Here is a 57,671-nt window from a genome sequence, read left to right as displayed (position 1 = left end):
CTCCCGACAGCTCGTTGCGTATTGGGTGACGACTGTCGTGCTGGCATCGGAGATGCTGGCTGGGGGCATGTGCGGGATCCTGCGGATCCCGTTTGCCCGCGAGATGGTGCACCATCTCGGTTATCCCAGCTACTTCGATGTCCTGCTGGGTGTTTGGTACGCGTTGGGGGGTTTGGCTCTGCTCTCCCCCGGACTTCCGCGGCTCAAGGAGTGGGCTTACGCCGGCGCGACCATCGTCTACACCGGCGCGGTCGTGTCACACCTGGCGGTCGACGACCCGCTACACACGTTGGTGGGACCGCTATTGTTCCTCGTCCTCACCCTCACCTCCTGGGCTTCGAGGCCGCCGTCGCGGCGGCTGCCTTCGCTCGCGCAGACCGCGCTGGACTCCCCCCGAGTCGTGAACCGTTGACGGAGTCCGCTGCGAGGCGCCGGGCGAATCAGTCGACCACTCCGTCGTGCAGTTCCTGGAACAGTTCGGCGTTTCGGCTGTAGTCGACCGGGACGTCGATGACGGTGACGCCGGGTCCGGTCAGCGAACGGTTGAGCGCGTCGGTCAACTCGTCCATGGTGTCGACTCGAATCCCGTTGGCGCCGAACGCGCCGGCATATTGCGCAATGTCGTAATCGCCCAGCGTCACACCGGATTTGCGGCCATACTTGAGCACCTCTTGGAACGCCACCATGTCGTAGGCGTTGTCGCGCAGAATGATATGGGTCAGGCTCACTCCCAGCCGGGTAGCGGTCTCCAATTCCTGTGCGCTGAACAGGAATCCGCCGTCACCGGAGATCGACACCACTTGGCTGCCCGGGCGCACCAGCGCCGCCGCGATGGCCCACGGCAACGCAACTCCGAGCGTCTGTTGCCCATCGGAGAACAGCAACCGCCGCGGCTGGTAGACCCGGAAGTGCCGCGCCGTGTAGATGTAGTGCGACCCCACATCACAGGCGACGGTGGCATCGTCGTCGATGAGCTCACGCACCTTCAGGACGATGGCCGCCGGGTTCAGCGCCCCCTTACCTACGGCGTGGCTTCTTGCCTCGTCGTCGATTCGGCGTAGCTCCTCGCGCTGTTGGGCGACAGCGGTGCTCGCCGCGTCACAGAGCCGTAGACCGGTGAGCAGTCGAGTGAGTTCAGCCAAGGTCGCGGCGATGTCGCCGCGCAGTTCCAGACTGGGCTGGTAATGGTTGTCCAAATCGGCCGGTACCTCGTCGACATGGATGACAGTCCGGTTCGGATCGTCGTTCCATAGCCGCGGGTCATACTCGACCGGATCGAAGCCGACCGTCACCAGCACGTCCGCTTGCCCAATGAGTATGTCTCCGGGTTGGTTTCGGAAGAGGCCGACGCGTCCCACGAAATGGTCTTCGAGCTCACGTGACACCACACCTGCTGCCTGGAAGGTTTCCACCACGGGCAGGTCCGTGGCGGCGAGCAGATCCCGCAATGCCGCACACGGCTTCGGATCGCCGGCCCGGATCCCGACGAACAGCACGGGACTGGTTGCGCCACGGATCATTTCGGCCGCCTGCTCGATGGACGTCGAGGGCGCGGGGCCGAGTCGGGCCACCGGTGTGGGCCGGACGATCGCCGCGGTCGTCAGTGCGCTGGACACGTCGGCGGGCAACACGACCGCCGCTGCCCCGCGCGGCACGGTCGTCGCGGCGCGGATCGCGTTGGCGACGGCTTCCGGCACGTTGTCCGGATCGGTGACCTCACCGGTGAACTTGGTGAACGGCTTGAGCGCCGCAACAGCTTCCATCGACTGATGCGTACGCTTGAGCCGGTCAGCACGAGCCACGGCACCGCAGATCGCGATCATCGGATCCTGCTCGGTGGTTGCGGTCACCAGGCCGGTCGCCAGATTGGTGGTACCCGGGCCCGAGGTGACCAGCGCGGCTCCCGGGGTTCCGGTGAGTCGACCCACCGCGGCCGCCATGAACGCGGCGTTCTGTTCGTGGCGACACACCACCAGTTCGATGTCGCTGTCCAGCAGGGCGTCGAACACCGCGTCGATCTTGGCGCCGGGCACGCCGAATACATACCGGATTCCGTAGGCGCTGAGGGTCTCCACCACTCGCTGCGCCGACCGGACCGCATCGCCAGCCATCGTCAACCCCCCTCGGTCCGCCGGATCTGATCGTCCAGATCGTCGTGCTCCAATTCAGCGCTCAGAAACCCCTGAGTGCGCTGCAAGCTCAGATGTAACTCCGAGCGCACGGCGACTTCCACGGTCCCATGCACCAGCTGGTAGTCCAGCGCGTGCCCGCCATGACGGCGTTCGTCGTCGATGAAGTGCGAGTGGTAACCGGCCACCGAGATGCCCTGTTCGTATTCGGGCATCCGGAAACCGGCCAGGGTGCCGTGCACATCGGTGAACGTCACCTCTTGTTGGTCTTGCGTCGCTTCGGTGAATGGCCGATATGGCGGGTGCTGTTCGGTGACCGTCCGCGTTCGAAGCGAACCGAACAGGCCGGTAGTCCTGACGGCAACCATCAGGTTCGTGCTTTCCAAGGTTTGGTCGATCAACGATTTGAGCGCGGCACGATCACACGGCGTAGACACCTCGATCGTCCGGTCCGGCTTGAACCAGGTGACCGCGGCGAATGGGGTGCGTTCGGACAGATCGGCCTTGGTGGCGCTGCCGTCGCTGCGCAGCTGATAGCAATCTCCGTCAAGCACCAGCATTTCGCCGTCCAGGCGGTTGAACGTGCCGAGGCCGAAGTTGCCGTGGCGCAACAACTCTCGGATGGTGAGATCTCCCTCGTACACTCCGTTGAGTAGCGCGCCCATGGTGGAGGTCTGGAAGATCTCGCGTCCGTGGTGCTGGTCGAGGATCGCGTGAGCCCAACGACGCAGGCCGGTCAGCTCATTGTGGTCAAAGGCCGGCAATTGAGGGCTCCTTCCGCGCTCAAGTGAGCTCAGGTGTTCAAACCCGATGCCGCACCTCCGGCGACGGCCGCACGGACCAGCATCACGCCGCGACTGAGTCGAGCTGCCGGCGCGTGTCGTCGTCGAGTTCGATGTCGGCCACCGCCATGTTCTCCTCGAGATGACCGACCGACGAGGTTCCCGGGATCAACAGCACATTGGGTGCCACGCCAAGCGTCCAAGCCAACGCGATCTGCGCCGGAGTGCGACCCAGTCGAGCGGCCGTATCTTGGATGACGTCGTTACCCAACACCGGATTGGACTCCGCGAACGCCGATCCCAGCGGGAAGAACGGCACGAACGCGATGCCGCGCTCGGTGCACTCTTGCAGCACCGGTGTGGAGGATCGGTCGGTGAGATTGAAAGCGTTCTGCACACAAGCGATTTCGGTTTGGTTCAAGGCGTGTAGCAGATGCTCGCGGGTGACTTCGCTGAGCCCGATGGCTCCGATCAACCCCTCATCGCGCGCCGTGATCATGACGGACAGCAGTTCGTCGAAGTGCTGACCGGGACCTTCGCTGTCCATCAGACGCAGATTGACCGCCGCCAATTGGTCCACCCCCAGGGTCTCCAAGTTCGCCTCGAGATCGCGGCGCAACTCACCGGGGTCCTCAATGGGCAACCAGGCCCCGGCGTCATCACGCCGACCGCCCACCTTGCTCACCAGCGCGAGGTTTTCCGGGTAGGGGTACAGCGCCTCGCGGATGAGTTCGTTGGCGACGTTGGGCCCGTAGAACTGCGCGGTGTCGATGTGGTCGACGCCGAGTTCGACCGCGCGTCGCAGCACGGCCAGCGCCTCGTCACGGTTGCGCGGCGGCCCGAAGACACCTGGACCGGGCAATTGCATTGCGCCGAAGCCGATGCGCGCGACCGAGAAGCGACCGAGTGGGAAGGAATCCATGGCATGAGGTTAGCGTCGAAAGCATGGAGACGTTTCGTGCGCTGGTAGCGCGCCAAGACGAGGATCGGATAACCGCGTCGGTCGAGACACTGGCCAGCTCGGATCTGCCACCCGGCGAGGTGACGATTCGGGTGCTGTATTCCAGTGTCAACTTCAAGGACGCGCTGGCGATGACGCCAGGCGGCGGCGTGGTGCGCAACTATCCGGTGGTGCCCGGTATCGATCTCACCGGCGAGGTGGTCGAATCACAGTCGCCGGACTTCGCCGTCGGCGACCCGGTTTTGGCTCACGGCTACCAGATCGGAACGGGACACCATGGCGGCTACGCCGAATACGCTCGGCTACCCGCCGACCAGGTGGTCGCGCTGGGCGCCCTGAGCCCGCGCGAGGGCGCGGCGATCGGCACTGCCGGCTTCACCGCGGCGATGAGCGTGCAGGCCCTGATGGATTGGGGGGTGACACCTGAGGATGGACCGATCGTCGTCACCGGCGCCTCCGGCGGGGTGGGCACGGTCAGCGTGGACTTGCTGGCCGCCGCGGGCTACCGCGTGGTGGCGTCCACGGGCAAGACGCAGGCGGGCGAGCGCTTGAAAAAGCTTGGCGCAGCTGAGGTCATCGGCCGGCTGCCCGCCGATCCCGACGCCAAGCCGCGACCCTTGGCCAAAACCCGCTGGGCGGGTGGCGTGGACTGTGTCGGCGGAGCGACGTTGGCCGATGTGCTCAGCGCCGTCGACTACCGCGGCGCGGTAGCCGCCAGCGGCCTGACCGGCGGCCCCGCGCTGCACACCACGGTGATGCCGTTCATTCTGCGCGGCATCGCCCTGCTGGGCATGGACTCGGTTCAGTTGCCCATCGGTCCGCGCCGGCAGTTGTGGGCGCGGCTCGGTGACTCGCTGCGGCCCCGCCACCTTGACGAGATCACCACCGAGATCGACGTCAAAGACGTTGTCAGCGTGCTTGAAAAACTGCGCGACGGCGCCTTCACCGGCCGCGCTGTGGTGCGGGTCGCCGACGGGTTCTAGATTGAGGCGACGAAATTTTCTGCGGCTGACAACGGAGGTGGCATGCGCGCGGCACGGGTGACTCGGCTCGATGGTCCAGATGCGGTCGAGGTGACCGAGGTCGACGAACCCAGTGGCGACGGCAGTGTCGTCGTCGAGGTTCACGCGGCCGGGGTCGCTTTCCCCGACGCGCTGCTCACCCGCGGGCTCTATCAGTACCGGCCCGACCCGCCGTTTGTGCTCGGAGCCGAAATCGCCGGAGTGGTCAGGTCGGCACCGGACGACGCCCACGTGCGGCCCGGTGATCGGGTGGTCGGCCTCACGATGCTCACCGGCGGCATGGCCGAGGTCGCCGTGCTGGCACCGGACCGAACCTTCAAGCTGCCTGACAACGTCAGCTTCGAGGCGGGCGCCGGCGTGCTGTTCAACGACCTGACCGTCTACTTCGCGCTGACCGAGCGGGGGCGCTTGCGCGCGGGTGAGACGGTCCTGGTGCATGGCGCTGCCGGCGGCATCGGCACGTCGGCCCTGCGGCTGGCTTCGGTGCTCGGCGCTTCCCGGGTCATCGCCGTGGTCAGCACCGAGGAAAAGGGCGAAATCGCAACGGCGGCCGGGGCGACCGATGTGGTGCTGGCCGAGGGCTTCAAAGACGCGGCCAAGGAGTTGACCGGTGGCCGCGGGGTCGACATCGTGGTGGACCCGGTCGGCGGTGACCGGTTCACCGATTCACTGCGATCGCTGGCCCCCGGGGGGCGACTGCTGGTCGTCGGCTTCACCGGCGGCGAGATCCCCACCGTCAAGGTGAATCGGTTGCTACTCAACAACATCGACGTCGTCGGTGTCGGCTGGGGAGCCTGGACCGGAACGCACCCCGGCGCGTTGACCGAGCAGTGGGCGGCATTGGAAGAGCTGCTGCGCTCCGGCAAGCTGGCGCCACCCGAACCGGTGGTCTACCCGCTGGAGCAGGCTGGCGCCGCGATCGCGTCCTTGGAGAATCGCAGCGCCAAGGGCAAAGTCGTCTTACGCGTCCGCGACTGATCGCCCGGGCATGGCGCCCGTCCTTGCGCATTCGCCATAAGTGAAAGTAATGTCACTTTCAGTTCTTGTCGCGGCGGCCATCGGGAGCGTGCATGGAATCGTTCATTCACCTGCGCAAAGGGAAGACGCCGCGGCGCCTGCACGCCGATCTCGACGGCCTCAAAGACGACGAACTGGGCCGCGGTGGGTTCACCGGACGGACCGCTAACCTGTACCGCCGACACGACCCGACCGCCTATCGATCGGTCGGTCCGCTACGACCCGTCGACGTGCTCGCGGGCGAACTGAAGCCCAGTGACGCGACCGACACCAACGGTGCCCCGCTACTGCTGTTCAGCAACGCCGACTGCCGCATCCTGCTCAGCCGCCGGGGTGAACCGATGCCGTTTCATCTCCGTCACGTCGACGGTGACCTACTGTGCTTCGTGCACCAGGGCGCCGGATTGCTGGAAACCGAGTTCGGGCCACTGCGCTACCGCGAGGGCGATTGGATCTACCTGCCCAAGGCATGCACCTGGCGGCAGATCCCCCAGTCCCAAACCACGCTGCTCATGGTGGAAGCCACCGACGAGTTCGGAGTTCCGCCGCCCGGCCAGCTGGGCCGGCATTTCCCGTTCGACCCGTCGCAAGTCACCATCGCCGAACCGGCCCCACTCGAAGACGACGGCCGCGATGAGTACGAGGTCCGACTTGTTCACCAGGGCGGCCCGACATCCCTTTATTACCAACATCATCCGATCGACGTCGAAGGCTGGCGGGGGGACAACTTCGCGTTCACCTTCAACATCGCCGACTACAACGTCGTCACCTCCGATAGTGTGCACCTGCCCCCCACGGTGCACCTGTTCATGCAGGCCACTGGCGTCTACGTGATGAACTTCTTGCCCAAGCCCGCCGAGGGAGTCCCCGGCACCGAACGCACGCCGTGGTATCACCGCAACGTGGACTACGACGAAGTCGCGTTCTTCCACGGCGGCTCGCTCTACGGCATTCCGATGCCGCCGGGCCTGATCTCGCATGCGCCACAGGGCGTTCACCACGGCGCTCCGGAGAAGGCGCGAGAACGCGCACGCCGCAAGTTCGACGACTACTCCCGGGTCGACTGGCAGGTCATCGCCATCGACACCCGGCGCCGACTTACACCCTCGGCCGAGGTGCTGGCTCACGACCTGGGACAACACTGATGCCTGCGGTGGTGAAGCACGACTACGACCGCATTCCCTATCTGGTTGCTTTTCAGAACAATTCCGGTGTCCGCGACGTGTACGGCGGGCTAGCAGACATCACCGTGCTGGAAAGCTACCTGCTCCAGCCCAAGGACAAGCCCTCGGACACCGTGCTGGTGTTCATGCACCCGATCGGTGGCGGCGCCTACCTGCCGATGATCAACGCGCTGGCCCGGGCCGGACATCATGTCATCTACTGCAACAGCCGCTTTCGCGGAACCGACTCGGCGCTAGTGATGGAGAAAGTGGTCGAGGACCTAGGCGAATGCATCAAAGACGCCAAGAAGCGCCTCGGCTATCAGAAGGTGGTGCTGGCCGGCTGGAGTGGGGGCGGGTCGTTGTCGGTGTTCTATCAGCAGCAGGCCCAGCACCCGACCATCACCTCCAGCCCGTCGGGCGACGGGCCCGACCTGACCGCGCTGGACCTGCCCGCCGCCGACGGCATCATGCTGCTGGCGGCCCATATCAGCCGCCACGGCACGCTGACCGAATGGCTGGACGCCTCCATTCTTGACGAGTCCGATCCCACCAAGCGGGACCCGGAGTTGGATCTGTACAACCCCGCCAACCCCAACCGACCGCCCTACCGCCAGGCTTTCCTGGACAGGTATCGGCAGGCACAGATCGACCGCAACCGGCGCATCACCGCCTGGGTCAAAGCCAAGTTCGCTGAGCTACAGGCCGCTGGTCGCCCGGACGACGAGTTCGGGTTCGTCGTTCATGGCACCATGGCCGACCCGCGCTGGCTCGACCCAGCCGTCGATCCCAACGAACGCGCCCCCGGCACCTGCTACCTCGGCGACCCGCAGGTGGTGAACATGAGTCCGGTTGGCTTGGCCCGGTTTTCGACGCTGCGCGGCTGGCTGTCGCAATGGAGCTACGACGATGCCCGCGGCGACGGCGTGGCGTGTGGGCGTGACCTTGCCATCCCGGCGCTGGTCATCGGTAATCTGGCCGATGACGCCTGCACGCCCAGCCACACCCGCCGGCTTTTCGAGGCCATCGGGCATCCGGACAAGGAGATGTACGAGATCTCTGGCGCGACCCACTATTACGCCGGCCCTGACCAGCGCGACAAGCTGCGACAGGCCGTCGACATCGTCACCGACTGGCTGAGGCGCCACGAGTTCGCGGGAGCCGAGTGACTGCCCTGGGCCCGCTGGACGGCATCCGGGTGCTCGAACTGGGCACCCTGATCGCCGGCCCCTTTGCCGGCCGGCTGCTGGGTGATATGGGCGCCGACGTCATCAAGGTGGAGCCGCCCGGCGCCCCCGACCCGCTGCGCACCTGGGGTCAGGCCGAGGTCGACGGCGAACACGTGTTCTGGACCGTGCACGCCCGCAACAAGCGCGGCATAACGCTCGATCTGCGCCGGCCCCGCGGCCGCGAGCTGTTCCTCGAGTTGGTGGAGAAATCCGACATCGTCGTGGAGAACTTCCGCCCCGGCACGCTCGAGCGCTGGAATCTGGGCTACGACGTGCTGAGCGAACGCAATCCGGGCATCATCCTGGTCCGAGTCTCGGGCTACGGGCAAACGGGGCCCGACGCGCACAAGGCCGGTTACGCTTCCGTCGCCGAGGCGGCCAGCGGGCTGCGTCATCTCAACGGATTTCCCGGCGGTCCGCCGCCGCGCCTGGCCTTGTCTCTGGGTGACAGCCTGGCCGGCATGTTCGGCGCCCAGGGCGCGTTGGCTGCGCTGTATCGACGCAGCGTGACCGGGCGCGGTCAGGTGGTCGATGTCGCGTTGACCGAATCATGCCTGGCGGTGCAGGAATCCACGATCCCGGACTACGACGCCGGCGGTGTGGTGCGCGGCCCGTCGGGCACCAGGCTGGAAGGCATTGCGCCGTCGAACATTTACCGCAGCGCCGACGGCTCCTGGGTGGTGATCGCGGCCAATCAGGACACCGTGTTCGCCCGCCTGTGCAAGGCGATGGGCCGCCCGGAACTGGCCACCGACAATCGGTTCGCCACGCATGGCGCGCGCGGGCGCAACCAGGACGCACTCGACATCATCATCGGCGCCTGGGCCGCCGAACGCGCTCCTGGCGAAATCATCGAAACCCTGAGCGCCGCAGGGGTCATCGCCGGACCCATCAACACCGTCGCCGAGGTGGTCAACGACCCGCAGCTGCGGGCCCGCGGCATGCTCGTCGAGCACTATGACGAACGGATCGGCCGCCCGGTGCTCGGACCGGGCATCGTGCCGGTGTTCTCGGAATCCCCCGGCGCCGTCCGCGCCGCCGGGCCGGCGCGCCCGGGCCAACACAACGACGACGTCTATCTGGGCCTGCTCGGCAAGACCGCCGAAGAGGTGGCGCAGTTGCGTGGCGAGGAGGTGCTATGACACACGTCGACATCCGCGAGGTGTCGCTGCGCGATGGTTTGCAAATCGAGAAGCCAATCCCGTTGTCCGCCAAGCTCGAGTTGCTCGCGGCGGTCGCGGCCACCGGAGTGCGGGAAGTGGAGGCGACCGCCTTCGTCTCCCCGTCGAAGGTGCCGTCCATGGCCGACGCCGCCGAACTCGCCGCCGAGTTGCACAACTATCCCGACATCGATTTCTCCGCGCTGGTCGCCAGTCCCAACGGCGCACGCCGGGCCATCGCCGCCGGGCTGCGCTCGGTGGAATACGTGGTGGCCGCCAGCGACGCGTTCAGCAACGCCAACGTCGGGCGTGACAGCGCCCAAGCCACCGGACAAATCGGCGATATCGTGGCCATCGCTCACGACGGCGGCGCCACCGTGGAGGTCATCGTCGCCACGGCGTGGGACTGCCCGTTCGACGGGCCGACGCCGCCGCAGCGGGTTCTGGACATCGCCGCGGCCGCCTGCGATCAGGGAGTGGACCGGTTCTGCATCGCCGACACCATCGGCACCGCCACTCCGGGACGAGTCAAGTCGCTTATCGCCCAACTTCGTCCGGTCATCGGGGACCTGCCATTGGGGGGACACTTCCACAACACCCGCGGCTCGGGCTTGGCCAGCGCCTACGCGGCGGTCGATTCCGGGGTCACTCGGCTGGACGCGTCGGTCGGCGGGCTCGGTGGATGCCCGTTCGCCCCGGGCGCGACCGGCAACATCGCCACCGAGGATCTGGTGTATCTGTTGCGCGACAGCGATATCGACGTGGACATCGATTTGACCGCCGCCGTCGCGGCGGCGCGGGTCGCCCAATCGGTGGTCGGGCACGACTTACCCAGCGCACTCTTGCGCGCCGGAGACCGGATTCGCAGCTGATGTCGGCTCCCCAGGGTTCACGAGCGCTCAGCGCCAAGGGCCGCCAGACCCAGGAGGCGATCGAGCAAGCCGCCCGAAAGCTGTTCGCCGAGCGCGGCTTTCATGGCACCACCTTGGCCGACATCACCGCGGCGGCGGGCAAATCGTCGGCGGTGTTCTACCGGTACTTCACTGACAAGGAGGATTTGCTGGCCGCCCTGGCGCAATCCTTCCTGCACGACGTTGTGACACCGTCCGGATTGAGCGTGCACCTCCCGGAATCGCCCAACGACGATGCGTTCTTCACATCGGTGGTCACCGGGTACTGGAACATGTTCAAGCAGAACATCGGCATCATGATCGCGGTCGCTCAACTCGCGGCCACCAAACAACGCTTCGCCACAGTGCAGAACCAATTCCGGCGGTTCGGCATGGACATCGTCGCCGCGTCCGTCCGCCGTGCCCAGGAGCACGGCTACGGCGGGGAACTGAATCCGGAACACACGGCGGCCGCGATCGCGCTGCTGTTCGAGAACTTCACCACCGTCTTCGTCGGAACCGCCGGCAACGGTGGACTCGGCGTCACCATCACCGACGAAGACGCCGTCGCCACCCTATCGACCGTCTGGAAGAAAACTCTCTACGGCGCTTAAGGAGATCATCGTGGATTTCGCTCTGCCAGAACACCTCCCGGGCGTCCTTGCGGAGATGGACGAGTTCATCGAGACCGAGATCAAGCCGCTGGAGCGCGAACACATCCAGTACTTCGACAAGCGCCGAGAACACGCCCGCACCGACTGGGACAATGACGGTGTTCCACGCGCCGAATGGGAAGATCTGCTTTCCGAGATGCGTCGGCGCGCCGACCGGGCGGGCTGGCTGCGCTACGGCCTGCCGTCGCAATTCGGCGGTCGTGACGGCACCAACATCGACATGGCCGTCATCCGCGAGCACTTGGCGCACAAAGGACTAGGCCTGCACAACGACCTGCAGAACGAGTCGTCCATCGTCGGCAACTTCCCGCAGGTCATCATGATGGACCGGTTCGGGACCGAGACGCAGAAAACCGAATGGATCGAAGCGCTGATCACCGGTGAGCGGTCGATGGCCTTCGGATTGACCGAACCCAACCACGGATCGGACGCCACCTGGCTGGAGACCCGCGCCGAGCGAGACGGCGACGGCTGGATCATCAACGGCGCCAAGCGGTTCAACACCGGGGTGCACCGCGCCACCCACGATCTGGTGTTCGCCCGCACCTCCGGCGAACCCGGACACCCGCTTGGCATCACCGCGTTCCTGGTGCCCACCGACGCCCCGGGGTTCCACGTGCCCTACTACTGGTGGACGTTCAACATGCCGACCGACCACGGTGAAGTGGAATTGACCGACGTCCGAGTGGCCGACGACGCCGTGCTCGGTGAGGTGGACCGCGGGTTGGAGGTCGGCCAAACGTTCCTGCACGAGAACCGCATTCGCCAGGCGGCCAGCAGCCTCGGTGCCGCCCAGTACTGCATCGACCGCGCCGTCGCTTACGCCGGCGAACGACGAGTGTTCGGCAAGCCGCTGTCGGTCAACCAGGCCGTACAGTGGCCGCTCGTCGAACTGCAGACCGAAGCGCAGATGGTGCGACTGCTGGTGTACTACGCGGCCGCGCACCTGGACAGCAACCACCACATGGAAGTCTCCGACAAGGTGGCGATGGCCAACTACCGCGCCAACAGGCTGGTCTGCGAGGCCGCCGACCGGGCCATGCAAGTGTTCGGCGGCGTCGGCTACAGCCGCCATGAGCCGTTCGAGCACATCTACCGCCATCATCGTCGGTACCGGATCACCGAGGGTGCCGAAGAGATTCAAATGCGCCGAGTTGCCCAGCGGCTGTTCAGGTTCGGCAAGAAGTGACCACGCAACTGCAGGAACGTCTCCCAGCGGTGCTGCAACCGGTGCTCGGCGGGCAAGTGGGGATCGAGAATCTGCGCGCCCTCACCGGTGGCGCCAGCCGCAGCACCTGGGCGTTCGACGCCGTCACCGGTGCGCAGCGCCGAGCACTGATCCTGCGTATCGGCCCGCCCGATGACGTCCATGCCGGGATGGAATTGGAGGCGCGCGTGCAGGCCGCCGCCGCAGCGGTCGGGGCACCCGTCCCGGCCATTCTGACCGCATCGGACTCGCCTGCCGCACTGGGTAACCCGTTCTTGATCTGCCAAGAGATCAAGGGCGAGACCATTGTTCGCCGCATCGAACGTCAACTCGACGCATCCGGGCGGGAGCGGCTGTTAGGCCAATGCGCGCAGGCGCTCGCGGCCATCCATCGCGCCGACACCGCCGATCCCAGCTTGGAACGCGGCGATCAACTCATGCAATGGCGTGAGCGACTCGACGCCATGGGTGACACCACCGCGACCTTCGAGTGGGGATTCCGTTGGCTGGCTGCCCATCAGCCGCCGCCGTCGCCCGCGGTCCTGGTGCACGGCGACTTCCGCATGGGCAACCTGATCGTCGACGGATCCGATCTCGCCGCGGTGCTCGATTGGGAGCTCGTTCATGTCGGTGCCGCCTATGAGGACCTGGCCTGGTTCTGTATTCGCGCGTGGCGTTTCGGCGCCCCGGCCAGCCGCGGCGCAGGCGGTCTGGGTGGCATCGAGGATTTCCTGCAAGCCTACGAGGAGGCCAGCGAGACCTCCCTCGACCGGGTGGCGTTTCACTGGTGGCTGGTGCTGGCGACGTTGCGGTGGGGCATCATCTGTCGGCATCAGGCCGAACGCCACTTGAGCGGACAGGCCCGCTCGGTGGAGTTGGCCACGATTGGGCGGCGGGTGTGCGAAACGGAGTGGGACCTGCTCGCTCTGCTCGACGAGGGGGTCGGCGTATGACAACCGGCGATTCGCTGCACGGACGGCCGACGGCGGCCGAGTTGGTCGCGGCGGTCGCCGAATTCCTGGAAGGCGATGTGCGGGCGGCCACCAGCGGACAGGTCAATTTTCATGCCAGGGTGGCGGCCAACGCACTGCGCATAGTGGAACGAGAGCTGCTCTCCCCACGTGACGGACGCGAGCCACTGGCCGAGTTGGGCTACGGCGATGAGGCCGCGCTCGCCGCGGCGATCCGCGCCGGCGAATTGGACGGACGCGCCGGCGAGGTCGTCACGTGTTTGCGCACACTGGTGCGGCACCGGTTGGCGGTCGCCCATCCCGGATACGACAGCGAATAGGAGTCAGCGCCATGTCCGCTACCACCGACCAGGCCATCGTCGAGGTGGCCGACCGGTTGTTCACCGCAATCGAGCGCAGCGACGTGGCGGCCGTTGAGCAGCTTTGGAGCGACGACATCGCGGTGTGGCGAGTCGGTACCCGGCGGGACAACGACAAGGCCCGGGCGTTGCGCGTCATCGACTGGTTCATCGCGGCGACCACCGAACGCCGTTACGAAATACTCGACCGGCAACTCTTCGATGACAAGTCCGTCCGGGGCTTCGTGCAACAGCACGTGTTGCACGCGACGGGCCATGCAGCACAATCAGTTTCCATGCGCGTCTGTATTGTCATCAAGTTCGATCCGGACGGCTTGATCAACCGGATCGACGAGTACTTCGACCCCGCCGACATCGCCCCCTTGACGGAGAGTGAGCGAGCCAGATGACCACGCTGGAAACACTGCTGCGAGACCCCGACGCGGCCGGGACATGGTCCTTGCTCCCGGATCGCTCGACGATCACTTTCAAAATCAAGAACATGTGGGGACTGGTCAACGTCAAGGGCAAGTTCACCGAATTCAGCGGAACCGGCGAACTGGCCGACGGTGGCGCAGTTTCGGGCCGAGTCGAGGTCCGCGTCGAATCGATCGACAGCGGCATCGGCCGGCGCGACCGGCACCTACTTTCCGCCGACTTCTTCGACGCCGAACGCTACCCACAGATCACCGTCGACATCACCGCTTTGCAGCCCACGGCAGGCCGGAGAGCCGATCTGCAAGCCCAATTCACCATCAAGGGCAACACCGAAGCGGTGCCGTTCCCGGCCGCGGTCACCGAACTCGACGACGGCTCGGTGCGAATCTCCGGGGAGGCCACACTCGACCGCGCCAAGTTCGGCCTGGACTGGAACAAGCTCGGGGTGATGAGCGAATCGGTGAAGGTCGCAGCAGAGCTGGTCTTCGAGCGAGCGGGCGGTCGGTAACCGAGCGGTGGACACCGGGCGGTTACCAGTAGCATCTGCACCGTGCCCGATTCCAGCGCCAACTCCGACCACCTGCGGATCCTGGTCTACAGCGACAACGTTCAAACCCGCGAAGAAGTGATGCGGGCCTTGGGCAAGCAGCTGCATCCGGACCTGCCCGAGTTGAGCTACGTGGAAGTCGCGACCGGACCGATGGTGATACGGACGATGGACGAGGGTGGCATCGACTTGGCCATCCTGGACGGAGAAGCGTCGCCGACCGGAGGCATGGGAATCGCAAAACAGCTCAAAGACGAGCTAGACGACTGCCCACCGATTCTGGTGCTCACCGGACGTCCCGACGATGCCTGGTTGGCCAGCTGGTCTCGCGCCGAAGCTGCGGTACCGCATCCCCTCGACCCCATCGTGCTGGGGCGGACAGTGCTGGGACTGCTGCGCGCACCCGCGTTGTGACGGGCAGCGATCAGGCGCCGCGCACCTGAATCTGCGGCTCTTCTTCTTCGGCCACCTGAGGGCGCAGCTCCCCTGCCGCCGCTTCGGGACGCAAGGAGATCGGCTTCCCGACCGCGTCGGCCTCCTGATCCTCCGACGTCCCCGAGGCCGCAACGCCGGCCCGCAGAGGTGACTCCGGAATACCGGAGGCGGTCGTCGCCGGCGCCGCCTGCGGCTTCACGCCTGGAGCCGCCTTGGCCGCGATGTCGGGATCGGCGTTGGGCAGCACCGCCATGCGGGGCGCTGCTTCCTCGGCTTCCACCGGTGGCGCGGCCGCCGGTTCCGGCGCCTGCGTAGACGGACCGGTCGGCGGAGCTGCGGCGCTCGCGTCCCGCGGGGCGATGAGGTCGCTGGCGAAACCCGCGCGGCCGCTGTTGGCGCCGGTCATCGGCATCGGCAGCGGGAAGCCACTGATGCCCGGGCTGCCCACACCGGTGTTGGCGTGGGTGACCGGCCCGCCGCTTCCACCGACAACATTGGCGTTGCCGGCGCTCGGGTCACCCTGCAGCAACGTCGCGCCGGAGTTGCCGTTGGCGATGCCGCTGTCGTAGCCGCCGGCGTTCGTCACCGGTGCTGCCGCGCCCGAGCCGGCACCGCCGCCACCGGCGGCGCCGTTGTGATCCGCTGCGGGCGCCGCCGCGCCGGCGTCACCACCGCCGCCACCACCGGCGGAGCCGCCCGCAGGACCAGCGCCGCCGCCACCGGCGGCGCCGTTGGCGGCCGATATCGCCCCGCTGATCCCTGACCCGATCGCGGGAAGGGTCTGCAGCACACTCGACCAGGGCACGACTTGGGCGGCCACGGCCGCCGCGCCGGAGTAGTAGCTGGCCATCGCGGCCACGTCCGCGGCCCACATCTCCTCATAGATGCTCTCGGCCAGCGCGATCAACGGCGCGTTCTGGCCGAAGATGTTCGACATCACCAATTGGACGAAGGCGTTGCGGTTGGCGTCTACCTCGAGCGGGTGGATGATGGCCGCCCGGGCCGCCTCGAACATGCTGGTCACCGCGTTCGCCTGTTGGGCGGCACCGGCGGATTGCGCCGCCGCCGCGTTCAGCCAGGCCGCATAGGGGGCGGCCGCGGCCGCCATCGCCGCCGCCGCCGTTCCTTGCCAGGCCTGTCCGGCCAGCCCCGCGGTGACCGAGGCGAACGATTCCGCCGCACTGGCCAGCTCGGCAGCCAAGCCCTGCCAAGCCGCCGCGGCCTCCAGCATCGGCGCCGTACCCGCGCCGATGAACATGCGCAGGGAGTTGATCTCCGGCGGCAGCGTAAAGAAACTCACAGCTTTGGTCCCTCCCAGATCGGCTGTCTGCGTCAGCGCTGACCTTGCGGAAGCTCTGCGACTACCCGGTGAGTCAAGACACTAGCAACAAGCGCTCCGGTTTTTGGGCGGTTCGCGGGTTATTCACAGGATCGGATCCAAGGGCAATCAAGCCCTGCCACCTCCGTCGTTGCGGCCGGGACGGCGAACCCACCGTCCGCAGCCGCCCGCAAATCCTGGGGTGTCTGTGAGCCTGTACCCCGGGCATGTGCTCCGGCCGTCGCGCGACTATGTTGAATATCACTGTGATGGCCACCAGCCCGGTGCGTCACAGCAGCCCGGTTACCGCCTGGCCGCCCTCAGCAGCCGCAGAGCGGCCCGTACGACGGATCTTGGAGCGAGTTGAACGTCTACATACCCATCTTGGTGCTGGGGGCGATTGCCGCGGCCTTCGCCGTGGTGTCGGTCGTGATCGCCAGCCTGGTCGGCCCGTCCCGCTTCAATCGATCGAAGCTGGCGGCCTACGAATGCGGAATTGAACCCGCGGAGAACTCGGTAACCTCGGCCAGCGGCGTCCCAGCAGCCAGCGGCCAGCGGTTCCCGGTGAAGTATTACCTGACCGCAATGTTGTTCATCGTCTTCGACATCGAAATTGTGTTCCTCTATCCATGGGCGGTCAGTTATGACGCGCTGGGGACCTTCGCGCTCGTCGAGATGGTGGTGTTCATGCTGACGGTTTTCGTGGCCTACGCGTATGTGTGGCGCCGCGGCGGCCTGACGTGGGATTGAGGTAGAACGTGGGACTGGAAGAACAGCTGCCCGGCGGCATACTGCTGTCCACAGTTGAGAAGGTGGCGGGCTACGTCCGCAAGAACTCGTTGTGGCCCGCGACGTTCGGCCTGGCCTGCTGCGCCATCGAGATGATGGCGACCGCGGGACCACGTTTCGACATCGCGCGGTTCGGCATGGAGCGGTTCTCCGCTACACCGCGCCAGGCCGACCTGATGATCGTCGCCGGCCGGGTCAGCCAGAAGATGGCACCGGTGCTGCGGCAGATCTATGACCAGATGGCCGAGCCGAAATGGGTGCTGGCCATGGGTGTGTGCGCCTCGTCGGGCGGCATGTTCAACAACTACGCGATCGTGCAGGGCGTGGACCACATCGTGCCGGTCGACATCTACCTCCCCGGCTGCCCGCCGCGGCCGGAGATGCTGCTGTACGCAATTCTGAAGTTGCACGAGAAGATTCAGGAGATGCCGCTGGGCGTCAACCGTGAGCAGGCCATCGCCGAAGCCGAACAAGCGGCGTTGGCCGCCCGGCCCACGATTGAGATGCAGGGACTGCTGCGATGAGTTCGCCGGACAACGACCCGCAGGGAGCCACCCTCACCCCCGGCGCGGACCCACCTACAGACGGCGGCGAAGTAATCAACGTGCGCCGCGGCATGTTCGGGGTTTCCGGCACCGGTGACACCTCCGGCTACGGCCGATTGGTGCGCGAGGTCACCCTGCCGGGCGGCAGCCCCCGTCCCTATGGCAGCTATTTCGACGACATCGCCGACCAACTCACCGAGGCGCTACAAGGCGAGGGCATCGAATTCGATGACGCGATAGAGAAAGTCGTCGTCTACCGCAACGAGCTGACGCTGCACGTTCGCCGCGAGCGGCTGGTCCAGGTCGCCCGACGGCTGCGCGACGAACCGAAGTTGCGTTTCGAGCTGTGCCTGGGCGTCAGCGGTGTGCACTACCCGAATGAAACCGGCCGGGAACTGCACGCCGTCTACCCACTCAAGTCGATCACCCACAACCGTCGCTTGCGTCTGGAAGTCTCTGCCCCAGACAGCGATCCACACATCCCGTCGCTGTTCACGGTGTACCCGACCAACGACTGGCACGAGCGGGAAACCTACGACTTCTTCGGGATCATCTTCGACGGTCATCCGTCACTGACCCGCATCGAAATGCCCGACGACTGGCACGGTCACCCGCAACGTAAGGACTATCCACTCGGCGGCATCCCGGTCGAGTACAAGGGCGCGCAGATACCTCCGCCCGACGAACGCAGGGGTTACAACTGATGATCGATAACGAGACGACATGACCGACACCGACACTGTCGTCCTGGCCGGCGGCCAGGACTGGGACAAGATCGTCGACGCCGCACGCAACGCCGACCCCGGTGAACGCATCGTGGTGAACATGGGTCCCCAGCACCCCTCCACCCACGGAGTGCTGCGGCTGATCCTCGAGATCGAAGGCGAAACGGTCACCGAGGTTCGCTGCGGAATCGGCTACCTGCACACCGGAATCGAGAAAAACCTCGAATACCGCTACTGGACCCAGGGCGTCACCTTCGTCACCCGGATGGATTACCTGGCACCGTTCTTCAACGAGGCGGCCTACTGCCTGGGCGTGGAAAAGCTGCTCGGCATCACCGATGAGATCCCCGAGCGGGTCAACGTCATCCGGGTGATGCTCATGGAGCTCAACCGGATCTCTTCGCATCTGGTGGCGCTGGCGACCGGCGGGATGGAACTGGGCGCGATGACGGCGATGTTCATCGGATTCCGGGCGCGCGAGATCATCCTCAATGTCTTCGAGTCGATCTCCGGCTTGCGGATGAACCACGCCTTCATCCGGCCCGGGGGCCTGGCTCAGGACCTTCCGCCCGACGCGGTGACGACGATTTCGGAGTCCCTCAAGGAGTTGCGTAAACCGCTGCGCGAGTTGGGCGAACTGCTGAACGAGAACGCCATCTGGAAAGCCCGCACCCAGGACGTCGGATACCTCGACCTGGCGGGCTGTATGGCACTGGGGATCACCGGTCCGATCCTGCGATCCACCGGGTTGCCGCACGACCTGCGCAAGAGCGAACCCTATTGCGGATATGAAAACTACGAATTCGACGTGATCACCGAGGACAGCTGTGATGCCTACGGGCGTTACATGATTCGCGTCAAGGAAATGTGGGAGTCGGTGAAGATCGTCGAGCAGTGTCTGGACAAGTTGCGGCCGGGCCCGGTCATGGTGGAGAACCGCAAGATCGCCTGGCCGGCCGACCTCAAGGTGGGCGCCGACGGCATGGGCAACTCGCCGGAGCACATCGCAAAAATCATGGGCAGTTCGATGGAAGCCCTGATCCACCACTTCAAGCTGGTCACCGAAGGCATCCGCGTCCCGGCCGGCCAGGTCTACGTGGCGGTCGAATCACCCCGGGGTGAGCTCGGTGTGCACATGGTCAGCGACGGCGGAACTCGGCCCTACCGGGTGCATTACCGCGACCCCTCGTTCACCAACCTGCAGTCTGTCGCGGCGATGTGCGAGGGCGGTATGGTCGCCGACCTGATCACCGCGGTCGCCAGCATCGACCCGGTCATGGGCGGGGTGGACCGGTGACCGGTCCGCAGGGTCAGCCCGTGTTCGTCCGCCTGGGCCCGCCCCCCGAAGAACCCAACCAGTTCGTGGTTTCCGGTGCGCCGCAGAGTTATTCGCCGGAGGTGCGGGCGCGGCTGGAGGTCGATGCCAAGGACATCATCGGCCGCTACCCCAACAAGCGTTCGGCGTTGCTGCCGTTGTTGCATCTGGTCCAGTCCGAGGATTCCTACCTCACCCCGGCAGGACTGGAATTCTGCGGCGAGCAGTTGGGCCTGACCGGCGCCGAGGTTTCGGCGGTGGCCAGCTTCTACACCATGTACCGGCGCGGGCCGACGGGTAACTACCTGGTCGGGGTGTGCACCAACACGCTGTGTGCGGTCATGGGCGGTGACGCGATCTTCGACGAGCTCAAGGAGCACCTGGGCATCGGCAACGACGAGACCACCGAGGACGGGTCGGTCACCCTGCAGCACATCGAGTGCAATGCGGCCTGTGACTACGCGCCGGTGGTGATGGTCAACTGGGAGTTCTTCGACAACCAAACACCGGAATCGGCGCGCGAACTCGTCGACTCCCTGCGATCCGGGAACCCCAAGGCACCCACCCGCGGGGCACCGCTGTGCGGGTTCCGCGAGACATCGCGGATCCTGGCCGGGCTGCCCGACGAGCGCCCCGACGAGGGCCAAGGCGGTCCCGGCGCGGCGACGCTGGCCGGGCTGCGGGTGGCACAGGAGAACGGCATGAAGGCGCCCGCAGCACCGGAGGACCGAGAATGACCGCTTCTCCCGCAACGCCGTTGACCCCGGTCATCAGCCGTTACTGGGACGATCCCGAGTCCTGGACGCTGGCCACCTATCAACGCCACGACGGCTACCAGGGCTTGCAGAAGGCGCTTTCCATGGCGCCCGACGATGTGATCGGCGCGGTCAAGGATTCCGGGTTGCGCGGTCGCGGCGGTGCAGGCTTCTCCACCGGCACCAAGTGGTCGTTCATCCCGCAGGGCGACAGCGGCCCGGCGGCCAAGCCCCACTACTTGGTGGTCAACGCCGACGAATCCGAACCCGGTACCTGTAAAGACATTCCGTTGATGCTGGCAACCCCGCATGTGCTCATCGAAGGCGTGATCATCGCCTCCTACGCGATCCGGGCCAGCCACGCGTTCATCTACGTGCGCGGTGAAGTCTTGCCGGTGTTGCGTCGACTGCAGAACGCGGTCGCCGAGGCCTATGCCGCGGGATATCTGGGCCGCAACATCAACGGTTCGGGCTTCGACCTGGAGTTGGTGGTGCACGCCGGCGCCGGTGCATACATCTGCGGTGAGGAGACGGCGCTGCTCGACTCGCTGGAGGGCCGCCGCGGCCAGCCCAGGCTGCGCCCGCCTTTCCCCGCCGTGGCCGGGCTTTACGGTTGCCCCACCGTCATCAACAACGTCGAGACCATCGCCAGCGTCCCGTCGATCATCCTCAACGGCGTCGACTGGTTCCGGTCCATGGGCAGCGAGAAATCCCCTGGCTTCACGCTGTATTCGCTGTCCGGCCACGTCACCAAGCCCGGACAATACGAGGCGCCGCTGGGCATCACGTTGCGTGAACTGCTCGACTATGCCGGCGGCGTGCGCGCCGGTCACCGGCTGAAGTTCTGGACTCCGGGCGGTTCTTCGACACCGCTACTCACCGACGAGCACCTCGACGTGCCGCTGGACTACGAAGGCGTCGGCGGCGTCGGCTCCATGCTGGGCACCAAGGCCCTCGAGATCTTCGACGAGACCACGTGCGTGGTGCGCGCGGTGCGGCGCTGGACTCAGTTCTACATGCACGAATCATGCGGAAAATGCACACCCTGCCGGGAAGGCACCTTCTGGCTGGACAAGATCTATGAGCGGCTGGAAACCGGTAAGGGCACCCGCGAGGACCTCGACAAATTAATGGACATCTCGGATGCGATCCTCGGGAAGTCGTTCTGCGCGTTGGGAGATGGCGCCGCGAGCCCGGTGATGTCGTCGATCAAGTACTTCCGCGACGAGTATCTCGCGCACGTGGAAAGAGGCGGCTGCCCGTTCGACCCGCGTGATTCCATGCTTTCGTTGGACGGAGTGAATGCGTGACCCAAACAGCCGACACCGAAAACCGGGTGGCTCAGCCCGAGATGGTGACGCTTACCATCGATGGTGCCGAAATCAGCGTTCCCAAGGGCACTTTGGTGATCCGCGCGGCCGAGCTGATGGGAATCCAGATTCCCCGGTTCTGCGACCACCCGCTGCTGGAACCGGTCGGCGCGTGCCGGCAGTGCCTGGTCGAGGTCGAGGGCCAACGCAAGCCGCTGGCGTCGTGCACCACCGTCGCCACCGATGACATGGTGGTCCGCACCCAGCTCACCTCCGATGCCGCCGACAAGGCCCAGCACGGCGTGATGGAACTGCTGCTGATCAACCATCCGCTGGACTGCCCGATGTGCGACAAGGGCGGCGAGTGCCCGCTGCAGAACCAAGCGATGTCCAACGGGCGCGCCGAATCCCGCTACACCGACCCCAAACGGACCTTCGCCAAACCCATCAACATCTCCGCGCAGGTCCTGCTGGACCGGGAGCGCTGCATCCTGTGCGCCCGCTGCACGCGGTTCTCCGAGCAGATCGCCGGTGATCCGTTCATCGACATGCAGGAGCGCGGCGCGCTGCAGCAGGTCGGCATCTACGCCAACGAGCCGTTCGACTCCTACTTCTCCGGCAATACCGTGCAGATCTGCCCGGTGGGAGCGCTGACGGGCACGGCCTACCGCTTCCGGGCTCGCCCGTTCGACCTGGTGTCCAGCCCGACCGTGTGCGAGCACTGCGCGTCGGGTTGCTCGATGCGGACCGACCACCGACGCGGAAAAGTGTTGCGCCGCCTGGCCGGTGACGACCCGGAAGTCAACGAGGAATGGAACTGCGACAAGGGCCGGTGGGCGTTCAAATACACCACCGAACCTGACACGCTCACCACTCCCCTGGTGCGTGGCGCCGACGGTACTCTGGCGCCCGCGTCGTGGGCACATGCGATGGTCGCCGCGGCGCAGGGACTGCAAGCGGCCCGCGGCCGCGCGGGGGTCCTGGTCGGCGGCAGGGCCACCTGGGAGGACGCCTACGCCTACGCCAAGTTCGCCCGAATAGCGCTGAACACCAACGACATCGACTTCCGGGCGCGGCCGCACTCTGTCGAGGAGGCCGACTTCCTGGCGGCCCGCATCGCGGGTCGGCCGGTCACCGTCAGCTACGCGGACCTGGAATCCGCGCCGGTGGTCCTGCTCGTCGGGTTCGAGCCCGAAGAAGAGTCACCCATCGTGTTCCTGCGACTGCGCAAGGCCGCCCGCAAGCACGGGCTGCCGGTGTACGCGGTCGCCCCGTTCGCCACTCGGGCGCTGACGAAGCTCAACGGCCGATTGCTCAAGACCGGCCCAGGAGCCGAACCGGCGACGCTGGACGGGCTGGCCACCGGCGAGATCGGCGACCTGCTGAGCACGGCCGGAGCGGTGATCATGGTCGGAGAGCGGCTGGCCACGGTTCCCGGCGGCCTGTCGGCCGCGGCGCGACTGGCCGACGCCACCGGGGCGCGGCTGGCCTGGGTGCCCCGCCGCGCCGGGGAGCGGGGCGCGTTGGAAGCCGGCGCGCTGCCCAATCTGCTGCCCGGCGGTCGTCCCGTCGCCGACGACAGCGCTCGCTCGCAGGTGAGCGCGGCCTGGCACGTCGACGAAATACCTTCGGGCGCTGGGCGAGACGCCGACGGCATCTTGGCCGGCGCCGCCGACGGCTCCCTGGGCGCGCTGCTGGTCGGTGGTGTCGAGCCCGCCGATTTCGCCGATCCCGACGCCGTGCTGGCCGCGCTGGACGCCGCCGAATTCCTGGTGAGCCTGGAATTGCGGCACAGCGCCGTGACCGAACGGGCCGACGTGGTGTTGCCCGTCGCGCCGACCACCCAGAAGGCCGGCGCCTTCGTCAACTGGGAAGGCCGCTACCGCGGCTTCGAACCCGCGTTGCGCGGCACCACCTCGCAGGCCGGGCAGTCCGACCACCGGGTACTGGACACGCTGGCCGACGAGATGGGCATCGATCTGGGATTGCCCACCATCGAGGCGGCCCGCGCGGAACTGTCCACGCTGGGCGTCTGGGAGGGCAAGCACGCCGCCACCCCGCGGGTCGAGGCCGGCGCGATCGCCGAACCCGGCGCCGGTCAGGCCGTGCTGACCGGCTGGCGGATGCTGCTGGATGCGGGGCGACTGCAAGACGGCGAACCGCACCTGGCCGGTACCGCCCGCCACCCCGTGGTGCGGCTGTCCGCCGATACGGCCGCCGAGATCGGCGCCGCCGACGGGGACGAGGTCACCGTCAGCACGTCGCGCGGCTCGATCACGTTGCCGCTCGAGGTGACCGACTTGCCCGACCGAGTGGTGTGGCTGCCGCTGAACTCGGAAGGCTCGGCGGTGCACCGTCAACTGGGCGTGACCGCCGGCGCGGTCGTAGATATTGGAGTCAAGCAATGAGTCTCTTCGGGCACGACACGTGGTGGCTGGTGCTGGGTAAGGCTGTCGCCATCTTCGTGTTCCTCATGTTGACGGTGTTGGTGGCGATCCTGGTGGAGCGCAAGCTGCTCGGCCGGATGCAGCTGCGCCCCGGGCCCAACCGGGTTGGCCCCAAGGGTGCCCTGCAGAGCTTGGCCGACGGCATCAAGTTGGCGCTCAAGGAGAGCATCACTCCGCGCGGCATCGATCGGTTCGTCTATTTCGTCGCGCCGGTCATCTCGGTGATCCCGGCGTTCACCGCGTTCGCATTCATCCCGTTCGGTCCGGAGGTGTCGGTGTTCGGGCACCGAACTCCTTTGCAGCTCACCGATCTTCCGGTCGCGGTGCTGTTCATCCTGGGGCTCTCGGCAATCGGCGTGTACGGCATCGTGCTGGGCGGCTGGGCGTCGGGCTCGACCTATCCGCTACTGGGCGGGGTCCGCTCGACCGCCCAGGTCATCTCCTACGAGGTGGCGATGGGTCTGTCCTTCGCCACCGTGTTCCTGTTCGCCGGCAGCATGTCGACCTCTCAGATCGTGGCCGCTCAAGACCGGGTGTGGTACATCTTCCTGCTGCTGCCGTCGTTCGTGGTCTACCTCATCGCCATGGTCGGCGAAACGAACCGCGCCCCCTTCGACTTGCCCGAAGCCGAAGGCGAGCTGGTCGCCGGCTTCCACACCGAATACTCTTCGTTGAAGTTCGCGATGTTCATGCTGGCCGAATACGTCAACATGACAACGGTTTCGGCGCTGGCGGCAACGATGTTCCTGGGCGGCTGGCATGCACCGTGGCCCCTGAACATGTGGAGCGGCGCGAACACGGGCTGGTGGCCGCTGCTGTGGTTCACCGCCAAGGTGTGGGGCTTTTTGTTCATCTACTTCTGGCTGCGGGCCACACTGCCCCGGCTGCGCTACGACCAATTCATGGCGCTGGGTTGGAAGTTGCTGATCCCGGTTTCGCTGGTGTGGGTGATGGTCGCCGCGGTGATCCGCTCGATGCGTAACCAGGGCAACGACCATTGGATGCTCGCTTTGGTGATCAGCAGCCTCGTCATCGCCGTGCTGTTGGTGCTGTCGCTGCGAAAACCGTTCACCACCCCCAACATTCGGGCGATGGAACGCGAGAACCGGAAACGGCCCGACAGAACAACCGGTGACAGTGAACCGGCTTTCCCGACACCGCCGCTGCCCGTCGGTGCGAGCAAGGAGAACGCGCGTGGCTAAATTTCTCGACGCCGTAGCAGGTTTCGGCGTGACCCTCGGGTCGATGTTCAAAAAGACCGTCACCGAGGAGTACCCGGAGAAGCCGGGCCCCGTCGCGCCGCGCTATCACGGCCGTCACCAGCTCAATCGGTACGCCGACGGCCTGGAGAAATGCATCGGCTGCGAATTGTGCGCGTGGGCGTGCCCGGCCGACGCGATCTACGTCGAAGGCGCCGATAACACCGAGGATCAACGGTTTTCGCCCGGCGAACGCTACGGCCGGGTGTACCAGATCAACTACTTGCGCTGCATCGGCTGCGGCCTGTGCATCGAGGCCTGCCCCACTCGCGCGCTGACCATGACCAATGACTATGAGATGGCCGACGACAACCGCGCCGACCTGATCTACGAAAAGGACCGACTACTGGCCCCGCTGTCGCCGGAGATGACCGCGCCGCCGCATCCGCGTACGCCGGGCGCCACCGACAAGGACTACTACCTGGGCAACGTCACCGCCAACGGCTTGCGGCAGAACCAAGAAGCCGGAGGTTCCCGGTGACGGCGATGGCGGCCTCGAACCTCGCCTCGGACGTCATCGTGCGCACCTCCACCGGCGAAGCGGTCACGTTCTGGGTGCTCGGCGCCATCGCGCTCATCGGCGCACTGGGAGTGGTGCTTTCGGTGAACGCGGTCTACTCGGCCATGTTCCTGGCGCTGACCATGATCATCCTCGCGGTGTTCTACATGATCCAGGACGCGCTGTTCTTGGGCGTCGTCCAAGTCGTCGTGTACACCGGCGCGGTGATGATGCTGTTCCTGTTCGTGCTGATGTTGATCGGGGTGGACTCCGCGGAATCGTTGCAGGAGACGCTGCGCGGACAGCGGGTCGCCGCCGTGGTCACCGGCGTCGGGTTCGGCGTCCTGCTGGTCGGCGCGATCGGCAATGTGGCGACCGGAGGGTTTGCCGGGCTGAGCGCGGCCAACTCCAACGGCAACGTCGACGGCTTGGCGGCGTTGATCTTCTCCCGCTACCTGTGGGCGTTCGAGCTGACCAGCGCGCTGCTGATCACCGCCGCCGTCGGGGCCATGGTGCTGGCCCACCGGGAACGCTTCGAGCGCCGCAAGACCCAGCGCGAGCTTTCCCAAGAACGCTTCCGTCCCGGTGGTCACCCGACCCCGATGCCCAACCCCGGGGTGTATGCCCGCCACAACGCCGTCGACGTGGCCGCCCGGCTTCCCGACGGCTCCTACTCGGAGTTGTCGGTGTCGCGCATCCTGCGCAGCCGCGACGCCAAGGGCAAAGAGCTGGCGGAGACACCGTCGGCCGAAGCCGTCAAGGGAGGCCGGTCGTGAACCCGGCCAACTACCTTTACCTTTCGGCGCTGCTCTTCACCATCGGGGCCGCCGGTGTGCTGTTGCGACGCAACGCCATCGTCATGTTCATGTGCGTCGAATTGATGCTCAACGCGGTCAACCTCGCGTTCGTCACGTTCGCGCGGATGAACGGGCGCCTCGACGGCCAGATGATCGCGTTCTTCACGATGGTGGTGGCCGCCTGCGAAGTCGTCATCGGTCTGGCCATCATCATGACGATTTTCCGTGCCCGTAAATCGGCGTCGGTCGACGACGCGAACCTACTCAAAGGCTAGAAACGCCAAGATGACTCATTACACCTGGCTGCTGGTGGCGCTGCCGCTGGCGGGGGCCGTAATCCTGCTGTTCGGCGGCAGACGCACCGACGCGTTCGGCCATTGGCTGGGCAGTGCCGCGGCGCTGGCAGCGTTCGGTGTCGGCGTGACGCTGTTGGCCGAGCTGCTCAGCCGCACCGATGGTGACCGCGTCATCCACCAGAAGGTGTTCACCTGGATCCCGGTCGGTGGCCTGCAGGTCGACTTCGGATTGCAGATCGACCAGCTGTCCATGTGTTTCGTGCTGCTGATCTCCGGGGTCGGTTCGCTGATCCACATCTACTCCATCTCCTATATGGCCGAGGACGTCGATCGCCGCAGGTTTTTCGGCTATCTGAACCTGTTCCTGGCGTCGATGCTGCTGTTGGTGATCGCCGACAACTACGTGCTGCTCTACGTCGGGTGGGAGGGCGTCGGCCTGGCGTCCTACCTGTTGATCGGCTTCTGGTATCACAAGCCCTCGGCGGCCACCGCGGCCAAGAAGGCGTTCGTGATGAACCGGGTCGGCGACGCCGGGCTGGCGCTGGGCATGTTCGTCATGTTCAGCAACTTCGGAACCTTGTCGTATAGCAGGGTTTTCGCCGCGGCACCCGGGGCCAGCCAGGGCGCATTGACCGCGATGGGGCTACTGCTGCTGTTGGGCGCATGCGCGAAGTCCGCGCAGGTCCCGCTGCAGGCCTGGCTGGGCGACGCGATGGAAGGCCCCACGCCGGTGTCCGCGCTGATCCACGCCGCCACCATGGTGACCGCCGGGGTGTACCTGATCGTGCGGTCCAACCCGCTGTACAACCTGTCACCCAACGCCCGACTGGCCGTAGTGGTCGTCGGCGCCGTGACGCTGCTGCTGGGGGCGTTCATCGGCTGCGCGAAGGACGACATCAAACGCGCCCTGGCCGCCTCCACCATGAGCCAGATCGGCTACATGGTGCTCGCCGCGGGGCTGGGTCCGGCCGGATACGCGTTCGCGATCATGCACCTGCTCACCCACGGCTTCTTCAAAGCCGGCCTGTTCCTCGGCTCCGGTGCGGTCATCCACGCCATGCACGAAGAACAGGACATGCGCCGGTACGGCGGCCTGCGCAAAGCGCTGCCCATCACCTTCGTCACCTTCGGGCTCGGGTATCTGGCGATCATCGGGGTCCCCCCGTTCGCCGGCTTCTTCTCCAAGGACGCCATCATCGAGGCGGCGCTGTCCACCGGCGGCACGCAGGGCTACGTGTTGGGCGGTGCGGCGCTGCTCGGCGCGGGTATCACCGCCTTCTACATGACGCGGGTCATGTTGATGACCTTCTTCGGCAAAAAGCGTTGGGCGCCAAACAGTCATCCGCACGAGGCGCCGGCCTTGATGACCTGGCCGATGATTCTGCTCGCCTTCGGCTCGGTGTTCTCCGGCGGGCTGTTCGCCATCGGCGGCACCCTGCAGCGCTGGCTCGAGCCGGTCGTCGGGGCGCACGAAGAAACCACTCACGCCGTGCCGGCCTGGGTCAGCACCACCCTGGCGCTGGGCGTCGTGGCCGTCGGGATCGCCGTGGCCTACCGGATGTACGCCAGGGCCCCCATCCCCCGGGTCGCCCCGCTGGCGGTCAACCCGGCCACCCACGCGGCACGCAACGACCTCTACAGCGATGCCTTCAACGAGGAGGTGTTCATGCGCCCAGGCGCGCAACTGACGCACGCGCTGGTCGAAGTCGACAACGCCGGCGTGGACGGTTCGGTCAACGCGCTCGCTGACCTGGTGAGCCGGACGTCGAATCGCCTGCGCGGCTTCCAAACCGGCTTCGCCCGCAACTACGCGTTGTCGATGTTGGCCGGCGCGGCGGTGGTCGCCGCGGTGCTGCTGGCGGTGCAGCTGTGGTGAGCAACCTGCCCTGGCTGACCATCCTGTGGCTGGTGCCGCTGGCGGGGTCGGTGCTGATCATCTTGCTGCCCCCGAGCCAGCGTCAGCTCGCCAAATGGACCGGCCTGGTGGTCAGCGTCCTGACTTTGGGGGTGGCCGGTGTCATCACCGCCGGCTTCAAGACCGGTGGTGCGCCGTTCCAGTTCATCGAAAGCCACAGCTGGATACCGGCTTTCGGTGCCGGTTACACCCTGGGCGTGGACGGTATCGCGGTGGTGCTGGTGTTGCTGACCGCGGTGCTGATTCCGCTGTTGCTGGTGGCCGGCTGGAAGGACGGCGGCGAACGCACCCGCGGCGTGCACGCCTACGTCGCCTTGACGCTGGCCATCGAGTCGATGGTCCTCATATCGGTGATCGCGCTGGATGTGCTGCTGTTCTACGTGTTCTTCGAAGCCATGCTCATCCCGATGTACTTCCTCATCGGCGGCTTCGGCGACGGCCCGGGACGCTCCCGCGCCGCGGTGAAGTTCTTGCTCTACAACCTGTTCGGCGGGCTGATCATGCTGGCCGCGGTGATCGGGCTGTATGTCGTCACCACCCAGCACGGCCCGGGCACCTTCGACTTCCGCGAAATCGTCGCCGGTGTGACGTCGGGCCGCTACGGCGCCAACACCGCGGTGTTCAAGGCGCTGTTCTTGGGCTTCATGTTCGCGTTCGCCATCAAGGCCCCGCTGTGGCCGTTCCACCGCTGGCTGCCCGACGCCGCTGTGGAGGCACCGCCGGCCAGCGCGGTGCTGATGATGGCGATCATGGACAAGGTCGGGACGTTCGGCATGCTGCGTTACTGCTTGCAGCTGTTCCCCGACGCCTCAACTTATTTCCGCCCGCTGATCGTCACGCTGGCGATCATCGGGGTGGTCTACGGCGCGATCGTGGCCATCGGGCAGACCGACATCATGCGCTTGATCGCTTACACCTCCATCTCCCACTTCGGGTTCATCATCGCCGGCATCTTCGTGATGACCACCCAGGGACAGAGCGGATCCACCCTCTACATGCTCAATCACGGCCTGTCGACGGCGGCGGTGTTCCTGATCGCCGGCTTCCTCATCTCGCGCCACGGCAGCCGCAACATCGCCGACTACGGCGGTGTGCAGAAGGTGGCGCCGGTGCTGGCCGGCACCTTCCTGGTTTCGGCCATGGCCACCTTGTCACTGCCCGGCTTAGCCCCATTCGTCAGTGAATTTCTGGTTTTGCTGGGCACTTTCAATCGTTACTGGTTGGCGGCGGCCGTCGGGGTCACCGCGTTGGTGTTGTCCGCGATCTACATGCTCTGGCTCTACCAGCGCATCATGACCGGTCCGGTGGCCAAGGGCAACGAACGGATCCGGGATCTGCTGCCGCGCGAGATGGCCGTGGTAGCACCGCTGATCGCGCTGCTCCTGGTGCTGGGCGTCTATCCCAAGCCGGTCCTCGACCTGATCGACCCGGCGGTCAAGAACACCATGACCACCATCGGTCAGCATGATCCCGCTCCCGTCGCACCGGCGGGGCCGGGCGTACCCCGGACAGCCGAAGGACCGCATCAATGACCTTGCCCAGTCCCAGCATCGAGTACTTTCTGCTGTGCCCGGTACTGATCGTGTTCGGCGTCGCGGTGGCGGGCGTGCTGGCCGAAGCGTTCTTGCCGCGCCGGGCGCGCTACGTCGCACAAGTGGCACTCGCGCTGGGCGGGTTGGTGGCCGCGCTGGTCGCCGACGTCGCAGTGGCCAAGTCGATCCCGGCATCCGGTCGGCGCGCCGTCGTGGGCGCGATGGCCATTGACCGACCGACCCTGTTCCTGCAGGGCACGGTGCTACTGGTCGCCGTGCTGGCGGTGATCTTCATGGCCGAACGCAGCAACGTCGCCACGGGCAGCAAGGTCGCCGTGGCAGCCGGGAGCGCCGGACTCGATTCCTTTACCCCGCAGGCCTCCGCCGTCCCCGACAGTGACGCCGAACATGAAGCGCAGCGAGCCGGAGCGGCGCAGACCGAACTGTTTCCGCTGGCGTTGCTGTCCGTCGGCGGCATGATGGTGTTCCCGGCGGCCAACGATCTGCTGACGATGTTCGTTGCGCTGGAAGTACTTTCGCTGCCGCTATACCTGATGTGCGGGCTGGCTCGGCACCGTCGCCTGCTGTCCCAGGAAGCGGCGATGAAGTACTTCCTGCTGGGAGCGTTCTCGTCGGCGTTCTTCCTCTACGGTGTTGCGCTGCTCTACGGCGCGACGGGCACGCTGACCTTGCCCGGTATCCGCGCTGCGCTGGCCGCCCGCAGCGACAGTTCGATGGCGTTGGTCGGCGTCGCGCTGCTGTCGGTCGGCTTGTTGTTCAAAGTTGGTGCGGTTCCGTTCCACTCGTGGATTCCCGACGTCTACCAGGGCGCGCCGACGCCGGTCACCGGTTTCATGGCGGCGGCCACCAAGGTCGCGGCGTTCGGGGCGCTGCTACGCGTCATCTACGTCGCGCTGCCGCCCCTGCATGACCAATGGCGGCCGGTGCTGTGGGCGATCGCCATCCTGACCATGGCCGTGGGCACCGTCACCGCGGTGAATCAGACCGACGTCAAGCGGATGCTCGCCTACTCGTCGGTGGCACACGTGGGGTTCATTCTCACCGGCGTAATCGCCGACAACGCCGCCGGCCTCTCGGCCACGTTGTTCTATCTGGTCGCCTACAGCTTCAGCACGGTGGGCGCCTTCGCGATCGTGGGCCTGATCCGCAACCGCGACGGCGTCGAGGACGCCGACCTGTCGCACTGGGCGGGGCTGGGTCAGCGCTCCCCCATTGTGGGCGTGATGCTGTCGATGTTCTTGCTCGCCTTCGCCGGCATCCCGCTCACCAGCGGCTTCGTCAGTAAGTTCGCGGTGTTCAAGGCCGCTGCGGCCGGTGGCGCGGTGCCGCTGGTGATCGTGGGCGTGGTGGCCAGCGGTGTGGCCGCCTATTTCTACGTGCGGGTGATCGTGCTCATGTTCTTCACCGAAGGCACCGACGACACCCCACAAGTGGTGGTCCCGGGTGTGCTGAGCAAGGTGGCCATCGCCGTCTGCGCCTTGGTGACTGTGGTTTTGGGCATCGTGCCGCAGCCGGTGTTGGATTTGGCCGATCGCGCCGCACAGTTGGTGCAGTGATGACTACCGCGGCCATCGCGTAGGGCGTCGAGCGACAACGGTTTAGCCGCCAGCCCATTTCAGCGCAGGAACGGACGGGTGGCCAGCACATAGATCGCCAGTACCGCCAGCGGCGCCAGCAGCGGCAACCACGGCAGTTGCAGCGGGAATGACGTCGCCACCAGCCCGACGAACGAAAAGCCAACGGCGGCAAGGATTGTCGGCCAGCTACCGATGACGACGGCGAAGGGCGAGCCTTCCGCGTGCCGGCATACCAGATAGGCCGCGGCGCACAGCCCCGACACCACGGCCAGCCCGGGAGAAGGATCTGCCAGCACGATCAGCAGCACCGACAGCAGCACCGCCATGGTCGCCGCCGGACGGGAGACCAGACCGACAACGACCGCGACAATGCCGGCAACCGCGACTATGAGCGCCGGGCCCGATGTTTCGACTGACGCCGAGCCGACCATCAGCACACCGAAAATCGACGCCGTGACGCGGCTGCTTGATTGGGCGAGCGAGGCCACGTCAGTGCGCTCCCCGTAGCCGGCCGCGCACCCGGCGCCGCCGGTCGGGCAGCGCCCCCATCGACTGCTCCAGCGTGCGTTCCCCGGGCCAGGACAGTATGTCGACACCGACGGTGGCCATGTCGCGGTACATCGCCGAACGCTGCAGTCCCCACAACCGGACCACCAGCGGGTCCTGTTCCCCCTCGAACGGTGAGGTGTCCAGGACGTCGACGGCAAGCACCACGTGGCCGCGTCTGCGCAAGTTGATCAACGCCAAGGCGAATTCGGTGTCGAGCAGCGTGGAAAACGCAATGACGATGGCGCCGGCCGGAACAGCCGCGCGCGGCGCCAGCGTCCCGGTGGTGTGTTCGAAGCGCTCGGCGACACCCAGCACCGTATCGAGCACCCGGTAGAACTGGCGTTGACCGATGTCAGCACCGAGCCATCGCGGACGGTTGCCGCCCAGCGCGACGATCCCGGCGCGGTCGCTGTGACGCAACGCGGTTTGCACCACCTGAGCCGCCCCGCGCACGACACGTTCGGTCGCCTCGGTCGCCGGTCCCGGCGGCTGTCGATACGTGTCGATCAGCACCACGACATCGGCGGCCCGGTCGGTCAACCGCTGCGTGACATGAAGCGTCCCGCGGCGTGCGCTCACCGCCCAGTTCACCGCGCGCAACTGGTCACCGGGCACATAGGGGCGGATATCGGCATACTCGACCCCCGGACCGATGTGCCGGGTGAGATGGGTGCCCAGCCGATCAAGCAGCTCGGTCTGCGGAATCGAGGTCGACTGCGGCGGAGTCAGCGGGAAGACCACGATGTAAGCGGCGTCGACCGTGCCGGTACCCCGCACCAGGCCGCCACGGGCGAGCAGGTCGACGTGGGCGCGGATCGGGTATCGTCCCCACCGCGCCGCCACCGCTGCAACGGTTTTGGCCGGGCGAGAGTCGGATTCGAGAATTTCGAGTTCCATGCCGTCGACGGCTGACACCGTCAACTCGACCGCCGCGTCGTCGGAATCCGTTGTGACCCAGACGCTTACGCGCGCCTGCTCGGTTTCGAAGCACCGCTGCAGATCCGGCTCACCATGGACCTGGATCGTCGGCACCTTCGGCTGCCAGCTGATCGAGCACAACACCCCGAGCAGCGGGGCGGCGAACGCTATCAGCTGCCAGCGATGTGCGATCACCGCAACAACCAGCGCAACCCCCGCGCAAGTGGTCACTGCCAGCGTCAGAGGCGATGCGCGCCAGCGTATTTCGACGTCGCGAGTTTGGATCACCGGCCAGCCTTAGCTCAGCCATTCGCACGCGGAACGGGCAACCGCCGCAAGAGTTCTCCGACGATATCGGCGCCCTGGATCTTGCGCACCCACATCTCGGGTCGCAAGGTGATGCGGTGCGCGACCGCGGCCATGGCAAGCGCCTTCACGTCCTCCGGGATCACATAATCCCTGCCCTGCAGCAGGGCCCGAGCCCGCGCGAGTTGGACCAGGTCGAGTTCGGCGCGGGGGCTGGCGCCGACGGCCACCTGTGGGTGGTGGCGAGTCGCGGTGGCCAGCGACACCACGTAGTGCAGCACGTCCTCGTGCACCGTCACCTGCTCCACCGATTCCCGCATGGCCAGCAGGTCGTGGGCGTCGACAACCTGATTCACCGTCGGCTCGGCCGATCCGCGGTCCAGCCGACGGCGCAACATCGCGGCCTCGTCGCTTTCGGACAGGTATCGCAGTTCCAAACGGATCGCGAAGCGGTCCAGCTGCGCTTCGGGCAGCGGATAGGTGCCCTCGTACTCGATCGGGTTGTCGGTGGCCAAGACGATGAACGGCATCGCCAGCTTGTGCGTGTGACCGTCGATGCTCACCTGGCCCTCGGCCATCGCCTCCAGCAGCGCCGCCTGTGTCTTGGGCGGGGTGCGGTTGATCTCGTCGGCGAGCAACAGGTTGGTGAAGATGGGGCCGCGGCGAAACTCGAAACGGCCCGATTGCATGTCATAGATTGTCGAGCCGAGCAGGTCGGCGGGCAGCAGGTCCGGCGTGAACTGGACGCGGGTGAAGTCCAGACCGAGCGCCGCGGCGAAGGACCGGGCGATCAGCGTTTTACCGAGGCCGGGAAGATCCTCAATGAGGACGTGCCCGCGCGCGAGGACGGCGGTGAGGATCAGCGTGAGCGCGGCGCGCTTACCCACGACGACGCGTTCGATCTCGTCGAGCACCGCCTCGCAGTTGGCTGTCGTCTCACCAACTGACATAGCGGCCGGCATAGTCATAGGTGAGTCATACCCGGGTCGCCTTCGGTCATACCTGTTCCAGCCGTTGCAGAATTTCCTCCAGGGCCCCGCGACCGGGTCCGGGTCGCTCGTCTCTGGCGTGGGTGACGTTGTTCGGGTTGACCCACTCCCATAGTGCGGGGCCGAACAGCATGCGGCCGGTCGCGGCGAAAGCCGCGGGGTCTTTGGTCAGCCGTTGCCCGGTGGCGATCTCGAAACGCCGCGCCAACATCGGCCGCAGATGCCGATCCCAGTCCGCCCGGGTCGAGTCCGACCACCGGATCGTCGTCTCGGTGTTGGCCAGCCAGCGACGCAGTCCGTCGCGCAGATCGTCGCCGTCCGGCTCGGCCGGCGGGGCGTTCGCGTTGCCCAGCACCCGGCGCATGTTGAGCAGCACCAGAGCCAACGCGACACCGGTCGCGGCGATCACGTATCGGCGATCCTGCATGATGAGCGCCAGCAACTCGATACCGACGATCAAGCAGACACCCAGGGCGATCAGTCTTTTCACACCGGGCTCCGGTTGTCGCGTGACTGGGGAGCCAGTTCGTCGAGGACGAGTTCGAGCACCCGCACCGCGAGCTCGCGGTGCCCTTCATTCATCACATGCGAGCTGAATCGCGCTTCGGCGAACAGATTCACCAGCTGCACGGCGTTATCGGCGTGCAGCGCACGTTGTTGGACGGCGCGGGCCAAGACTTCGCTGGGTGTGTCGAACTCCTGCGGGACGGCGCCGGGCACGTTGGCCAACTCCCGCTCCATCGCGGCGTAGCAGGCGATGATCGCGGCGCGGGGGTCACGGCTGTGATCGGCGATCTCGGCCAGTCCCACCTCGGCCGCACGAACCAGTGCTCCCGAGCCGCTGGGCGGCGCCGGGGCCTCAGCCGGTGTCGCCGCGCCGGTCGCCGCGGGAGTGCGTCGCCGGCGCGTCGCAGCGACCGCTCCCGCTACCAGCAGCACCAGCAGCGGCACCGTGGTGGCCAGCAGGATGCCGAGTGTGTCTCCGGTGCGCTTGTGCGCTGGTTGTGGAGTGCGGGCGGGGGCGGTGCCGGTGGCCGGCGGGGAGCCGCTGGGGTCCGGAGGCGGTGCGGTGACATCGACATCGGGCGGTGCGGTCAGTCCCGACAGCAGCGCGGCGAAGAAGAGCCAGGCGACGACGAGCGCAAGCCCGATCAACACCACACGCCAACTCGGTCGCTCCTTGCCCCGGCCCAGCAGCTCGGGCAGTTGGCCGGCGCTGGGCGCTACGGTGCGCGGATCGCGCAGCTGGGCGATGATCGCGACGGTCAAGATGGCCAGGGTTCCGGCGAGCATCGCAATGATGGCCGCCCACATGGCCCGGTTTTCCCCCGCTTCGGCCAGGCGTTTGCCTTCGTGAGGGGGCAGATAACCCCGCAACGACGCGGCAGCGACGATCACGAGCGCGATCACCAGGACGACGCGCCCCGTCGGCTTGTCGATACCGGGCATGCGCACACCACTCGATCAGTTGCTCGCCGCTTCGCGTTGGGCTTGCTTCATACTGGCACGCCGGCCGGCCGCCCGGCCATGGGCCTGATCAGGCGGGCGAGCCCACCACCTCGGCTAACCGCGCCGAAACGGTGTGAAAGTGCCGTCGAGCACTTGGCGGTGACCGATGGTGCGCCCGGTGACCACGGCCGGGTCGACCAACGTCAGTTCGACGGCGGCACGGGCGAATTCCGTTGCCGAGCCGACTTCATCGAATTCGGTTGCGTAGTAGGACAGGCCCGGTGTGCGGATCGGCAGCGACGGCGACAGGGCGTTCACCGCGATGTTGTGGTCGGCCAGGTCGAACGCCGCACATTGCGTCAGATGTTCCAACGCGGCTTTGGAGCCCCCGTAACCGGGTAACACGCCACCGCTGCGGTCCGCGTACGGCCCGTCGCCGGGTAGCCGGGAAGCCACCGAGCTGATGTTGATGATCGAGCCACCGCCGGCGGCGATCATGTCGGGACTGCTCAGCTGCATCAATTCATAAGCGGCGAACACGGCTATCTCGAAGTGACGGCGGTAGGCACCCAGCGGTGTGCTGACGAATCCCGGCCAGCCGGGCTTGCCGCCGGCCGGTTTGGCCGGTTTGGCACGTGGCTCGGAACCGGGCGCAGGCGGGCGACCGGGTGCGGTGAACGCCGCGTTGTTGACCAGAATTGTGATGGGTCCCAAAGCTTCTCGGGCCTCGTCGACCAAGCGGGTCACGTCCTCGCGGTCGGTCAGATCCGCCCGCACCGCCGCCGCATGGCCACCTGCGGCACGGATGTCGTCGACCGTCTCAGCGATGGTGCCGGGCAACCGGTCATCCCATACCTGCTCGGTGCGACCCACCACCGCCACCGCGGCGCCTTCGGCCGCCAACGCCAAGGCAATTGCGCGGCCCAATCCGCGGCTGGCGCCGGTGACGATGGCGGCTCGACCGGAAAGCCGCGTCACCGGGTGACCCCGTGGACGACGATGGCGGTGGTCTGATCGACCCACGCATCGTCGAGTGTCCGGTCGGGATACAGCAGCATCCGCAGCATCGTTGCCCCTCCGATCAATTCGATGAGCCGGTCCGGGTCGACATCGCGGTGCGCTTCACCGCGCTCGACGGCCTCTTGCAACCGCACCCGCACCGCGGTGAACAGGTCGACGAAGCGCGTCAGAACCCGGGCGTTGAGCTCGGCGTCGGCGGTCATATCCGCCACCAGCCCAGGCAGCGCCGCGCGCACCACCGGGGTGGTGAACACGTCACGAGTAGCCTCGATCATCATCCGGATGTCGGCGGCGATGTCACCGGCCGGCGCCTGCAAGGCGGTCGGCGCCACCGGGAACGCCGCCTCGTGCACCAGCTCGGCCTTGCTCGACCAGCGGCGGTACAGCGCGGATTTGGTGGTGCCGGCGCGCTCGGCGACGGCGGCCAGGCTGAGATTCGAATAGCCGATCTGCACAAGCAGTTCCGCGGTCGCGGTCAGGATGGCCGAATCGATGCGGGGGTCCCGCGGCCGCCCGGCACCGGGGGCCTTGTCAAGGATAGGCGGGTCTGCTTTCATAACGCTACCTACCGTATCGTAATTGCCTCGTGAAGGAGGCACCTGTGTCCCATGAACCGGCGGTCGAAGACGTGGGCCGCCTGCAGCGCTCGAGCCGTGACGTCACGACGCTACCGGCCTTGCTGTCGCGGTGGCTGGCCACCGTCCTGCCCGGCGCCGCCACTCCCGAGGTGCTGGTGGAAAGCGGCATCGATTCGACCGGCATGTCGTCGGAAACGATCGTGTTCACCGCCCGCTGGCAGCAGGACGGTCAACCCGTAGAGCAGAAGTTGGTGGCGCGGGTGGCGCCGAGCGTCGCCGACGTACCGGTGTTTCCGACCTACCGGCTAGACCATCAATTCGAAGCCATCCGCCAGGTCGGGGAACTCACCGATGTCCCGGTCCCCCGGGTGCGCTGGATCGAGACCACCGGTGAGGTACTGGGGACACCGTTTTTCTTGATGGACTATGTCGAAGGCGTGGTGCCGCCCGACGTCATGCCCTACACCTTCGGCGGCAACTGGTTCGCGGACGCACCGGCCGAGCAGCAGCGGGCGCTGCAAGACGCCACCGTCGCTGTGCTGGCGCGGTTGCACTCGATACCCCAGGCCGAGAACACCTTCGGGTTCTTGACCGAGGTATCCCAGGGCGATACCGCACTGCGTCGGCATTTCAATTGGGTGCGTTCGTGGTACGACTTCGCGGTGCCCGACATCGGCCGATCACCCTTGCTGGAACGGACTTTCGACTGGCTCGAAGAGCACTGGCCACACGACACCGCCGCACGTGAGCCGGTGCTGCTGTGGGGTGACGCCCGCATCGGCAACGTCTTGTATCGCGACTTCACCCCCGTGGCAGTGCTGGACTGGGAGATGGTCACCCTCGGTCCACGTGAACTCGATGTGGCCTGGATGATATTCGCGCACATGGTTTTTCAGGAGCTCGCCGGCCTGGCGACGTTGCCCGGCCTGCCCGAGGTGATGCGCGAGGAGGACGTGCGTGCGACCTATCAACGGCTCACCGGCATCGACCTCGGCGACTTGCATTGGTTCTACGTGTATTCCGGCGTCATGTGGGCGTGCGTGTTCATGCGCACCGGCGCTCGACGGGTGCACTTCGGCGAGGTCGAGAAGCCAGACGATGTCGAGTCGTTGTTCTACCACGCCGGATTGATGAAACGGCTGATCGGAGAGGATGGCTAATGCTCGGACCGCTCGACGAGTACCCGGTACATCAAGTTCCTCAGCCGATCGCGTGGGCCGGCTCGTCGGATCGCAACTTCTATGACCGCTCCTACTTCAATGCCCACGACCGCACCGGAAACATCTTCCTCATCAGCGGGATCGGCTACTACCCCAACCTCGGCGTGAAAGACGCCTTCGTATTGGTGCGCCGCGGTGACACCCAGACAGCGGTGCATCTCTGCGATGCGATCGATCAGGACCGCTTGCACCAGCACGTCAACGGCTATCGCATCGAGGTCATCGAACCGCTACGCAAGTTGCGGCTGGTGCTGGACGAAACCGAAGGAATCGCAGCCGATTTGACCTGGCAGGGTCTGTTCGACGTGGTGCAGGAGCAGCCGCACATTCTCCGGTCGGGCAACCGGGTGACGCTCAATGCCCAGCGTTTCGCTCAGCTGGGCAGTTGGAGTGGGAGCATCGTGGTTGACGGTGAGGAGATCGCCGTCGACCCGGCAACGTGGATCGGCAGCCGCGACCGCTCCTGGGGCATCCGGCCGATCGGAGAGCCGGAGCCCGCAGGCCGCCCCGCCGACCCGCCATTCGAGGGCATGTGGTGGCTGTATGTGCCGATGGCGTTCGAGGACTTCGCGATCGTGCTGATCATTCAGGAAGAACCCAACGGATTCCGTTCGCTCAACGACTGCACGCGAGTTTGGCGCGACGGTCGCGTCGAACAACTGGGCTGGCCGCGCGTCACCATCCACTACCGTTCCGGCACCCGAATCCCAACGGGGGCAACCATCGACGCGACCGCTGCCGACGGCACGCCGGTGCACTTCGATGTGGAGTCCAAATTGCCCGTGCCGATCCACGTCGGCGGTGGGTACGGGGGCGATTCGGATTGGCTGCACGGAATGTGGAAGGGCGACAAATTCGTCGAGCGCCTCACCTACGACATGACCGACCCGGCCGTCATCGGCAGGTCCGGTTTCGGCGTCATCGACCACGTCGGACGCGCGCTGTGTCGTGACGGAGATGCCGACCCGGTCGAAGGGTGGGGCCTTTTCGAGCACGGCGCGCTGGGACGCCACGACCCGTCGGGATTCGCGGACTGGTTGACCGTCGCTCCGTGAGCGTCGAGTGTGCGGTCGGGGTACCTGGCCGTGCACCCACGGCGGGATTACGGCCGAAACCCCGCCGTCAGCGCTCACTCGAAACCGTGCGCGCACGCTCGGCACAGCCAGCTACTGCAACCGGTCGATGATTTCGGCCAGCGTCGAAAGGCCAATGGGCGCAGGCTGATACAGGCATACCGTGTCGGAGACACCGTCGACCCGGTCGCGGATGTAGGCGGCGATCTCCGCTGGCGTGCCGCACGCCGCCAGCGTTCGCATCATCTCGTCACTGATCAGCCCACCCATCTCCTGCCAACGTCCCTGTTTGGACATGGCATTCAGCTCGGGCTGCAGGTCTTCCCACCCGTGCGCGGCGAGCACCGGTCGGTACGCCGGGGTGGACCCGTAGAACGCCAACAATCGGCGGGTGCCGGAGTTGGCCTGCTCCCGCTGCGCATCGGTGTCACCGGCCGACACGATGATCTCGGGGATGATCGCGAAGTCTTGGGCACGCCGTCCTGCGGCCTGCAGCCCTTCGCGCACCGCAGGCATGGTGTTGTTCTGCAGGAATCGCTTGGAGCCGAACGGCATGACGAGCAGCCCGTCGGCGTGTTCGGCGGTCGCCCGGGTCAGCCTGGGCCCCAGTGCACCGACATAAATCGGCGGGGCGCCATGGGGATTGGGGCCGGGGTTGAAGGCGGGCGTCATCAGGGTGTGCCGGTAATAGTCGCCGCGAAAGTCCAGCCGGCCGCCGGTTTCCCACGCCGTGAAGATCGCCCGCAGCGCGGCGATCAGCTCCATCATGCGGGCCACCGGCTGATCGAATTGCGCCCCGAACCGCTTCTCGATCTGGGGCCGGATCTGGGTCCCCAACCCCAGGGAGAACCGGCCACCGCTCAACAACTGGTGATCGTTGGCCTGATGCGCCAGATGGATGGGATTGCGCGGGAAGGCGATGGCGACATTCGTCATCAGATCCAATCCCCCGACGCTGGCCGCCAACGTCAGCGGAGCAAACACGTCATGAGGGCCCTCGAAGGTTGCTACACCGCTGGCGCCGGCGTCGCGCAGGGCCCGGGCGCGCTCGGCGGCATCGGCGAGCCCGTACAGGGCGGCAAAGACTTTCAACTACGCCTGCCTGACGACGATTGCTGGTCGGGAAACGGCTTTCAACAAAGCTCGAAACGAGCGGTAGCGCAATTCATGGTACGAATCCGCGTTCATGCGGTTGACTAGAGGGCGTGACAAACCCCCCGTGGATTGTCGACGTGGTCGTAGTAGGCGCCGGGTTCGCTGGGTTGGCCGCAGCTCGGGAGCTGACGCGACAGGGTCACGACGTGCTGGTGTTCGAAGGCCGCGATCGAGTAGGCGGCCGCTCCTACACCGGCAGCGTCGCAGGATCACCAGCGGATATGGGCGGCTCCTTCGTCGGTCCCACCCAGGACGCGGTGCTGGAACTCGCAGCTGAGCTGCGCATTCCTACCATCCCGACCCACCACGACGGCAACAACCTCATCTATTGGCGCGGCTCGGCACGCCCGTACAGCGGCACCATTCCGCGGCTTTCCCTGCTCGGGCTGCTCGACATGGGACGGCTGCGTTGGCAATTCGAACGCATCTCGCGCGCCGTGCCGGTGGCCGACCCCTGGAACGCGCGCCGAGCCGGCCAACTCGACGACGTGTCGCTTGGGCAGTGGCTGCGACTGGTGCGTGCCAGCGCCTCATCCCGCGACCTGATGGCGATCATGTCCCGGGTGACGTGGGGCTGCGAGCCCGACGACGTCTCGCTGCTGCACGCCGCCCGTTATGTGCACGCCGCCGGCGGCCTGGATCGGCTGCTCGACACCGAGAACGGCGCACAGCAAGACCGTTTCCCGGGCGGCACCCAGCAAATCGCCGAGCTGGCCGCCGCGGAGCTCGGTGACCGAGTGGTGCTCGACGCTCCGGTGCGCTGCATCGAGCGGCACGGCGCCGGGGTGACGGTCACGTCCAGCCAGGGCCACGCCGAAGCAGGGTTCGTCATCGTCGCGATCCCGCCCGCCCATCGCACCGCCATCGAATTCAACCCGCCGCTGCCGCCCGAGTATCAGGAGTTGGCCCGGAACTGGCCGCAGGGCAGCCTCAGCAAGGCCTACGCGGCCTACGACAAGCCGTTCTGGCGCGCCAAGGGATTCTCCGGGCAGGCATTGCTGGACCGGGGACCGGTGTTCATCACCTTCGACGTCAGCCCGGATGCCGACGGGCCCGGCATTCTGCTCGGATTCGTCGACGCCCGCGCGTTCGACTCGCTGTCCGCCGATCAGCGCCGCCGCGAGACGCTGCGTTGCTTCGCGTCGGTGTTCGGCGACGAAGCCCTCGACCCGCTCGACTATGCCGATCACCGTTGGGGCACAGAGACATTCGCGCCCGGTGGTCCGACCGCCGCGGTGCCGCCCGGCTCATGGACCAGATTCGGTCGGTATTTGCGAGAGCCGGTCGGGCCCATTCACTGGGCCGGGACCGAGACGGCGGATGAGTGGACCGGTTTTTTCGACGGCGCGGTCAGGTCCGGGCAGCGTGCGGCGGCCGAGGTGTCGGCGAAGCTATGAGATCCGCTGCACCGGGGCGGTGACAGATTCGAGCAGCCCGCGCAGCTGACGGTTGACCTCGTCGGGTTGCTCCATCATCGAGCAGTGCCCGCCGGGCAACTCGACCAGAGCCACGACATTGGGTGCGGTACTTGCGATTTGGCGGGCCTGACTGATCGGGGTCAAGCGGTCGCGGTGACTGCCGATCACCAGTGTGGGGACGGTCAGGCCGTCCAGGTTGAGATGCCGGGAGCCGACCTCACCGACCAGCATCCGCGCGCAGCCGCCGCGCCCGCCGGGTGAGGTCTGCGCGAAGAGCTCGTAGACGAGCTTGGCGACACTGCGGTCGGCATCGCCGCCCACCGCCATCATCGCGACCAGGTATTGCGTGGGAAACTTCACTGCTCCAGGCAGCGGGAAGCCGCCCACGACGTTGATCAGGCCGCGGCCGGCCAGCACCCGGGCCGCCGACAGCCCGCGGGGCACCGAGAGCAGTTTGAGCTTTTTCAGCAGGTCACCGGTGGTGGTGTTGATCAGCGCGACGGCGTCGGCACGGCGCGAGACCTTGTGGCGATAGCGTTGCGACCACGCGGCGATCGTCATGCCGCCCATCGAGTGCCCGGCGATCACCGCACGTTCGTGCGGCGCCAAGGTGGCGTCCAGGACGCAATCAAGGTCGGAGGCAAGGGCTTTAAGATTGTAACCACCGCGGCGCGGGCTGCCGCTTCGACCGTGACCGCGATGGTCGAATGCGATGACGCGGTAGTCGGTGGACAGGTCGGCGATCTGATAGGCCCACGCGCGTATGGCGCAGACGAACCCGTGCGTGAGCACGATGGGATAGCCGTCGGGCGGCCCGAACACCTCTGTGTGCAACGGCGTTCCGTCGGCGGCGCGGACGGTGAGGGTGCGACTCGGCGGCAATACTTCGGGCGGTGGGCAAACCACTGCGCCGCGGGTGGACTTCCGAGCACTCATCGCCGCTCCCCCCATCCAAGCGGCTCCATTGCCGCCTCCAGGTTTCCGCGAGTTTACCCGCGCGCCGCACCTTCAAACCGCTATTCCTCAACATGCGCCAAATAGAGACTAAAAGTCCTGGTCGGTCTCGTCGATGTGAGACCCTGACAGGCGTGTCCGACATGTCTCGTCGGGGTTTCCTGGCGGCGACCATGAGCGTGGCAGGCGCCGGGATCGCCGGGTGTGCCACGGACCGTTCAAAGCCCCCGACATCGGACACCCGGTCGGTGCTGGTCGTCGGCGCCGGGATCGCGGGTCTGGCGGCCGCACGCCAGCTGGCCGACGCCGGCCGGGCGGTGCGGGTGATCGAGGCCCGCAACAGGATTGGCGGCAGAATCACCACCACTCGAGACTGGGGCGTGCCGCTGGAAATCGGGGCCTCCTGGGTGCACGGCGTCACGAACAATCCGCTGACGGATCTGGTGGCCCAGTCCGGGATGAAGCTCATAGCCACCGACTACGACAAGTGGGCTCGGCTGGTGGTCGATCCGGGCCTGCAACCGATGGACTACGACCAGCGGCAGTGGCGAAAGTTCGTCGCCGATGCGCGCGCGGAGGCGGACGGCGGAAGCCTGGCCGCTGCGGTGAACGGGGCCGCCAACCGAGACGAACTGACCGACCAGGAACATGCGGAGCTCGGGTTCTACGTGCGCACCCAGATCGAGCAGGAGTACGCGGCCGACGCCGACCAGCTTTCGGCGACGACGTTCGACGAAGGCAACTACACCAGTGGCGACCAGGCCGTCTTGTCGAACGGCTACGACGCGGTGCCGCGGCTGCTTGCCGAGGGTCTCGACATCGTCTACAACGCCGCTGTCACCGACGTTGTGCGGCGAGCGGAGTCGGTTACCGTGCGGGCGGGCGGGCGCCAGTTCGACGGGTCGGCGGCGATTGTCACCGTTCCCCTCGGAGTGCTCAAAACCGACGCCATCCGGTTCGATCCGGCGTTGCCCGAAGGGCACCTGCATGCCGTGCGCGCGTTGGGGTTTGGTGTGCTGTCCAAAACACACTTCCGATTCGACCGGCGCACCTGGGATAAGAACAACGCGTTCTACCAGTTTCTCGGCACTGAGCCGGGGTGGGTACAGTGGTTCAGCTTGCCGGTGAGCGCCGGGCCGATCATGGTGGCGTTCAACGCGGGTCACTTCGGCAGATCCGTCGAGGCGATGGCGGGTGCCGATTTGATAGCCGGTGCACTTCCCACAGCTCGCCGGTTGTTCGGCGACGACATTGCGCCGGTTGGGGTGCTCAACTCGGGTTGGACCCTGGACCCATATGCGTTGGGCGCCTATTCATTTCACGCACCTGGTTCCGGCCTGGACGATCGGCGTCGCCTGCAGGAACCGATCGGTGATCGCTTGTATTTCGCCGGTGAGGCGGTCGGAGTGGACAACCCGGCTACCGTCCATGGTGCGTTGCGCAGCGGTCAACATGCCGCATCGGAACTGCTGCGGCGCCTAGGGTGAGCCGGGTCAGTAGTTTTCGAGCGCGGTCACGCCTCGCCAGCTCGGCCACGTCGTCTCCCAGACTCGATAGATCTTGCCATCGCGGTAGGCGGCGATGAGGACCACCTCGATCCGAGTCGGAGGCTCACCGGCGCGCGAGGTGGTGATCCAGATTCGGCCGGCGACCTTGTCCGCCGCTTGGACCCACGCCTGCTCGTCGTACTCGACGGCGTAGTGGATTGCCGTGCGGTACAACGAGCGGTGGCTGTCGCGGAATGCGGCGTAGTCCTGCGTCAGCCCGTCGGAGTTCATCACGAAGTCGGGGTGGTAGTAGTGCTCGATCACGTCGGCGTTCTTGGCAATGACCATCTGGTCGAACATCTCTTTGAGCAGCGCGACGGACACCGCAGCGATGCTAGCCCCGGTCAGCCGGTCGCCGTCATACCGCCAGTTGTTCGGGGGCCCGGCCGAGGTTGCGGAAGCCGACAGCCGGCTTCTTGATGCCGACCATGAACGGCAACGTCTTCATTTCCAGGTTGAGTTTCAGCGAGAGCCGGCTGAGCGTGCCGCGCGCAGGCGCCGACGGCGCGACGTCGGCCGTGGCCAGGTCCAGATAGAAGGTCGACGTTTCCCCGATGCCTTCGAAATGGTGGACAAGCGGCTTGGACAGCTGACGCATCGACTCCTCGAGGCACTCCGCCACGACTTCGGTCATCAGCACGTATTCGGGTATCGGCACCGAGTTCTTCAGCATGCGGTGCACCAAGATGACATCGAGGCCGGCAAGTTCGGTACGCCTCTTGACCTTCTGCTCGGCCACCTCACCCACGTGCGCAACGAATTTCAGCGACAACTTGCCCAGTTGTGAGCAGCTGGCGCAGTCGCACAGCGCGTCCTTCTGGAACCGTTCCTTGCGGGCGAGAAATGATTGCCGCATCGCCGGGAGCCGCTCACAGACCGTGCGGGCATCGCCGTTGGGTGCCCAGAAGAAAGCGGCGTCGCCTTCCAGTTTCGCCAGTTTGAGGCCTTTGCCGGCATCGATGACGGCCTCCAGCAGTCCGGCCACCGCTTGCTGGGCGTGGGCCAGATGCAGCCGGTTCCAACTCATGTAGTGCGTGTATCCGCCGATGTCCGCAATCAGCAGAACGGCGCGCCGAATCGCCATGACTAGGGGATTTTAGTGCGCCGACGCGACTTGGTCGATCGCGGTGCGGCGCGCCGGGCCCTCAGTGCTCGCGCGGGGCCGCAGCGGGCGGGAGGTTCAGCTCGGCGGTGTGCACGGCGGCGCCGAAGGAACCTTCCAGAGCGCTATCGGCAACGAACAACATCTCGTCGCCCGCCTTGAGCACGTCGTCGGACTGCGGAACCACCACTTTGTCACCGCGCACGACGGTGACCAACGCGGTGTTGCCCGGCAAAGCCAGCGCCCCCACCCGCTGCCCCACCAGCGAATTATCTTCGGGCAGCGTGAGTTTCGTGATGGCGGCCTGCCCTTCCCGCAGTCCCATCAGTCGGACCAGGTGACCCACATCGATGGCGCCCTCGATGCCGGCGACCATGGCGCCGGGTGTGGAGACCGCCACATCGATACCCCACGCCTTGGTGAACAGCCACTCGTTGCGGATTTCGTTGATCCTGGCCACCACCCGAGGCACTCCGAATTCGACTTTGGCCAGCAGGCCCACCACCAGGTTCGCCTTGTCGTCACCGGTCGCAGCGATCACCACGTCGCAGGTGTGGGCACCAGCCTCTTGCAGCGCCGACAATTCGCAGGCGTCGGCGTTGAGCCAGTCCGCGTCGGGCACCGTGTGTGGTTCGAAGTTGCTGCGGTTGCGTTCGATCAACAGGATTTTGTGGCCGTAGTCGAGGAGCTCCTGCGCGACGGACCGGCCGACTTTGCCGGCACCGGCAATCCCGATTCGCATTTTTCGCCTCGCCACCTAGTCATCATGTCCCATTCCGGCCCTGACGGCGCGGGCAGTCGGCGTCGCACGGCGCGCGTGGGGCAGCCCAGTCCTGATTTACTGGCAGCACCTCATTGTCGATCCGGCGCTCCTTCCGAAGGGTCGCGCCGTCGACGACCGCTGCCGAGAATCGAACGGACCCGCATGAGTTTGGACCAGCTGTATCTGACGCTGTTGATCGGCGGCCTCGTGCTGCTGGCCAGCATCGTCGGTACCCGGGTGGCCACTCGGGTCGGCTTTCCCAGCCTGCTGTTCTTCCTGCTGGTCGGCGTGGTGGTCGGCGAGGACGGGCTCGGTTTGCAGTTCGACGACGTCGAACTGGCCCGGAACGTGGGCACTGCGGCGCTGGCCGTCATCCTGGTCGAGGGCGGGTTGACCACGCGATTCTCCGACATCCGCGACGTGTTGGCGCCCGCGTCGGCGCTGGCCACCCTCGGAGTGGGTATCAGCACCGCGGTCACCGCGGTGGGGGCCCATCTGTTCCTGCATATCGACTGGCAGCTGGCCCTGCTGTTGGGAGCGATCGTCTCCTCCACCGACGCGGCAGCGGTGTTCTCCGTGCTGCGCGTGCTGCCGTTGCCGCGGCGTCTGGCGGGACTGCTCGAAGCCGAGTCCGGCTTCAACGATGCGCCCGCGGTGATTCTGGTGCTGGTATTCAGCGCCGTTCCGTTCGTGTTCGAGCCGGAGGCGGCGGCGGTCAACCTGGTCTACGAGTTGGTCTGCGGCTCGGCGATCGGATTGGGCGTCGGATACCTCGGCAGTGTCGCGCTGCGCCGTGTCGCGTTGCCGGCATCCGGGTTGTACCCCATCGCGACCTTCGGCTTGGGGATCGTCGCGTTCGCCGCCGCGGGCAGTGTGCACGCGAGCGGATTCATCGCCGCGTATCTGGCCGCGGTGGTGTTGGGCAATTCGGGAATGCACCACCGGTCGGCCACCCGATCCTTCGCCGAGGGACTCGGCTGGTTGGCCCAGATCGGATTGTTCGTGTTGCTCGGTTTGCTGGTGGATCCCAGCGAGCTTCGACACGACGTGGCCCCGGCGGTTGTCATCGGACTGGTGTTGCTGCTGGTGGCCCGGCCCCTGTCGGTAATGGGAGCCCTGGTGGGGTTCCACATTCCGTGGCGTGATCAGGTTTTTCTGTCCTGGGCGGGGTTGCGCGGCGCGGTGCCGATTGTGTTGGCGACATTCCCGGTCGTCGCGGGAGTGCGCGACAGTACTCGGCTACTCAATATCGTCTTCGTGCTCGTGATGGTGTTCACGTTGGTGCAAGGGCCCAGCCTGCGTCCCCTCGCACACCGGCTGGGGCTGATCTCCCGCGAAGCGACCCGGGAGATCCAGGTCGAAGCCGCGCCCCTGGACGTGCTCGACGCGGAGTTGCTGACCATGACGGTTCAACCGTTGTCCCGCTTGCACAACGTCACGATCTTGGAGCTGCGCCTGCCCGACCCAGCGGTGATCACCTTGATCATCCGCAACGGTCACACCTTTGTGCCGGAGCCCGACACCCGCATCGCCACCGGCGACGAGTTGCTGATCGTGACGACGAGCAAGACCCGAGCCGCTGCCGAATCGCGACTTCGTGCGGTGAGCCGGCGAGGCAAGCTCGCACACTGGTTCGACGAGTACGGCGAGGTGGAGTGACGCCGCCAGGTTGGGCCGTCGGGCGTGGGGCGAAGGATCACCAAGTTCCGCTCATGCGGACAAACCCCACGCCCGACGACGTCTGTCAGAGGATGTAGAGCATCTCCTGATAGGTGGGCAGCGGCCACAAGTCATCTGCCACAACGCCTTCGAGCGCGTCGGCGGCGGTGCGCACCGCCTCCATCGCCGGCAGCAGCGACTGTTGAGCGTGCTTGGCTTCCGCGAGTGCCGAATCCGCACTGTGATCGCCCAGCGCTGATTGCAGCGTCGCCAGCGCCGCGGTCAGATCGGCGAGCGGAGCCGAAACCGCTTCCAGCGCAGCCATGTTCGGCTCTATCCCGGCGGCTTTCAAGGTCGCAACGTTTTGGGCCAGCTCGGTCTGGTAACGGATCGCGGCGGGAAGGATGATCGTCGTCCCGATTTCGGCTGCCAGCTTCGCTTCCACTGCGACCGTCAGTGCGTACTGCTCCAGACGGACCTCGTAGCGGCTGTGCAGCTCACGTTCGTTGAACACCCCGTATTTCTCGAAAAGGGCGACCGAGTCCGGCTTGATCAGCTCCGGGATGGCGTCCAGAGTCGTCTTCAGGTTCGGTAGGCCCCGCTCGGCGGCCTCGATCTGCCAGTTCTCCGAGTACCCGTCCCCGTTGAACACCACGGCGCCGTGTTCGGTGATGACATCGGTGAGCAGCGCCTGCACCGCCGCGTCGAAGTCCTCGCCGTCGTCAACCGCCTTCTCCAAAATGGTGGCCAGGTAATCGAACGAGTCCGCCATGATGGTGTTCAGGACGATCATCGGCACGGCAACCGTCTGCCCGGAGCCTGGGGCCCGGAACTCGAACCGGTTGCCGGTGAACGCAAATGGGCTGGTGCGGTTGCGGTCGCCGGCATCGGTGGGCAGCGGGGGTAGCGTGTCGACACCGATGATCATGGTGCCCTTGCCTTTTGACGAGGTCGCGGCGCCCTTGGCGATCTGTTCGAACACATCGGCAAGTTGTTCGCCGAGGAAGATCGAGATGATCGCCGGCGGTGCCTCGTTGGCACCCAAGCGGTGGTCATTGGTGGCCGAGGCGACCGAAACGCGCAGCAGCCCGGCGAATTTGTGCACGGCCCGTATCACCGCCGCGCAGAACACCAGGAACTGGGCATTCTCGTGCGGGGTGTCACCCGGCACCAGCAGCGATCCCAGCTCGGAGTTGCCCACCGAGAAGTTGACGTGCTTGCCCGATCCGTTGACGCCGGCGAACGGCTTCTCATGGAACAGGCACTCCATACCGTGCTTTTTGGCGGTCGCCTTGAACACTCTCATCAGCAGCTGCTGATGGTCGGAAGAGATGTTGGCCCGCTCGAACATCGGCGCGACCTCGAATTGGCCGGGTGCCACCTCGTTGTGCCGCGTCTTGGCCGGGATGCCGAGCTTGAACAGTTCGCGCTCGGTGTCCATCATGAAGCCCAGGACTCGTTCCGGTACCGCGCCGAAGTAGTGGTCGTCGAACTCCTGGCCTTTGGGCGGTTTGGCGCCGAACACGGTGCGACCGGCGTTCACCAGGTCGGGCCGCGCCAGAAAGAAGTGCCGATCGACCAGGAAGTACTCCTGCTCGGGGCCACAGAACGACACGACCTTGTTCAGCTCCTGGTGGCCGAACAACTTCAGGATGCGCTCGGCATGGATGCCCATCGCCTGTTGGCTGCGTAGCAGCGGGGTCTTGTAGTCCAGCGCTTCACCGGTCATCGAGACGAACACCGTGGGGATGCACAAGGTGTTGCCGTTGGGGTTTTCCAGGATGTACGCCGGGCTGGTGACGTCCCACCCTGTGTAGCCGCGGGCTTCGAAGGTGCTGCGCAGTCCACCCGACGGAAAGCTGGAGGCATCGGGCTCGCCCTGGATGAGGGTCTTGCCGGCGAACTCGGCGAGCGTCTGACCGTCGGAGATGGGTTCGAGGAAGCTGTCGTGCTTCTCGGCGGTCAGCCCGGTCATCGGGTAGAACACGTGCGCGTAGTGGGTGGCGCCGCGTTCCAGCGCCCAGTCTTTCATCGCCACGGCCACGGTGTCGGCGACGGCCGGGTCAAGCTTGACGCCCTTCTCGATGGTCGCCACGACCGACTTGTAGACCGATTTCGGCAATCGCGCCTGCATCTCGGCTTTGGTGAAGACGTTCGCGCCGAAGATTTCGCCGGGCGTCTCGCCGGGGACGAAACTGATCGCCGGGGGGATGTATGCCTCGACGTTGTTGATCGCCTGCAGGCGAACCGCGTTCGCGCTCAAATGAGTTCCTATCACTACGGTGGACCGACCCACCGTAGGAAGGTTGGATGGCGATTCTGTTACGGCCGCGTCAACGCTGCAAGGCAATGCCCGCGTCAGACCGACGACGTGACCGCTGACTGTTGATCGACCTCCTCACCGCCGCCGGTCACCGGGTGACCGATCGGTGGTACGCGGGTGGCGCGGACGTAGACGGTGTCGCCTTCGCGTAGGGCCAGTGCTTCGGCGTCGCCGCGGGTGATCTGCGCGGAGAACGGGGTGTCGGTGGCCGCGTTGGTCAACTCCACCCGCACCTCGAAGCCCAGAGTGACCACGCGGTCGACGGTAGCCCGGACCACGCCGATGGACTCGGCGCTGCCGTCACCGCCGGCGATGGCCATGTCGGGTCGGCGGCCCACCCGAATGTCATGCGGGCGCACCAACGCCCCGTTGAGCGCCGAGACCGCCCCCAAAAACGACATGACGAACGCGTTCGCCGGGGCGTCATACACCTGCGTGGGCGTGCCGACCTGCTCGATGCGGCCCTTGTTGAGCACCGCGATGCGATCGGCCACATCCAACGCCTCGGCCTGATCGTGGGTGACCAACACCGTGGTCACATGCACCTCGTCATGCAACCGACGCAACCACGCCCGCAAATCCTCACGCACCTTGGCATCCAACGCACCAAAGGGCTCATCGAGCAACAACACCTGCGGATCCACCGCCAACGCCCGCGCCAACGCCATCCGCTGACGCTGACCCCCAGAAAGCTGATTGGGATAGCGGGTGTGAAAACCGCTGAGCCCCACCACCTCTAACAAATGGTCAACCTTGTCTTTGATCTCAGCCTTGGGCCGCTTGCGGATCTTCAACCCATAAGCCACGTTGTCGCGCACCGTCAAATGCTTGAACGCCGCATAGTGCTGAAACACAAACCCGATCCCACGCCGCTGCGGCGGCACCCGCGTCACATCCCGGCCATTGATCGTCACCGTCCCACTATCGGGCTGATCAAGACCGGCGATCGTGCGCAACAACGTCGACTTACCCGACCCACTGGGCCCCAACAACGCCGTCAACGACCCGCTGGGCACCACAAAATCCACATGATCCAACGCCACGAAATCGCCATACTGCTTATACGCATCACGCACCGTGATCGCATAGTCAGCCGGTTGTCTCTGTGTTTCAGACATTTGCGTATCTCCTTGTCAAGCCTGCTGTTTCGCTCGGGCCCGGCGAAGCAGCAGGACCCCCTTGACGATCAGAAAAGCAACCGCAACGCCCATCATCAACGTGGAGAGTGCATAGGCGCCGTATACCGCTCCGCGGTTGTACCGGTCGTTGACCAGCAGCGTCAGTGTCTGGGTGCTGCCGGGTAGGTTGGACGACACCATGATCACCCCGCCGAACTCGCCCAGGGTGCGGGCGGTCGTGAGCACGATGCCGTAGGTCAACCCCCACCGGATGGACGGCAGGGTGATCCGCCAAAACGTCTGCCACCAACCAGAACCCAGCGTTGCGGCCGCTTGCTCCTGTTCGGTACCTACTTCGGCGAGCACCAACTGCACTTCACGGACGATGAACGGCATGGTGACGAAGATGCTGGCCAACACGATTCCGGGAACACCGAAGATGATCCGGAAACCCAGGTCTTTCTCGATGAAGCCGAGGGCACCGGCTGAGCCCCACAACACGATCATCGCGACCCCGACGATGATCGGCGACACCGCAAACGGCAGATCGACGACCGTTTGCAGCACAGCACGGCCACGGAACCGGTTGCGGGCTAGCAGGAGCGCCGTCGGCACACCGAAGACGACGTTGAGCGGCACGACGATGACCAAGACCAGTAGGGACAGATGCAGTGCGGATATGGCCGCTGGTGTGGTGATCCACGCCCAGAATTGCCCGAACCCGGGCCGGAAGGTGCGCCATAAGATCAGCGTGGCCGGGACGATCAACATCACGATGATGTAGGAGGACCCGACGAAGCGGATGAGGTAGCGAGCCCACGACGGCGGTGCGGCGGCGGCAGTGGTCACGACGACTTCTCCTCACGTTTGGCCCTGCGTCCACCGACCATGCGTAAGCCGAACAGCACGGTGAACGACATCGTCAGCAACACAATGGAAATCGCTGCGGCGGCAGTGCGGTCGTCGTTCTCGATCAATGCGCGTATCCATTGAGAGGAGACTTCGGTCTTGCCCGGGACCGCCCCACCGATGGTCACCACCGAACCGAATTCGCCGATGCAGCGCGCGAACGCAAGACCTGCACCGGACAACACGGCCGGCAGCAGCGACGGCAGCACCACCGAGCTGAACACTTTGCGGCCGTTGGCACCCAGCGACGCGGCGGCCTCTTCGACTTCCCGGTCGATCTCCCGCAACACCGGTTGCACTGCGCGCACCACGAACGGCAGCGTGACGAACGCCAGCGCCATCGCCACTCCGGGTGGGGTGTGCTGCAGGTGCAGATGCACTGGGCTGTTGGCGCCATACAGCGCCAGCATGACCAAGCTGGTGACGATGGTGGGCAGCGCGAACGGCAGGTCGATGACTGCGTCGAGTAGGCCTTTGCCGACGAATTCGTCACGCACCAGCATCCAGGCGACCAGCACACCGAACAGCACGTCGAGGAGCGTGACAACAACCGAGACGATCAAGGTCACCTTGAACGACTCCAGTGCGGCGTGCGAGGTGACCGCCAACCAGAAGTGCTGCCATCCACCGCCGATTGCCTGCCATGCGATCGCGGCCAGCGGCAGCAGCACGATGACCGACAACCATAGCGTCACCACACCGACGCGCAGCGGCGTGCTGCTGGGCTCGCCGGCGGCACCGGTAGCCGGTGCCGGGGTCGTTTCATGGTCGGGTGGGACGAGTTCGGGCTGAATCGCCGCGGTCATCCGGTGGCCTCCAGATAGATCTTGGTGATGCTGCCGGTGCCGCGGTCGAACAATTGGGGGTCGACCGCGCTCCATCCGCCGAGGTCGGCAATGGTCCACAATTTGACCGGGACCGGGAATTGGTCACGGAAGTCGGCGGCAACGGCCGGATCGACCGGACGGAAACCGGCTTGCGCCCAGAGCTTTTGCGCCACGGCGCTGTACTGAAAATTCTTGAATGCAATCGCGGCCTCCAGCTGGGGACTGGTAGTCACCACCGCTACCGGGTTCTCGATTTTGAAGGTCTGGGGAGGATTGACGTGTTCGACTGGGTGCCCCTGCCGTTCGGCGGCGATGGCCTCGTTCTCATAACTGATCAACACGTCACCGCTGCCTTCGATGAAGACGTCGGTGGCCACGCGCCCCGACCCGGGACGCAGTTTCACATGCTCCCGCACCAAGCTGCTGATGTAATCGACGCCGGCTTGACTGTTGCGGCCACCGCCGCTCTTGACCGCATACGGGGCCAACAAGTTCCACTTCGCCGAGCCCGAACTCAGTGGACTGGGTGTGATGATCTCCACGCCAGGCCGCAGCAGATCGTCCCAATCCCTGATGTTCTTCGGGTTGCCCTTGCGGACCACCAAGGTGACCACCGAACCGAAGGGAATTCCCTTGCTGCCCTGGGCGTTCCAGTCCGCGGACACCTTGCCGGCCTTGACCAGACGGGTGATGTCGGGTTGCACGGAGAAGTTGACGACGTCGGCCGGCTTGCCGGCGACCACGCCGCGGGATTGGTCCCCTGAGGCCCCGTAGGACGTGATGACTTGGACGCCCCGACCTTCCTCGGACGCGTTGAACGCGGGGATGACCTTGCTCCATCCCGGCTCGGGGACCGAATAGGCGACGAGGGTGATGCTTCTGTTGATCTTGGCCAGGCCGCCGCCACCGACGATGTCACTGGCACCACCATGACACGCGGCCACGACGGCCACGACGAGCAACAACACGACATGCCGCGGGCGCATTGCGCGGTTGATGTCGTGGAACATTGGCTGACCTTTCCTGTGTGAGTTGTGATTTGGGCATGGGAGGCCGAATTGAGCGGTTGAGGATGTGGCGCCTTCACCCGACACCCGCGGATAGGTCAGCGACAACAGCGCATGACGATGCAGCACACCAACACACCGGATGCCGCAGACATGGCGCAAAAACTAACAGAGGTCATCCGCGCGGGCAGGACACGTCTCGTGCTGTCATGAGCACACGCAGGACGTGGTGCGGCCGCCCGATGATCCGGTCTGCCGCTGCCACCGACTCCCCTGATCAGGCTCCCGGCGCGCGGGGTGCAGGCGTGCCGCGGTGATGCCACGTGAGCATGGTTTGTTGCGCCTCAGCAAACACACTGTTGCAGTGCGGCTTTGCCCGCGAGGGCGGTTGTTCCGGCGCGCAACCCGGCACCGCGAGCCGAAGTTCGGCACTGCGGAGCCCGATGGGCCGACGCGTCGGTTGACTTTCCGACGCGCAGCGGGCACGCGCGTGTTCTCCGGCTGTTCTCATAAACTTCACGGTGATGGAAACGAGAGTCGTGGGGCCGCGCCCGCCTCGCTGAACCCGATTCGACTATGCAAGCGGGTCAGCACCTTCGGCGCCCACCAGTTGTATCGACCCAGCACATGCATGAACGCCGGCACCAGCAACATCCGCACCAGCGTGGCATCGGCAAGTACCGCCACCGTCAGGCCGAAGCCGAACAGGCGCATGAACGACACCTGGGCGGCCATCAGCGCCGCGAAGGAGATCGCCATGATCAGTGCCGCAGCCGTAATGACCCGGCCGGTATGGGCCACTCCCAGCGCAACGCTCTTGTCGTTGGCGCCCCAGCCGCGGTGTGAGGACAGCCAGTACTCGCGGATGCGGGAAATGAGGAACACCTCATAGTCCATCGACAGACCAAAGGCGATGCAGAACGAAGGACTGGCAGCTCGAACTCGAAGCCGCCTATTACGCTCAACACCAGAGCGCAGCTCTACATTAGAAAGTCTCCGGACTTCCCGAGGCGATTCAGGGCATGAGAACCGAGTCGCTTCGTCAAGGTCACCGAGGTGCCGCCGTCCACGGCCAGCTTTACTCAATTCACATAGCTCGAGTCATCGGGGGCGTGAAACCGCGCGGCTGTCGCAATCTCTTAGGGGCACGCCATTGCGCCTCGCGGAATCAAAGCATCGAACTGAAGCTTAGTGTCCGGCTCGAACGGCGCGAACATTCGCTCTTGAATCGGTGTCCAGACCTGCCCTGGACTCAGCATAGTCGCTCGCATCTTCCGATCTATTAGTTCGTTGAGCCACGTGCGGGAGAAGGAACGCAACGCAGCCTTACTCGCCAAGACACGCTGTAGTTGGGTGCCCCCTCGGACCGAGGTGATCGAGCTCGCCACCCACTCGAATCGGTTCGACTACTACGCGGATACGACGGCGCGGAACCGGACATCGCCGGAGCGAGCTCGCGCGATTGCGCGATTGATGTCGGCCATCGGAAACGTTTCGACCAGTGGTCGCACTCCGGTGCGGGCGGCAAAGTCGAGCATAAGTCTGGTTTCGTGCTGTGACGCCGGCACTCCCCCGAAAATGGCCTTCTCCGACACCAGCAGAGAAATGGGACTGACCTTTACTGCACTGTCTGGCATACCGACGATGCTCAGTATCCCCTGCGGCTTTAACGCGGTGAGGTACTCATCCCAGGGCAGATCACCAGACACCGTACTCAAGATGAAATCGAAGGAGCTCGATGCTTGGGCTAATTCGTCGGTGTCGCGGGTCAGGATGAAATGATCGGCACCCAACTCATGGGCCAAGTCGCGTTTGCCGGCAGAGGTGGAGATTGCGGTTACGTCGCATCCCCAGGCGCGGGCGAACTGAATCGCGAGGTGACCGAGTCCCCCGATACCGACGATGGCGATGTGGTCAGTCGGCCTGACGCCGTGCCGGACAAGCGGCGCGAAGACCGTGACGCCCGCGCAAAGCAGCGGACCAGCGTCCTGCAGTTCGATGGCATCAGGGAGTGGATAGGCAAAGCGCCAGTCGCTGGCACGCACCGAGGAGGCGAAGCCACCGCGGTCTCCGCGCAGAACGGTGTCATCGCGACGCGCGCAGAGTTGCTGACGGCCGGTCAAACAGAATTCGCAGCTCATGCACGAGCCGGCGATTGCGCCGACGACGACGCGTTGGCCGACAGCGAGTTTGTCGGTGTCCACTAGGGAACCGACGGCGGACACCACGCCGGCGGCCTCGTGGCCGGCGACCAAGGGGAAGTTCGCATAGCCCCAGTCGTTGTCAATCATCACCACATCGCTGTGACAGACCCCGCAGTGAGTGACCGCGACGTCAACCTCGAGCGGCCCGAGCTCTCCGGCTTCGTAGGTATAGGGCGTGAGTTCGGCGCCGGCGGAAGTGGCGGCATAGGCATTGACACGCATGGGGGTTCCTTCGACGTTTGTTCTACCAACGGTTTGAGGCGTAGCACCAACAGGCGGCACGCCACACTCGAGACGAGCGGAACGCTAACTAACTAGTTTGTTTCGCGGCAACGGTACCTCTGCCAGGACAACCTTGTCAAACCAACCAGTTAGTTACAATGATGGTATGAAAGACGTACCCGTCACTCGCCGCCGCATTCTCGATGCGGCGGCAGCAGAGTTCGCGCAGTACGGCATCGCCGGAGCCCGAGTCGACCGTATTTCAGCGAAGGCCCAGGCCAATAAGGCGCAGCTATAC

General features: G+C 65.9%; 55 protein-coding genes and 2 pseudogenes (1 of these 57 running past the window's edge). 34 read left to right on the top strand and 23 right to left on the bottom strand.

Annotated features, from left to right (window positions below):
* The first annotated feature begins 25 nt into the window (after positions 1–25).
* The gene (locus I2456_RS07590; RefSeq protein ID WP_241007888.1) at positions 26–412 is read left to right on the top strand and encodes a DoxX family protein; all 387 of its coding nucleotides are present in this window, start codon (positions 26–28) and stop codon (positions 410–412) included.
* A 28-nt stretch (positions 413–440) separates the two neighbouring features.
* Here I2456_RS07590 and alsS read toward each other — a convergent pair whose 3' ends face one another.
* The 3 genes from alsS to I2456_RS07575 form a co-directional block, all read right to left on the bottom strand.
* Positions 441–2,111, bottom strand: coding sequence for an acetolactate synthase AlsS (gene alsS / locus I2456_RS07585; protein WP_085075533.1), 1,671 nt, complete (start codon positions 2,109–2,111; stop codon positions 441–443).
* Positions 2,112–2,113: 2 nt separating this feature from the next.
* Positions 2,114–2,893 (bottom strand): acetolactate decarboxylase, encoded by a 780-nt coding sequence (gene budA / locus I2456_RS07580; protein ID WP_068026363.1) that lies wholly within the window; start codon positions 2,891–2,893, stop codon positions 2,114–2,116.
* A gap of 82 nt (positions 2,894–2,975) precedes the next feature.
* Positions 2,976–3,833, bottom strand: coding sequence for an oxidoreductase (locus I2456_RS07575; RefSeq protein WP_085075534.1), 858 nt, complete (start codon positions 3,831–3,833; stop codon positions 2,976–2,978).
* Positions 3,834–3,856: 23 nt separating this feature from the next.
* On the opposite strand from I2456_RS07575, the gene I2456_RS07570 reads away from it, so the two are divergent.
* The 13 genes from I2456_RS07570 to I2456_RS07510 all read left to right on the top strand — a co-directional run bounded on the left by I2456_RS07570 (position 3,857) and on the right by I2456_RS07510 (position 14,942).
* Positions 3,857–4,855, top strand: a complete 999-nt coding sequence (locus tag I2456_RS07570; protein ID WP_085075535.1) for an oxidoreductase — start codon at positions 3,857–3,859, stop codon at positions 4,853–4,855.
* A 42-nt stretch (positions 4,856–4,897) separates the two neighbouring features.
* Positions 4,898–5,872 (top strand): NADPH:quinone oxidoreductase family protein, encoded by a 975-nt coding sequence (locus tag I2456_RS07565; protein ID WP_085075536.1) that lies wholly within the window; start codon positions 4,898–4,900, stop codon positions 5,870–5,872.
* 92 nt (positions 5,873–5,964) lie between these two features.
* On the top strand, positions 5,965–7,056 hold the full coding sequence (locus tag I2456_RS07560; RefSeq protein ID WP_068026376.1) for a homogentisate 1,2-dioxygenase: 1,092 nt from the start codon (positions 5,965–5,967) through the stop codon (positions 7,054–7,056).
* Between the two features lie 11 nt (positions 7,057–7,067).
* Positions 7,068–8,243 (top strand): alpha/beta hydrolase, encoded by a 1,176-nt coding sequence (locus I2456_RS07555; RefSeq protein ID WP_174814201.1) that lies wholly within the window; start codon positions 7,068–7,070, stop codon positions 8,241–8,243.
* Positions 8,240–9,445, top strand: coding sequence for a CaiB/BaiF CoA transferase family protein (locus I2456_RS07550; protein WP_085075538.1), 1,206 nt, complete (start codon positions 8,240–8,242; stop codon positions 9,443–9,445). Before I2456_RS07555 ends, I2456_RS07550 begins: the two co-directional genes overlap by 4 nt.
* Positions 9,442–10,335: a hydroxymethylglutaryl-CoA lyase gene (locus I2456_RS07545; RefSeq protein WP_068026386.1), complete on the top strand. Its 894-nt coding sequence runs from the start codon at positions 9,442–9,444 to the stop codon at positions 10,333–10,335. The genes I2456_RS07550 and I2456_RS07545 overlap by 4 nt, the downstream gene beginning before the upstream one ends.
* Positions 10,335–10,967 (top strand): TetR/AcrR family transcriptional regulator, encoded by a 633-nt coding sequence (locus I2456_RS07540; protein WP_068157294.1) that lies wholly within the window; start codon positions 10,335–10,337, stop codon positions 10,965–10,967. The genes I2456_RS07545 and I2456_RS07540 overlap by 1 nt, the downstream gene beginning before the upstream one ends.
* Before the next feature lie 10 nt (positions 10,968–10,977).
* On the top strand, positions 10,978–12,216 hold the full coding sequence (locus I2456_RS07535; RefSeq protein ID WP_085075539.1) for an acyl-CoA dehydrogenase family protein: 1,239 nt from the start codon (positions 10,978–10,980) through the stop codon (positions 12,214–12,216).
* A complete protein-coding gene (locus I2456_RS07530) occupies positions 12,213–13,187 on the top strand; it encodes a phosphotransferase family protein (protein ID WP_068026395.1) in 975 nt (324 codons plus the stop codon). Before I2456_RS07535 ends, I2456_RS07530 begins: the two co-directional genes overlap by 4 nt.
* Entirely contained in the window at positions 13,184–13,525 is a 342-nt protein-coding gene (locus I2456_RS07525) for a DUF6285 domain-containing protein (RefSeq protein ID WP_068026399.1), read from the top strand. Before I2456_RS07530 ends, I2456_RS07525 begins: the two co-directional genes overlap by 4 nt.
* A gap of 11 nt (positions 13,526–13,536) precedes the next feature.
* Entirely contained in the window at positions 13,537–13,953 is a 417-nt protein-coding gene (locus I2456_RS07520; protein WP_085075540.1) for a nuclear transport factor 2 family protein, read from the top strand.
* Positions 13,950–14,489: a YceI family protein gene (locus I2456_RS07515; protein WP_085075541.1), complete on the top strand. Its 540-nt coding sequence runs from the start codon at positions 13,950–13,952 to the stop codon at positions 14,487–14,489. Before I2456_RS07520 ends, I2456_RS07515 begins: the two co-directional genes overlap by 4 nt.
* Positions 14,490–14,531: 42 nt before the next feature.
* Entirely contained in the window at positions 14,532–14,942 is a 411-nt protein-coding gene (locus I2456_RS07510) for an Rv3143 family two-component system response regulator (protein WP_068026408.1), read from the top strand.
* 10 nt (positions 14,943–14,952) lie between these two features.
* Here I2456_RS07510 and I2456_RS07505 read toward each other — a convergent pair whose 3' ends face one another.
* Positions 14,953–16,263, bottom strand: coding sequence for a PPE family protein (locus tag I2456_RS07505; RefSeq protein ID WP_085075542.1), 1,311 nt, complete (start codon positions 16,261–16,263; stop codon positions 14,953–14,955).
* Positions 16,264–16,644: 381 nt separating this feature from the next.
* Between I2456_RS07505 and I2456_RS07500 the strand changes: the two genes are divergently transcribed.
* The 14 genes and pseudogenes from I2456_RS07500 to nuoN all read left to right on the top strand — a co-directional run bounded on the left by I2456_RS07500 (position 16,645) and on the right by nuoN (position 32,042).
* Positions 16,645–17,031 carry an NADH-quinone oxidoreductase subunit A gene (locus tag I2456_RS07500; protein ID WP_085075543.1) on the top strand — a complete coding sequence of 129 codons (387 nt, stop codon included), beginning with the start codon at positions 16,645–16,647 and terminating at the stop codon, positions 17,029–17,031.
* Positions 17,032–17,039: 8 nt separating this feature from the next.
* The gene (locus I2456_RS07495; RefSeq protein WP_068026417.1) at positions 17,040–17,594 is read left to right on the top strand and encodes a NuoB/complex I 20 kDa subunit family protein; all 555 of its coding nucleotides are present in this window, start codon (positions 17,040–17,042) and stop codon (positions 17,592–17,594) included.
* Positions 17,591–18,319: an NADH-quinone oxidoreductase subunit C gene (locus I2456_RS07490; RefSeq protein ID WP_085075544.1), complete on the top strand. Its 729-nt coding sequence runs from the start codon at positions 17,591–17,593 to the stop codon at positions 18,317–18,319. The genes I2456_RS07495 and I2456_RS07490 overlap by 4 nt, the downstream gene beginning before the upstream one ends.
* A 19-nt stretch (positions 18,320–18,338) precedes the next feature.
* On the top strand, positions 18,339–19,637 hold the full coding sequence (gene nuoD, locus I2456_RS07485; protein ID WP_068026424.1) for an NADH dehydrogenase (quinone) subunit D: 1,299 nt from the start codon (positions 18,339–18,341) through the stop codon (positions 19,635–19,637).
* On the top strand, positions 19,634–20,392 hold the full coding sequence (gene nuoE, locus I2456_RS07480; protein ID WP_085075545.1) for an NADH-quinone oxidoreductase subunit NuoE: 759 nt from the start codon (positions 19,634–19,636) through the stop codon (positions 20,390–20,392). Before nuoD ends, nuoE begins: the two co-directional genes overlap by 4 nt.
* The gene (gene nuoF, locus I2456_RS07475; protein WP_068026430.1) at positions 20,389–21,720 is read left to right on the top strand and encodes an NADH-quinone oxidoreductase subunit NuoF; all 1,332 of its coding nucleotides are present in this window, start codon (positions 20,389–20,391) and stop codon (positions 21,718–21,720) included. The genes nuoE and nuoF overlap by 4 nt, the downstream gene beginning before the upstream one ends.
* A complete protein-coding gene (locus I2456_RS07470; protein ID WP_085075546.1) occupies positions 21,717–24,128 on the top strand; it encodes an NADH-quinone oxidoreductase subunit G in 2,412 nt (803 codons plus the stop codon). Before nuoF ends, I2456_RS07470 begins: the two co-directional genes overlap by 4 nt.
* Positions 24,125–25,369 (top strand): NADH-quinone oxidoreductase subunit NuoH, encoded by a 1,245-nt coding sequence (gene nuoH / locus I2456_RS07465; RefSeq protein ID WP_085075547.1) that lies wholly within the window; start codon positions 24,125–24,127, stop codon positions 25,367–25,369. Before I2456_RS07470 ends, nuoH begins: the two co-directional genes overlap by 4 nt.
* A pseudogene (gene nuoI, locus I2456_RS07460) lies at positions 25,359–25,907 on the top strand (NADH-quinone oxidoreductase subunit NuoI); the annotation flags it as partial. The gene nuoH and the pseudogene nuoI, both read left to right, overlap by 11 nt.
* A gap of 5 nt (positions 25,908–25,912) precedes the next feature.
* Positions 25,913–26,701 (top strand): NADH-quinone oxidoreductase subunit J, encoded by a 789-nt coding sequence (locus tag I2456_RS07455; protein ID WP_085075573.1) that lies wholly within the window; start codon positions 25,913–25,915, stop codon positions 26,699–26,701.
* Positions 26,698–26,997, top strand: coding sequence for an NADH-quinone oxidoreductase subunit NuoK (nuoK, locus tag I2456_RS07450; RefSeq protein WP_068026443.1), 300 nt, complete (start codon positions 26,698–26,700; stop codon positions 26,995–26,997). Before I2456_RS07455 ends, nuoK begins: the two co-directional genes overlap by 4 nt.
* A 10-nt stretch (positions 26,998–27,007) precedes the next feature.
* Entirely contained in the window at positions 27,008–28,894 is a 1,887-nt protein-coding gene (nuoL, locus tag I2456_RS07445; protein ID WP_085075549.1) for an NADH-quinone oxidoreductase subunit L, read from the top strand.
* Positions 28,891–30,465 (top strand): NADH-quinone oxidoreductase subunit M, encoded by a 1,575-nt coding sequence (locus I2456_RS07440; protein WP_163703808.1) that lies wholly within the window; start codon positions 28,891–28,893, stop codon positions 30,463–30,465. Before nuoL ends, I2456_RS07440 begins: the two co-directional genes overlap by 4 nt.
* Positions 30,462–32,042: an NADH-quinone oxidoreductase subunit NuoN gene (nuoN, locus tag I2456_RS07435; RefSeq protein ID WP_068160616.1), complete on the top strand. Its 1,581-nt coding sequence runs from the start codon at positions 30,462–30,464 to the stop codon at positions 32,040–32,042. Before I2456_RS07440 ends, nuoN begins: the two co-directional genes overlap by 4 nt.
* 59 nt (positions 32,043–32,101) lie before the next feature.
* Here nuoN and I2456_RS07430 read toward each other — a convergent pair whose 3' ends face one another.
* The 7 genes from I2456_RS07430 to I2456_RS07400 form a co-directional block, all read right to left on the bottom strand.
* A complete protein-coding gene (locus tag I2456_RS07430) occupies positions 32,102–32,551 on the bottom strand; it encodes a hypothetical protein (protein WP_085075551.1) in 450 nt (149 codons plus the stop codon).
* A gap of 1 nt (position 32,552) precedes the next feature.
* The gene (locus I2456_RS07425; RefSeq protein WP_085075552.1) at positions 32,553–33,818 is read right to left on the bottom strand and encodes a DUF58 domain-containing protein; all 1,266 of its coding nucleotides are present in this window, start codon (positions 33,816–33,818) and stop codon (positions 32,553–32,555) included.
* 14 nt (positions 33,819–33,832) lie between these two features.
* Positions 33,833–34,804 carry an AAA family ATPase gene (locus I2456_RS07420; protein ID WP_068026465.1) on the bottom strand — a complete coding sequence of 324 codons (972 nt, stop codon included), beginning with the start codon at positions 34,802–34,804 and terminating at the stop codon, positions 33,833–33,835.
* Positions 34,805–34,832: 28 nt separating this feature from the next.
* Positions 34,833–35,315, bottom strand: coding sequence for a hypothetical protein (locus tag I2456_RS07415; protein WP_068026468.1), 483 nt, complete (start codon positions 35,313–35,315; stop codon positions 34,833–34,835).
* Entirely contained in the window at positions 35,312–36,274 is a 963-nt protein-coding gene (locus tag I2456_RS07410) for a DUF4129 domain-containing protein (RefSeq protein WP_085075553.1), read from the bottom strand. Before I2456_RS07410 ends, I2456_RS07415 begins: the two co-directional genes overlap by 4 nt.
* Positions 36,275–36,388: 114 nt before the next feature.
* Entirely contained in the window at positions 36,389–37,252 is an 864-nt protein-coding gene (locus I2456_RS07405) for an SDR family NAD(P)-dependent oxidoreductase (protein ID WP_085075554.1), read from the bottom strand.
* The gene (locus I2456_RS07400) at positions 37,249–37,851 is read right to left on the bottom strand and encodes a TetR/AcrR family transcriptional regulator (RefSeq protein WP_068026478.1); all 603 of its coding nucleotides are present in this window, start codon (positions 37,849–37,851) and stop codon (positions 37,249–37,251) included. The genes I2456_RS07405 and I2456_RS07400 overlap by 4 nt, the downstream gene beginning before the upstream one ends.
* A 44-nt stretch (positions 37,852–37,895) precedes the next feature.
* On the opposite strand from I2456_RS07400, the gene I2456_RS07395 reads away from it, so the two are divergent.
* Positions 37,896–39,032: a phosphotransferase family protein gene (locus tag I2456_RS07395; RefSeq protein ID WP_085075555.1), complete on the top strand. Its 1,137-nt coding sequence runs from the start codon at positions 37,896–37,898 to the stop codon at positions 39,030–39,032.
* Complete coding sequence (locus I2456_RS07390; protein WP_085075556.1) at positions 39,032–40,147, top strand: Rv3169 family protein; 1,116 nt, start codon at positions 39,032–39,034, stop codon at positions 40,145–40,147. Before I2456_RS07395 ends, I2456_RS07390 begins: the two co-directional genes overlap by 1 nt.
* 111 nt (positions 40,148–40,258) lie before the next feature.
* Here I2456_RS07390 and I2456_RS07385 read toward each other — a convergent pair whose 3' ends face one another.
* Positions 40,259–41,257, bottom strand: coding sequence for a TIGR03617 family F420-dependent LLM class oxidoreductase (locus I2456_RS07385; RefSeq protein WP_085075557.1), 999 nt, complete (start codon positions 41,255–41,257; stop codon positions 40,259–40,261).
* A gap of 113 nt (positions 41,258–41,370) precedes the next feature.
* Between I2456_RS07385 and I2456_RS07380 the strand changes: the two genes are divergently transcribed.
* The gene (locus I2456_RS07380) at positions 41,371–42,717 is read left to right on the top strand and encodes a flavin monoamine oxidase family protein (RefSeq protein WP_085075558.1); all 1,347 of its coding nucleotides are present in this window, start codon (positions 41,371–41,373) and stop codon (positions 42,715–42,717) included.
* Here the strand turns inward: I2456_RS07380 and I2456_RS07375 are convergent.
* Positions 42,712–43,674: an alpha/beta fold hydrolase gene (locus I2456_RS07375; RefSeq protein WP_085075559.1), complete on the bottom strand. Its 963-nt coding sequence runs from the start codon at positions 43,672–43,674 to the stop codon at positions 42,712–42,714. The genes I2456_RS07380 and I2456_RS07375 overlap by 6 nt on opposite strands.
* A 161-nt stretch (positions 43,675–43,835) precedes the next feature.
* Here I2456_RS07375 and I2456_RS07370 point away from each other — a divergent pair, with 161 nt between their 5' ends.
* On the top strand, positions 43,836–45,179 hold the full coding sequence (locus I2456_RS07370) for a flavin monoamine oxidase family protein (RefSeq protein ID WP_085075574.1): 1,344 nt from the start codon (positions 43,836–43,838) through the stop codon (positions 45,177–45,179).
* A 6-nt stretch (positions 45,180–45,185) separates the two neighbouring features.
* On the opposite strand, the gene I2456_RS07365 is transcribed toward I2456_RS07370, so the two are convergent.
* From I2456_RS07365 to I2456_RS07355, 3 genes are all read right to left on the bottom strand, one after another.
* Positions 45,186–45,563 (bottom strand): nuclear transport factor 2 family protein, encoded by a 378-nt coding sequence (locus I2456_RS07365; RefSeq protein ID WP_085075560.1) that lies wholly within the window; start codon positions 45,561–45,563, stop codon positions 45,186–45,188.
* 34 nt (positions 45,564–45,597) lie between these two features.
* Complete coding sequence (locus tag I2456_RS07360; RefSeq protein ID WP_085075561.1) at positions 45,598–46,323, bottom strand: DUF2652 domain-containing protein; 726 nt, start codon at positions 46,321–46,323, stop codon at positions 45,598–45,600.
* 61 nt (positions 46,324–46,384) lie between these two features.
* Positions 46,385–47,083, bottom strand: coding sequence for a potassium channel family protein (locus tag I2456_RS07355; protein WP_068026503.1), 699 nt, complete (start codon positions 47,081–47,083; stop codon positions 46,385–46,387).
* 183 nt (positions 47,084–47,266) lie between these two features.
* Here I2456_RS07355 and I2456_RS07350 point away from each other — a divergent pair, with 183 nt between their 5' ends.
* The gene (locus I2456_RS07350) at positions 47,267–48,763 is read left to right on the top strand and encodes a potassium/proton antiporter (RefSeq protein ID WP_068165779.1); all 1,497 of its coding nucleotides are present in this window, start codon (positions 47,267–47,269) and stop codon (positions 48,761–48,763) included.
* A gap of 85 nt (positions 48,764–48,848) precedes the next feature.
* Here I2456_RS07350 and I2456_RS07345 read toward each other — a convergent pair whose 3' ends face one another.
* From I2456_RS07345 to I2456_RS07315, 7 genes and pseudogenes are all read right to left on the bottom strand, one after another.
* Positions 48,849–51,026: a glutamine synthetase III family protein gene (locus I2456_RS07345; RefSeq protein ID WP_085075562.1), complete on the bottom strand. Its 2,178-nt coding sequence runs from the start codon at positions 51,024–51,026 to the stop codon at positions 48,849–48,851.
* 95 nt (positions 51,027–51,121) lie between these two features.
* Positions 51,122–52,204: a sulfate/molybdate ABC transporter ATP-binding protein gene (locus I2456_RS07340; RefSeq protein ID WP_085075563.1), complete on the bottom strand. Its 1,083-nt coding sequence runs from the start codon at positions 52,202–52,204 to the stop codon at positions 51,122–51,124.
* A gap of 15 nt (positions 52,205–52,219) precedes the next feature.
* Positions 52,220–53,053, bottom strand: a complete 834-nt coding sequence (cysW, locus tag I2456_RS07335; RefSeq protein ID WP_085075564.1) for a sulfate ABC transporter permease subunit CysW — start codon at positions 53,051–53,053, stop codon at positions 52,220–52,222.
* Entirely contained in the window at positions 53,050–53,919 is an 870-nt protein-coding gene (gene cysT, locus I2456_RS07330) for a sulfate ABC transporter permease subunit CysT (protein ID WP_085075565.1), read from the bottom strand. The genes cysW and cysT overlap by 4 nt, the downstream gene beginning before the upstream one ends.
* Positions 53,916–54,926, bottom strand: coding sequence for a sulfate ABC transporter substrate-binding protein (locus I2456_RS07325; RefSeq protein ID WP_241007957.1), 1,011 nt, complete (start codon positions 54,924–54,926; stop codon positions 53,916–53,918). Before I2456_RS07325 ends, cysT begins: the two co-directional genes overlap by 4 nt.
* A 537-nt stretch (positions 54,927–55,463) precedes the next feature.
* Positions 55,464–55,868 (bottom strand): annotated as a pseudogene (locus tag I2456_RS07320) (MMPL family transporter); the annotation flags it as partial.
* Between the two features lie 488 nt (positions 55,869–56,356).
* Positions 56,357–57,373, bottom strand: a complete 1,017-nt coding sequence (locus tag I2456_RS07315; protein ID WP_085072923.1) for an NAD(P)-dependent alcohol dehydrogenase — start codon at positions 57,371–57,373, stop codon at positions 56,357–56,359.
* Positions 57,374–57,539: 166 nt separating this feature from the next.
* Between I2456_RS07315 and I2456_RS07310 the strand changes: the two genes are divergently transcribed.
* Positions 57,540–57,671, top strand: the start of a protein-coding gene (locus I2456_RS07310) for a TetR/AcrR family transcriptional regulator (RefSeq protein ID WP_163703807.1). It continues 459 nt past the right edge of the window; only the first 132 of its 591 coding nucleotides appear in the window; its start codon is at positions 57,540–57,542; its stop codon lies beyond the right edge, outside the window.

The sequence above is a fragment of the Mycobacterium kubicae genome, assembly GCF_015689175.1.
GTDB classification, from domain to species: Bacteria; Actinomycetota; Actinomycetes; order Mycobacteriales; family Mycobacteriaceae; genus Mycobacterium; species Mycobacterium kubicae.
The sequence above is the reverse complement of the archived record's forward strand: the minus strand, read 5'-3'. Positions and strand labels throughout refer to the sequence as shown.

Bases quoted from the DNA above. Each gene is read 5' to 3' on its own strand.
- I2456_RS07545 (WP_068026386.1), top strand. From the start codon at position 9,442: ATGACACACGTCGACATCCGCGAGGTGTCGCTGCGCGATGGTTTGCAA.
- nuoL (WP_085075549.1), top strand. From the start codon at position 27,008: ATGACTCATTACACCTGGCTGCTGGTGGCGCTGCCGCTGGCGGGGGCC.
- I2456_RS07355 (WP_068026503.1), bottom strand. From the start codon at position 47,083: ATGCGAATCGGGATTGCCGGTGCCGGCAAAGTCGGCCGGTCCGTCGCG.
- I2456_RS07360 (WP_085075561.1), bottom strand. From the start codon at position 46,323: ATGGCGATTCGGCGCGCCGTTCTGCTGATTGCGGACATCGGCGGATAC.
- I2456_RS07420 (WP_068026465.1), bottom strand. From the start codon at position 34,804: ATGACTATGCCGGCCGCTATGTCAGTTGGTGAGACGACAGCCAACTGC.
- I2456_RS07520 (WP_085075540.1), top strand. From the start codon at position 13,537: ATGTCCGCTACCACCGACCAGGCCATCGTCGAGGTGGCCGACCGGTTG.
- I2456_RS07375 (WP_085075559.1), bottom strand. From the start codon at position 43,674: ATGAGTGCTCGGAAGTCCACCCGCGGCGCAGTGGTTTGCCCACCGCCC.
- cysT (WP_085075565.1), bottom strand. From the start codon at position 53,919: ATGACCGCGGCGATTCAGCCCGAACTCGTCCCACCCGACCATGAAACG.
- I2456_RS07515 (WP_085075541.1), top strand. From the start codon at position 13,950: ATGACCACGCTGGAAACACTGCTGCGAGACCCCGACGCGGCCGGGACA.
- I2456_RS07350 (WP_068165779.1), top strand. From the start codon at position 47,267: ATGAGTTTGGACCAGCTGTATCTGACGCTGTTGATCGGCGGCCTCGTG.
- I2456_RS07315 (WP_085072923.1), bottom strand. From the start codon at position 57,373: ATGCGTGTCAATGCCTATGCCGCCACTTCCGCCGGCGCCGAACTCACG.
- I2456_RS07490 (WP_085075544.1), top strand. From the start codon at position 17,591: ATGAGTTCGCCGGACAACGACCCGCAGGGAGCCACCCTCACCCCCGGC.
- I2456_RS07525 (WP_068026399.1), top strand. From the start codon at position 13,184: ATGACAACCGGCGATTCGCTGCACGGACGGCCGACGGCGGCCGAGTTG.
- nuoD (WP_068026424.1), top strand. From the start codon at position 18,339: ATGACCGACACCGACACTGTCGTCCTGGCCGGCGGCCAGGACTGGGAC.
- I2456_RS07540 (WP_068157294.1), top strand. From the start codon at position 10,335: ATGTCGGCTCCCCAGGGTTCACGAGCGCTCAGCGCCAAGGGCCGCCAG.
- nuoN (WP_068160616.1), top strand. From the start codon at position 30,462: ATGACCTTGCCCAGTCCCAGCATCGAGTACTTTCTGCTGTGCCCGGTA.
- I2456_RS07325 (WP_241007957.1), bottom strand. From the start codon at position 54,926: ATGCGCCCGCGGCATGTCGTGTTGTTGCTCGTCGTGGCCGTCGTGGCC.
- I2456_RS07400 (WP_068026478.1), bottom strand. From the start codon at position 37,851: ATGAAAGCAGACCCGCCTATCCTTGACAAGGCCCCCGGTGCCGGGCGG.
- I2456_RS07370 (WP_085075574.1), top strand. From the start codon at position 43,836: ATGTCTCGTCGGGGTTTCCTGGCGGCGACCATGAGCGTGGCAGGCGCC.
- I2456_RS07575 (WP_085075534.1), bottom strand. From the start codon at position 3,833: ATGGATTCCTTCCCACTCGGTCGCTTCTCGGTCGCGCGCATCGGCTTC.
- alsS (WP_085075533.1), bottom strand. From the start codon at position 2,111: ATGGCTGGCGATGCGGTCCGGTCGGCGCAGCGAGTGGTGGAGACCCTC.
- nuoH (WP_085075547.1), top strand. From the start codon at position 24,125: ATGAGTCTCTTCGGGCACGACACGTGGTGGCTGGTGCTGGGTAAGGCT.
- I2456_RS07565 (WP_085075536.1), top strand. From the start codon at position 4,898: ATGCGCGCGGCACGGGTGACTCGGCTCGATGGTCCAGATGCGGTCGAG.
- nuoF (WP_068026430.1), top strand. From the start codon at position 20,389: ATGACCGCTTCTCCCGCAACGCCGTTGACCCCGGTCATCAGCCGTTAC.
- I2456_RS07570 (WP_085075535.1), top strand. From the start codon at position 3,857: ATGGAGACGTTTCGTGCGCTGGTAGCGCGCCAAGACGAGGATCGGATA.
- I2456_RS07410 (WP_085075553.1), bottom strand. From the start codon at position 36,274: ATGCCCGGTATCGACAAGCCGACGGGGCGCGTCGTCCTGGTGATCGCG.
- I2456_RS07340 (WP_085075563.1), bottom strand. From the start codon at position 52,204: ATGTCTGAAACACAGAGACAACCGGCTGACTATGCGATCACGGTGCGT.
- I2456_RS07560 (WP_068026376.1), top strand. From the start codon at position 5,965: ATGGAATCGTTCATTCACCTGCGCAAAGGGAAGACGCCGCGGCGCCTG.
- I2456_RS07390 (WP_085075556.1), top strand. From the start codon at position 39,032: ATGCTCGGACCGCTCGACGAGTACCCGGTACATCAAGTTCCTCAGCCG.
- I2456_RS07455 (WP_085075573.1), top strand. From the start codon at position 25,913: ATGGCGGCCTCGAACCTCGCCTCGGACGTCATCGTGCGCACCTCCACC.